50 protein-coding genes and 1 pseudogene (2 of these 51 running past the window's edge) are annotated in these 57,671 nt (G+C 70.2%); 26 read left to right on the forward strand and 25 right to left on the reverse strand.

Going from position 1 to position 57,671, the window contains the following annotated elements:
- The 7 genes and pseudogenes from gyrA to dnaA form a co-directional block, all read right to left on the reverse strand.
- On the reverse strand, window positions 1-1,351 hold the 5' portion of the coding sequence (gyrA, locus tag MTP10_RS04775) for a DNA gyrase subunit A (RefSeq protein ID WP_310707760.1). The gene continues 1,157 nt to the left of window position 1, outside the view; 1,351 of the gene's 2,508 nt are visible here — the first part of the coding sequence; its start codon is at window positions 1,349-1,351; its stop codon lies beyond the left edge, outside the window.
- A 33-nt stretch (window positions 1,352-1,384) separates the two neighbouring features.
- Window positions 1,385-3,307: a DNA topoisomerase (ATP-hydrolyzing) subunit B gene (gyrB, locus tag MTP10_RS04780; RefSeq protein WP_397334423.1), complete on the reverse strand. Its 1,923-nt coding sequence runs from the start codon at window positions 3,305-3,307 to the stop codon at window positions 1,385-1,387.
- Window positions 3,308-3,703: 396 nt separating this feature from the next.
- Window positions 3,704-4,201: a DciA family protein gene (locus MTP10_RS04785; protein ID WP_310707762.1), complete on the reverse strand. Its 498-nt coding sequence runs from the start codon at window positions 4,199-4,201 to the stop codon at window positions 3,704-3,706.
- The gene (recF, locus tag MTP10_RS04790; RefSeq protein WP_310707763.1) at window positions 4,191-5,420 is read right to left on the reverse strand and encodes a DNA replication/repair protein RecF; all 1,230 of its coding nucleotides are present in this window, start codon (window positions 5,418-5,420) and stop codon (window positions 4,191-4,193) included. Before recF ends, MTP10_RS04785 begins: the two co-directional genes overlap by 11 nt.
- 91 nt (window positions 5,421-5,511) lie before the next feature.
- Window positions 5,512-6,456 (reverse strand): annotated as a pseudogene (gene gnd, locus MTP10_RS04795) (phosphogluconate dehydrogenase (NAD(+)-dependent, decarboxylating)); the annotation flags it as partial.
- A 42-nt stretch (window positions 6,457-6,498) separates the two neighbouring features.
- Complete coding sequence (gene dnaN / locus MTP10_RS04800) at window positions 6,499-7,638, reverse strand: DNA polymerase III subunit beta (protein WP_310707764.1); 1,140 nt, start codon at window positions 7,636-7,638, stop codon at window positions 6,499-6,501.
- A gap of 526 nt (window positions 7,639-8,164) precedes the next feature.
- A complete protein-coding gene (gene dnaA / locus MTP10_RS04805) occupies window positions 8,165-9,745 on the reverse strand; it encodes a chromosomal replication initiator protein DnaA (RefSeq protein WP_310707765.1) in 1,581 nt (526 codons plus the stop codon).
- Window positions 9,746-10,203: 458 nt separating this feature from the next.
- On the opposite strand from dnaA, the gene rpmH reads away from it, so the two are divergent.
- The 8 genes from rpmH (at window position 10,204) to MTP10_RS04845 (ending at window position 15,847) form a co-directional block, all read left to right on the forward strand.
- The gene (gene rpmH / locus MTP10_RS04810; RefSeq protein WP_043614899.1) at window positions 10,204-10,341 is read left to right on the forward strand and encodes a 50S ribosomal protein L34; all 138 of its coding nucleotides are present in this window, start codon (window positions 10,204-10,206) and stop codon (window positions 10,339-10,341) included.
- Window positions 10,342-10,413: 72 nt separating this feature from the next.
- A complete protein-coding gene (gene rnpA, locus MTP10_RS04815; protein ID WP_310707766.1) occupies window positions 10,414-10,776 on the forward strand; it encodes a ribonuclease P protein component in 363 nt (120 codons plus the stop codon).
- A 17-nt stretch (window positions 10,777-10,793) separates the two neighbouring features.
- Complete coding sequence (gene yidD / locus MTP10_RS04820; RefSeq protein WP_310708156.1) at window positions 10,794-11,051, forward strand: membrane protein insertion efficiency factor YidD; 258 nt, start codon at window positions 10,794-10,796, stop codon at window positions 11,049-11,051.
- A gap of 4 nt (window positions 11,052-11,055) precedes the next feature.
- Window positions 11,056-12,006, forward strand: coding sequence for a membrane protein insertase YidC (gene yidC / locus MTP10_RS04825; RefSeq protein WP_310707767.1), 951 nt, complete (start codon window positions 11,056-11,058; stop codon window positions 12,004-12,006).
- 20 nt (window positions 12,007-12,026) lie between these two features.
- Window positions 12,027-12,515 (forward strand): R3H domain-containing nucleic acid-binding protein, encoded by a 489-nt coding sequence (locus MTP10_RS04830; protein WP_310708157.1) that lies wholly within the window; start codon window positions 12,027-12,029, stop codon window positions 12,513-12,515.
- Between the two features lie 262 nt (window positions 12,516-12,777).
- Window positions 12,778-13,449: a 16S rRNA (guanine(527)-N(7))-methyltransferase RsmG gene (rsmG, locus tag MTP10_RS04835; RefSeq protein ID WP_310707768.1), complete on the forward strand. Its 672-nt coding sequence runs from the start codon at window positions 12,778-12,780 to the stop codon at window positions 13,447-13,449.
- A 137-nt stretch (window positions 13,450-13,586) separates the two neighbouring features.
- Entirely contained in the window at window positions 13,587-14,516 is a 930-nt protein-coding gene (locus MTP10_RS04840) for a ParA family protein (protein WP_310707769.1), read from the forward strand.
- A gap of 365 nt (window positions 14,517-14,881) precedes the next feature.
- A complete protein-coding gene (locus tag MTP10_RS04845) occupies window positions 14,882-15,847 on the forward strand; it encodes a ParB/RepB/Spo0J family partition protein (RefSeq protein WP_310707770.1) in 966 nt (321 codons plus the stop codon).
- Between the two features lie 1,392 nt (window positions 15,848-17,239).
- On the opposite strand, the gene MTP10_RS04850 is transcribed toward MTP10_RS04845, so the two are convergent.
- The 3 genes from MTP10_RS04850 to MTP10_RS04860 form a co-directional block, all read right to left on the reverse strand.
- Complete coding sequence (locus tag MTP10_RS04850) at window positions 17,240-18,286, reverse strand: aminotransferase class V-fold PLP-dependent enzyme (RefSeq protein WP_310707771.1); 1,047 nt, start codon at window positions 18,284-18,286, stop codon at window positions 17,240-17,242.
- A gap of 60 nt (window positions 18,287-18,346) precedes the next feature.
- A complete protein-coding gene (locus MTP10_RS04855; RefSeq protein ID WP_310707772.1) occupies window positions 18,347-19,303 on the reverse strand; it encodes a D-alanine--D-alanine ligase in 957 nt (318 codons plus the stop codon).
- A 315-nt stretch (window positions 19,304-19,618) separates the two neighbouring features.
- On the reverse strand, window positions 19,619-20,851 hold the full coding sequence (locus tag MTP10_RS04860; RefSeq protein ID WP_310708158.1) for a PLP-dependent aminotransferase family protein: 1,233 nt from the start codon (window positions 20,849-20,851) through the stop codon (window positions 19,619-19,621).
- 267 nt (window positions 20,852-21,118) lie between these two features.
- Here MTP10_RS04860 and MTP10_RS04865 point away from each other — a divergent pair, with 267 nt between their 5' ends.
- Entirely contained in the window at window positions 21,119-21,736 is a 618-nt protein-coding gene (locus tag MTP10_RS04865) for a GNAT family N-acetyltransferase (protein WP_310707773.1), read from the forward strand.
- Window positions 21,737-21,818: 82 nt separating this feature from the next.
- Here MTP10_RS04865 and trxA read toward each other — a convergent pair whose 3' ends face one another.
- The 8 genes from trxA to MTP10_RS04905 form a co-directional block, all read right to left on the reverse strand.
- Window positions 21,819-22,133, reverse strand: a complete 315-nt coding sequence (gene trxA / locus MTP10_RS04870) for a thioredoxin (RefSeq protein WP_310707774.1) — start codon at window positions 22,131-22,133, stop codon at window positions 21,819-21,821.
- A gap of 12 nt (window positions 22,134-22,145) precedes the next feature.
- Window positions 22,146-23,078 carry a thioredoxin-disulfide reductase gene (trxB, locus tag MTP10_RS04875; RefSeq protein WP_310707775.1) on the reverse strand — a complete coding sequence of 311 codons (933 nt, stop codon included), beginning with the start codon at window positions 23,076-23,078 and terminating at the stop codon, window positions 22,146-22,148.
- A gap of 143 nt (window positions 23,079-23,221) precedes the next feature.
- Window positions 23,222-24,187 (reverse strand): zf-HC2 domain-containing protein, encoded by a 966-nt coding sequence (locus MTP10_RS04880; RefSeq protein ID WP_310707776.1) that lies wholly within the window; start codon window positions 24,185-24,187, stop codon window positions 23,222-23,224.
- Window positions 24,177-24,812, reverse strand: coding sequence for an RNA polymerase sigma factor SigM (gene sigM / locus MTP10_RS04885; RefSeq protein WP_310707777.1), 636 nt, complete (start codon window positions 24,810-24,812; stop codon window positions 24,177-24,179). The genes MTP10_RS04880 and sigM overlap by 11 nt, the downstream gene beginning before the upstream one ends.
- Before the next feature lie 16 nt (window positions 24,813-24,828).
- A complete protein-coding gene (locus MTP10_RS04890; RefSeq protein ID WP_310707778.1) occupies window positions 24,829-26,349 on the reverse strand; it encodes a protein kinase family protein in 1,521 nt (506 codons plus the stop codon).
- A gap of 178 nt (window positions 26,350-26,527) precedes the next feature.
- Entirely contained in the window at window positions 26,528-28,135 is a 1,608-nt protein-coding gene (gene murJ, locus MTP10_RS04895; RefSeq protein WP_310707779.1) for a murein biosynthesis integral membrane protein MurJ, read from the reverse strand.
- Window positions 28,132-30,372, reverse strand: a complete 2,241-nt coding sequence (locus tag MTP10_RS04900) for a DUF6049 family protein (RefSeq protein ID WP_310707780.1) — start codon at window positions 30,370-30,372, stop codon at window positions 28,132-28,134. Before MTP10_RS04900 ends, murJ begins: the two co-directional genes overlap by 4 nt.
- A 47-nt stretch (window positions 30,373-30,419) precedes the next feature.
- Window positions 30,420-30,941: a YbaK/EbsC family protein gene (locus MTP10_RS04905; RefSeq protein ID WP_310707781.1), complete on the reverse strand. Its 522-nt coding sequence runs from the start codon at window positions 30,939-30,941 to the stop codon at window positions 30,420-30,422.
- A gap of 146 nt (window positions 30,942-31,087) precedes the next feature.
- On the opposite strand from MTP10_RS04905, the gene MTP10_RS04910 reads away from it, so the two are divergent.
- Complete coding sequence (locus MTP10_RS04910; protein WP_310708159.1) at window positions 31,088-32,491, forward strand: CCA tRNA nucleotidyltransferase; 1,404 nt, start codon at window positions 31,088-31,090, stop codon at window positions 32,489-32,491.
- 7 nt (window positions 32,492-32,498) lie between these two features.
- On the opposite strand, the gene MTP10_RS04915 is transcribed toward MTP10_RS04910, so the two are convergent.
- Window positions 32,499-33,782: an MFS transporter gene (locus tag MTP10_RS04915; RefSeq protein WP_310707782.1), complete on the reverse strand. Its 1,284-nt coding sequence runs from the start codon at window positions 33,780-33,782 to the stop codon at window positions 32,499-32,501.
- Window positions 33,783-33,886: 104 nt separating this feature from the next.
- Here MTP10_RS04915 and idi point away from each other — a divergent pair, with 104 nt between their 5' ends.
- Entirely contained in the window at window positions 33,887-34,480 is a 594-nt protein-coding gene (idi, locus tag MTP10_RS04920; protein ID WP_310707783.1) for an isopentenyl-diphosphate Delta-isomerase, read from the forward strand.
- Window positions 34,481-34,613: 133 nt separating this feature from the next.
- On the opposite strand, the gene MTP10_RS04925 is transcribed toward idi, so the two are convergent.
- Window positions 34,614-35,693, reverse strand: coding sequence for an inositol-3-phosphate synthase (locus tag MTP10_RS04925; RefSeq protein ID WP_310707784.1), 1,080 nt, complete (start codon window positions 35,691-35,693; stop codon window positions 34,614-34,616).
- Between the two features lie 13 nt (window positions 35,694-35,706).
- The gene (locus tag MTP10_RS04930; RefSeq protein ID WP_310707785.1) at window positions 35,707-36,291 is read right to left on the reverse strand and encodes a PadR family transcriptional regulator; all 585 of its coding nucleotides are present in this window, start codon (window positions 36,289-36,291) and stop codon (window positions 35,707-35,709) included.
- A 133-nt stretch (window positions 36,292-36,424) separates the two neighbouring features.
- On the opposite strand from MTP10_RS04930, the gene MTP10_RS04935 reads away from it, so the two are divergent.
- The 4 genes from MTP10_RS04935 (at window position 36,425) to MTP10_RS04950 (ending at window position 42,078) form a co-directional block, all read left to right on the forward strand.
- Entirely contained in the window at window positions 36,425-36,811 is a 387-nt protein-coding gene (locus MTP10_RS04935; RefSeq protein WP_310707786.1) for a DUF5318 family protein, read from the forward strand.
- A 232-nt stretch (window positions 36,812-37,043) separates the two neighbouring features.
- Complete coding sequence (locus MTP10_RS04940) at window positions 37,044-39,650, forward strand: transglycosylase domain-containing protein (protein ID WP_310707787.1); 2,607 nt, start codon at window positions 37,044-37,046, stop codon at window positions 39,648-39,650.
- Window positions 39,647-40,999: a glycosyltransferase 87 family protein gene (locus MTP10_RS04945; protein ID WP_310707788.1), complete on the forward strand. Its 1,353-nt coding sequence runs from the start codon at window positions 39,647-39,649 to the stop codon at window positions 40,997-40,999. Before MTP10_RS04940 ends, MTP10_RS04945 begins: the two co-directional genes overlap by 4 nt.
- Window positions 40,996-42,078: a mannosyltransferase family protein gene (locus tag MTP10_RS04950; protein WP_310707789.1), complete on the forward strand. Its 1,083-nt coding sequence runs from the start codon at window positions 40,996-40,998 to the stop codon at window positions 42,076-42,078. The genes MTP10_RS04945 and MTP10_RS04950 overlap by 4 nt, the downstream gene beginning before the upstream one ends.
- An 82-nt stretch (window positions 42,079-42,160) precedes the next feature.
- On the opposite strand, the gene MTP10_RS04955 is transcribed toward MTP10_RS04950, so the two are convergent.
- Complete coding sequence (locus MTP10_RS04955) at window positions 42,161-42,904, reverse strand: deoxyribonuclease IV (protein ID WP_310707790.1); 744 nt, start codon at window positions 42,902-42,904, stop codon at window positions 42,161-42,163.
- Window positions 42,905-42,979: 75 nt separating this feature from the next.
- On the opposite strand from MTP10_RS04955, the gene MTP10_RS04960 reads away from it, so the two are divergent.
- On the forward strand, window positions 42,980-43,159 hold the full coding sequence (locus tag MTP10_RS04960) for a hypothetical protein (protein WP_310707791.1): 180 nt from the start codon (window positions 42,980-42,982) through the stop codon (window positions 43,157-43,159).
- A 90-nt stretch (window positions 43,160-43,249) separates the two neighbouring features.
- On the opposite strand, the gene MTP10_RS04965 is transcribed toward MTP10_RS04960, so the two are convergent.
- Window positions 43,250-43,570 carry a hypothetical protein gene (locus tag MTP10_RS04965; RefSeq protein WP_310707792.1) on the reverse strand — a complete coding sequence of 107 codons (321 nt, stop codon included), beginning with the start codon at window positions 43,568-43,570 and terminating at the stop codon, window positions 43,250-43,252.
- Between the two features lie 180 nt (window positions 43,571-43,750).
- Between MTP10_RS04965 and rpsF the strand changes: the two genes are divergently transcribed.
- The 7 genes from rpsF to MTP10_RS05000 all read left to right on the forward strand — a co-directional run bounded on the left by rpsF (window position 43,751) and on the right by MTP10_RS05000 (window position 48,139).
- Entirely contained in the window at window positions 43,751-44,041 is a 291-nt protein-coding gene (gene rpsF, locus MTP10_RS04970) for a 30S ribosomal protein S6 (protein WP_106242878.1), read from the forward strand.
- Window positions 44,042-44,130: 89 nt separating this feature from the next.
- Window positions 44,131-44,691 carry a single-stranded DNA-binding protein gene (locus tag MTP10_RS04975; protein WP_310707793.1) on the forward strand — a complete coding sequence of 187 codons (561 nt, stop codon included), beginning with the start codon at window positions 44,131-44,133 and terminating at the stop codon, window positions 44,689-44,691.
- Between the two features lie 63 nt (window positions 44,692-44,754).
- Window positions 44,755-44,991 (forward strand): 30S ribosomal protein S18, encoded by a 237-nt coding sequence (rpsR, locus tag MTP10_RS04980; RefSeq protein ID WP_020543048.1) that lies wholly within the window; start codon window positions 44,755-44,757, stop codon window positions 44,989-44,991.
- Between the two features lie 14 nt (window positions 44,992-45,005).
- On the forward strand, window positions 45,006-45,452 hold the full coding sequence (rplI, locus tag MTP10_RS04985; protein WP_310707794.1) for a 50S ribosomal protein L9: 447 nt from the start codon (window positions 45,006-45,008) through the stop codon (window positions 45,450-45,452).
- Window positions 45,453-45,639: 187 nt separating this feature from the next.
- Complete coding sequence (locus tag MTP10_RS04990; RefSeq protein ID WP_310707795.1) at window positions 45,640-46,524, forward strand: ABC transporter substrate-binding protein; 885 nt, start codon at window positions 45,640-45,642, stop codon at window positions 46,522-46,524.
- Window positions 46,521-47,399 (forward strand): amino acid ABC transporter permease, encoded by an 879-nt coding sequence (locus MTP10_RS04995; RefSeq protein ID WP_310707796.1) that lies wholly within the window; start codon window positions 46,521-46,523, stop codon window positions 47,397-47,399. The genes MTP10_RS04990 and MTP10_RS04995 overlap by 4 nt, the downstream gene beginning before the upstream one ends.
- Window positions 47,396-48,139, forward strand: a complete 744-nt coding sequence (locus tag MTP10_RS05000; protein WP_310707797.1) for an amino acid ABC transporter ATP-binding protein — start codon at window positions 47,396-47,398, stop codon at window positions 48,137-48,139. The genes MTP10_RS04995 and MTP10_RS05000 overlap by 4 nt, the downstream gene beginning before the upstream one ends.
- Before the next feature lie 43 nt (window positions 48,140-48,182).
- Here the strand turns inward: MTP10_RS05000 and MTP10_RS05005 are convergent, their stop codons facing one another.
- Entirely contained in the window at window positions 48,183-49,484 is a 1,302-nt protein-coding gene (locus MTP10_RS05005; RefSeq protein ID WP_310707798.1) for an MATE family efflux transporter, read from the reverse strand.
- A gap of 281 nt (window positions 49,485-49,765) precedes the next feature.
- Here MTP10_RS05005 and dnaB point away from each other — a divergent pair, with 281 nt between their 5' ends.
- The 3 genes from dnaB to MTP10_RS05020 all read left to right on the forward strand — a co-directional run bounded on the left by dnaB (window position 49,766) and on the right by MTP10_RS05020 (window position 55,379).
- A complete protein-coding gene (gene dnaB, locus MTP10_RS05010) occupies window positions 49,766-53,269 on the forward strand; it encodes a replicative DNA helicase (RefSeq protein WP_310707799.1) in 3,504 nt (1,167 codons plus the stop codon).
- Between the two features lie 167 nt (window positions 53,270-53,436).
- On the forward strand, window positions 53,437-54,690 hold the full coding sequence (locus MTP10_RS05015) for a sensor histidine kinase (protein WP_310707800.1): 1,254 nt from the start codon (window positions 53,437-53,439) through the stop codon (window positions 54,688-54,690).
- The gene (locus MTP10_RS05020) at window positions 54,687-55,379 is read left to right on the forward strand and encodes a response regulator transcription factor (protein WP_310707801.1); all 693 of its coding nucleotides are present in this window, start codon (window positions 54,687-54,689) and stop codon (window positions 55,377-55,379) included. Before MTP10_RS05015 ends, MTP10_RS05020 begins: the two co-directional genes overlap by 4 nt.
- Window positions 55,380-55,482: 103 nt before the next feature.
- On the opposite strand, the gene MTP10_RS05025 is transcribed toward MTP10_RS05020, so the two are convergent.
- Window positions 55,483-57,671, reverse strand: the 3' portion of a protein-coding gene (locus MTP10_RS05025; protein WP_310707802.1) for an FtsX-like permease family protein. Its footprint extends 250 nt past the window's final position; only the last 2,189 of its 2,439 coding nucleotides appear in the window; its start codon lies off the right edge, out of view — the gene reads right to left on this strand; its stop codon occupies window positions 55,483-55,485.

The following is a 57,671-nucleotide window of genomic DNA, read 5'->3' on the forward strand; positions in this document are numbered from 1 at the left end:
TCGCCTGGCGCTCCAGTGCGGCGAGCTTGCGCAGCTGCATGTCGAGGATGGCCTGCGCCTGGATCTCGTCGATGTCCAGCATGCCCATGAGGCCCTGCTGGGCGGCGGCGGCCGACTCGGACGCGCGGATCAGGGCGATCACGTCGTCGAGCCGCTCCAGGGCCTTGAGCAGCGCCCGCAGGATGTGGGCACGCTCCTCGGCCTTGCGCAGCAGGAAGCGGGTACGCCGGACGACGACCTCGACCTGGTGCAGCACGTAGTACGAGATGAACTGGTCGAGCCGCAGCGTGCGCGGCACCCCGTCGACCAGGGCCAGCATGTTGGCGCCGAAGGTGTCCTGGAGCTGGGTGTGCTTGTACAGGTTGTTGAGCACGACCTTGGCGACCGCGTCGCGCTTGAGCACGATGACCAGACGCTGGCCGGCCCGCGACGACGACTCGTCGCGCACGTCGGCGATGCCGGTGACCTTGCCCTGCTTCACCAGCTCGGCGATCTTCAGGGCGAGGTTGTCCGGGTTGACCTGGTAGGGGAGCTCGGTGACGACGAGGGCGTGCCGGCCCTTGTTGTCCTCCTCGACCTCCACCACGGCCCGCATGGTGATCGAGCCACGGCCGGTGCGGTAGGCGTCCTCGATGCCCCGGCGGCCGACGATCAGCGCGCTGGTCGGGAAGTCGGGGCCCTTGACGCGCGCCATGGCGGCTTCGAGCAGCTCCTCCTCGGACGCCTCCGGGTTCTCCAGCGCCCACTTGACGGCCTCGGCCACCTCGCGCAGGTTGTGCGGCGGGATGTTGGTGGCCATGCCGACCGCGATGCCGCCCGAGCCGTTGACCAGCAGGTTGGGGAAGCGCGCCGGCAGGACGACGGGCTCCTGGGAGCGGCCGTCGTAGTTGGGCTGGAAATCGACGGTTTCCTTGTCGATGTCGCGCAGCATCTCCATGGCGATGGGCGCGAGCTTGCACTCGGTGTAGCGCATCGCCGCGGGCGCGTCGTTGCCCGGGGAGCCGAAGTTGCCCTGGCCGTCGACCAGCGGGTGACGCAGCGACCAGGGCTGCGCCAGCCGCACGAGCGCGTCGTAGATCGAGGTGTCGCCGTGCGGGTGGTACGAACCCATGACGTCACCGACGACGCGCGAGCACTTGAAGTACCCGCGGTCGGGGCGGTAGCCGCCGTCGTACATCGCGTACAGCACTCGCCGGTGCACCGGCTTCAGGCCGTCACGCACATCGGGCAGCGCACGCGAGACGATGACCGACATCGCGTAGTCCATGTAGCTGCGCTGCATCTCGGTCTGGATGTCGACCGGCTCGATGCGCTCGGGCGACGGTGGAGGCGGAGTGTTCACTTCCGTCACGTGTGAAGATCCTTTTCTGAGGTACGGCTGTCGCTACACGTCCAGGAAACGGACATCTCGCGCATTGCGGATGATGAATGCCCGGCGTGCTTCGACGTCCTCACCCATGAGCACGCTGAACATCTCGTCGGCCTGGGCGGCGTCGTCGAGGGTGGCCTGCAGCAGGATGCGGCTGTCGGGGTTCATGGTGGTCTCCCACAGCTGGTTGGCGTTCATCTCGCCGAGACCCTTGAACCGCTGGACGCCGTCGTGGGCGCGCGGGTCGCGCTTGCCGCGGGCGATGCCCTCCTGGATGATCGCATCGCGCTCCCGGTCGGAGTAGGCGTAGGACGCGTCCTCACCCTTCCGGTCCCACTTGATCTTGTACAGCGGCGGCTGCGAGAGGTAGACGTGGCCGCCCTCGATCAGCGGCCGCATGAACCGGAACAGCAGCGTCAGCAGCAGCGTGGTGATGTGCTGGCCGTCGACGTCGGCGTCGGCCATCAGGATCAGCTTGCTGTAGCGCAGCTTGCTGATGTCGAACTCGTCGTGGACGCCGGTGCCCAGCGCGGTGATCAGCGACTGGACCTCGACGTTCTGCAGGACCTTGTCGACCCTGGCCTTCTCGACGTTGAGGATCTTGCCGCGGATCGGCAGGATCGCCTGGAAGCGGGAGTCCCGGCCGCCCTTGGCGGAGCCGCCCGCGGAGTTGCCCTCGACGATGAACAGCTCGCACTTGTCGGGGTCGTTCCACTGGCAGTCGGCGAGCTTGCCGGGCAGGCCGCTGCCCGACTCCAGCAGCGACTTGCGCCGGGTCAGGTCGCGCGCCTGGCGGGCCGCGAGGCGCGCCCTGGCGGCCTGCAGCGACTTGTTGATGATGTCCTTGGCCTCGCCGGGGTTGCGCTCGAACCACGCGCGCAGATGGTCGTTGCAGGCCTTCTGCACGAACGACTTGGCCTCGGTGTTGCCCAGCTTGGTCTTGGTCTGGCCCTCGAACTGCGGGTCGGCCAGCTTGATCGACACGATCGCGGTCAGGCCCTCACGGACGTCCTCACCGGAGAGGTTGTCGTCCTTGCCCTCCTTGAGGTACTTCTGCTCGCGCGCGTAGCGGTTGACGATGGACGTCAGCGCCGCGCGGAAGCCCTCCTCGTGGGTGCCGCCCTCGGCCGTGTTGATGGTGTTGGCGAAGGTGTAGACCGACTCCGAGTAGGAGTTGTTCCACTGCATGGCGATCTCGACGGAGACGCCGTCGCCGTGCTCCTCGAAGTCGATGACCGACGCGTGCGCCGGCTCCTTCTTGGAGTTGAGGTGGGTGACGAAGTCGGACAGGCCGCCGTCGTAGCGGTACTCGACCACGACGGGCTCGCCGTTGACGTGGTCGGGCCGCTCGTCGGCCAGCGTGATCGTCAGACCCTTGTTGAGGAAGGCCATCTCCTGGAAGCGGCGCGAGAGCGTCTCGAAGTTCCAGGTGGTGGTCTCGAAGATGTCAGGGTCGGCCCAGAAAGTGACCTCGGTGCCGGTCTCGTCGGTCTCCTCGTCCGTGGACAGAGGGGCGACGGGCTTGGCGTTGACGAGACTCAGGCGGTGAACGCGCCCGTTCTGCTTGACCACGACGTCCATGGCTGTGGACAGCGCGTTGACCACGGCGGAACCCACGCCGTGCAGACCACCCGAAACGGCGTACGACTTGCCGTCGAACTTGCCGCCCGCGTGGAGCGTGGTGAGCACCACCTCGACCGCGGAGCGCTTCTCCACAGGGTGGATGCCCGTGGGGATGCCACGCCCGTTGTCGACGACCCGGACGCCGTTGTCGGCCAGCAGCGTGACGTCGATGCGGTCCGCGTGACCGGCGAGTGCCTCGTCCACCGCGTTGTCCACGATCTCGTAGACAAGGTGGTGCAGACCGCGCTCACCGGTCGATCCGATATACATACCCGGGCGCTTGCGAACCGCCTCAAGCCCTTCGAGTACGGTGATTGAGCTAGCGTCGTAGGACAAGTCCCAAATCCTCCTGCCGCGGACACGCGGCAGGGAGGCGCTCTCTTGCCCAGCTGCCCCTGCCGTGCCCGTCACCGTCGTGAGTGCCCCGTTGCGCTGGTCACCCGGGGGAGTCGACGTCGCATGGCGCGCCGGGGGTGACACGCAAGCGGACGTGTCCGGAATCCGCTTTCATTCTACCGGGTCCGAGCGCCCAAGGTGGCATTGAACGCCCCTGTATTGCCCTGTCGCTCGTTGACCCCCCGCGCAAGCCTTCCCCCCCATGGGCGCGGGGTCATCGCTCCTGCGGGCTTCTGATCGGTTTTCCGCGCCTGTCCGCTCTCCGTTCCCGATCGCGTACGGCTGGTCGCGGGCCGGTCCTCCGCCCTCGCCCGCTCAGCCGTACGTGTCGCCCGGGCCGCGGCTCCCCGTGACCCGCAGGCCGCCCTGACGCGGCCCGTGCTGCGGTCCCTTGACCTTGACCTTCGTCACCGTGCCCTCGCCCAGCTCCTCGTTGAGCCGTCGCAGCAGCGTGCGCGCGAGCAGCCGCACCTGGGTGGCCCACGCCGTGGAGTCGGCCGCGATCAGCACCTCGCCGTCCTCGAACCCCTCCGGCTTGGTGTGGGCGGCCAGGTCGGGACCGACGATGTCGGCCCAGCGCCCGAACACGCCGCCGACGGCCGCCGGCCGCTCCCAGCCGCGCTCGGCCAGCAGGTCCCGGATGGCGCGGCCGAAAAGCTGGGGATCTCCGCCCTCCCGGCGCGGGCCGGCCGCCCTGCGCCGCGGCTCACGGCGGGGGAGCTGGCCGCGCTTGGCCGCGTCGGCCTTGGCCTGGGCCAGCTTCTCCCTCGCCATGGCGGCGCCCCGGGCGGTGGGGTTGTCGTCAACGGACACGGGTCACGCTCCCCTCTGCGACGTCGAAACGGGCGCCGGCCAGCTCGGGCGGCACGTCGTCGGGCACGGCCGCGGTGATCAGCACCTGCTCGGCGGGCGCGACGATCTCGGCCAGGCGGCGTCTGCGCTGGCCGTCGAGCTCGGCGAAGACGTCGTCGAGGATCAGGACCGGGTCGCCGCCGTCGGCGCGCAGCAGATCGTACGCGGCCAGGCGCAGCGCCAGCGCGAACGACCACGACTCGCCGTGGCTGGCGTAGCCGCGGGCGGGCAGGTCGCCGAGGCCGAGGACGAGGTCGTCGCGGTGCGGGCCGACGAGCGTGACGCCGCGCTCCAGCTCGGCCGGGCGGACCTCCAGCAGCCGCTCCCGCATCCGCTCCTCAAGGGTTTTCCCCAAGTCTGTGGATAACGTCTGCGCATCGGAAGATCCCCGCTCACCGGCGACTTCGTCCTCCGCGCCGTCCCCGCCTGTGGACAACGTGCTGCGGTAGTCGAGGGTCGCGGGGGCGCTCGTGGGGGCGAGCGCGGCGTACGCTCCGGCGACCAGCGGGCGCAGCGACTCGACCAGATCGAGGCGGGCCTGGAGGAGCTCCGCGCCGTGCCGCGCCAGATGGGCGTCCCAGACGTCCAGGGTGGCCGTCACGTCGCCGGCGCCCGCCGCCGCGAACCCGGAGTCGCCCTCGGCCTTACGGGGGCTCCTGGAGCCTCTGCGGGCCTGCGCGGCCGTGCGCAGCAGCGCGCCCCGCTGCTTGAGCACCCGCTCGTAGTCGGCCCGCACTCCGGCGAACCGGGGCGCCCGCGCCACCAGCAGGTCGTCGAGGAAGCGCCGGCGCTCCGACGGGTCGCCCTTGGCCAGCGCCAGGTCCTCCGGGGCGAACAGCACCGTCCGCAGCAGCCCGATGACGTCGCGCGGCCGCGCGGGCGAGCGGTTGAGCCGGGCGCGGTTGGCCCGGCCCGGGTTGATCTCCAGCTCCACCAGCGCCCGCCGGTCGTCCCTGTGGACGGCGCAGCGCACGATCGCCCGGCTCGCCCCCTGCCGCACCAGGGGCGCGTCGGTGGCCACCCGGTGACTGGAGTGCGTCGCGACGTAGCCGAGGGCCTCAACCAGGTTGGTCTTGCCCTGGCCGTTGGGTCCGACGAACGCCGTAACGCCCGGCTCCAGGCCGAGCTCCACGGAGGCGTAGGACCGGAAGTCGGTCAGCGACAGGTGGGCGACGTGCACCCCACGAAGGTTAGTGGGCCACGCCGGTCACGTGGGCAACCGGCTTGCCCACCTGTGGAAAACCTGGGGGACGAGCCTGACGCGGAAGGTCCTACTGCGCCTCGCGCGGCGGGGTGACGTCGGCGCCGGGCGCGTCCGCGCCCTTCTCGGTGGAGCCCTCGGCCGCGGTCACCGCGTGGCCGCCGAACTGGTTGCGCAGCGCGGCGACGACCTTCATCGCGGGGGAGTCGTCCTGCCGCGAGGCGAACCGCGCGTACAGCGCCGCGGTGATCACGGGCAGGGGCACCGCGTGGTCGACGGCGGCCTGGACCGTCCAGCGGCCCTCGCCCGAGTCCTGGGCGTAGCCGCGGAGCTGGTCGAGGCGCTCGTCGTCGTCGAGGGCGCGTACGAGCAGGTCCAGCAGCCACGACCGGATGACCGTGCCGGTGCGCCAGCTGCTGAACGAGCCGCGCACGTCCTTGACGACGTCGGACGCCTCCAGCAGCTCCCAGCCCTCGGCGAAGGCCTGCATCATGCCGTACTCGATGCCGTTGTGGACCATCTTCGCGAAGTGGCCCGCGCCGACGTCGCCCGCGTGGACGAAGCCGTCCTCGCCCTCCGGCTTCAACGTCTCGAACACGGGCATCAGGTGGCCGACGGCGGCCTTGTCGCCGCCGCACATGAGCGCGTAGCCGTTCTCCAGGCCCCAGACGCCGCCGCTGACGCCGCAGTCGACGAAGCCGATGCCCTTCTCGGCCAGCTCAGCCGCGTGCTTCTGGTCGTCGACGTAGTGGGAGTTGCCGCCGTCGACGACGATGTCGCCCTCGCTGAGCAGGCGCCCGAGCTCGTCGATCGTCTGCTGGGTGGGCTTGCCCGCCGGGACCATCACCCAGACCGCGCGCGGCGCCTCCAGCCGTTCGACCAGCTCCTTCAGGCTGCCCACATCGCTGACCTCGCGGTTGTGGTCGTATCCGACGACGTCATGGCCACCGCGCCGGAGGCGCTCGGCCATGTTGCCGCCCATCTTGCCGAGCCCGATCATGCCGATCTGCATTTGCTCTACCCCCTTGTCAGGCTTCCATCATCCCTGATGTCAGCTTCAGCCTGACAGGCGGATCGGCATGATCAGGTAACGGTAGTCGGGAGCGCCGTCGCCGTCCACCGGCTTGCCCCCGGTGAGGATGGCGGGCTTGGTGGACGTGGTCATCTGCAGCCGGGCCACGTCGGAGTCGATCGCACCCAGCCCTTCCAGCAGGAACTGGTGGTTGAAGGCGATGTTCATCTCCTCGCCCTCGTAGTCCACGGGCAGCACCTCGACGGCCTGCGCCTCGTCGCCGCTGCCGGCCTCCAGCACGACCTCGCCGCTCCTGAACGCGAGACGCACGGGGGTGTTGCGCTCGGCGACCAGGGCCACGCGCTTGACCGCCTCGACGAACGGGCCTGTGGACAGGTCGGCGCGCGCGGAGAACTCCGTGGGCAGCAGCGAGCGGTACTTGGGGAACTCGGGGTCGAGCAGGCGCGTGGTGGTGCGCCGGCCGCCGCTGGAGAAGCCGATCATGCCCTCGCCGGCGCCGCCGGCCGAGCTGAGCGCGATCTCCACCTCGGCGCCGGACGAGCCGAGGGCCTTGGCCGTGTCGGCCAGGGTCTTGCCGGGGATCATCGCGACGGCCGAGATGTCGGGCTGGCCGGGCTGCCACTTCAGCTCGCGCACGGCCAGGCGGTAGCGGTCGGTCGCGGCGAGGGTGACCAGGTCGCCCTCGATCTCCATGCGGACGCCGGTGAGCATCGGCAGTGTGTCGTCACGGCCGGCGGCGACGGCGACCTGCGCGACGGCGGAGGCGAACACGTCGCTGCCCACCCGCCCGGCGGCCGGCGGCATGGCCGGGAGCGTCGGGTAGTCCTCCACAGGCATGGTGAGGAGTGTGAATCGCGCGCTGCCGCACGTGACGACCGCCTTGGCGCCGTCCACCACGAAGTCCACAGGCTGTGCGGGAAGGGAGCGGGTGATCTCGGCGAGGAGCTTGCCGGAGACGAGGACGACTCCCGGCTCGCCGGTCTGGAGCTCGAGCGTCACCTGGGCGGAGACCTCGTAGTCGAAGCCGGAGAGTTTGAGCCGCTGCTCGTCGGTCACCTCCATGCGCATGCCGGCGAGCACGGGCACCGACGGGCGGGCGGGAAGGCTGCGCGCCGTCCATGCCACCGCCTCAGCGAGGACGTCTCGCTCGATTCGGAACATCACCGTGATCAGCCTCCTGGGTGCCTCGTTGAGATTTCAAAGTGTCTCGCCTCCCGCACCTCCGGTCCGGGAGAACCCTTCTATGGGTCTTGAGTTCTTTCTAGATGAGATAAGTGGTCATCACACTAGGGGGTGTGGATACTGTGGACAACCGGCGTTTCCGCTGCTCAGGCCGCCTGTTTTCATCCACCGCCCCTGTGGGTGACGCCTGGGGACAACTTCGCCGCCTGGGGATGACGAAAAGTTGTGCACACGTTGTCCCCAGACCAGGGGGTGTTCATCCACCGGTCATCCACAAGGTTTCCACCGGTTATCCACGGGGTAAACCGCCTGTTCGCGCGGCCTCAGATGACTGTGCACAGGGCGTCCACAGGACATCCACAGGTTGTCCCCAAGTTATCCGCAGGATGTCCCCAGCTTTATCCCCAGCCCTTGTGGGCGAAATTTCCGGGCATTGTGGGGCGGCTGACGGCCGTCCGTGCGCGTTTCCCCTGGTCCACAGTGTTATCCACAGGCTGTGCATAACTGCTCAGGACCCGCTGGTGGTCTGTTTGATGCGCATTGTCAGCTCATTGACCTGGTTGTACATCGACCGGCGCTCCGCGATGAGGGACCGGATCTTGCGCTCCGCGTGCATCACCGTCGTGTGGTCGCGGCCGCCGAACTGCTGGCCGATCTTCGGCAGCGACAGCTCCGTCAGCTCGCGGGCGAGGTACATCGCGATCTGCCGGGCGTTCACCAGCGCCCGGCTGCGCGAGCTGCCACACAGGTCGTCGATGCTGATGCCGAAGTACTCGGCGGTCTTGGCCATGATGGTCGCGATCGTTATCTCCGGGCCCGACTCGGAGGTGATCAGATCCTTCAGCACCACCTCGGCGAGCTGCAGGTCGACGCCCTGCCGGTTGAGGCTGGCGAACGCGGTCACCCTGATCAGGGCGCCCTCGAGCTCGCGGATGTTGGTGGAGATGCGGCTCGCGATGTACTCCAGCACCTCGGGCGGCGCGGCCAGGCCCTCCTGGATCGCCTTCTTCCTGAGGATGGCGATGCGGGTCTCCAGCTCGGGCGGCTGGACGTCGGTGATCAGGCCCCACTCGAACCGGTTGCGAAGCCGGTCCTCCAGCGTGATGAGCTGCTTGGGCGCCCGGTCGCTGGAGATGACGATCTGCTTGTTGGCGTTGTGCAGCGTGTTGAAGGTGTGGAAGAACTCCTCCTGCGTCTGCTCCTTGCCCTCCAGGAACTGGATGTCGTCCACCAGCAGGATGTCGATCGCGCGGTAGCGCCCGCGGAAGCCGTCGGCCTTGTGGTCGCGGATGCTGTTGATGAAGTCGTTGGTGAACTCCTCCGAGCTCACGTACCTCACCCGCGCGCCGTCGTACAGGCTCTGCGCGTAATGGCCGATGGCGTGCAGGAGATGCGTCTTGCCGAGCCCCGAGTCGCCATAGATGAAGAGCGGGTTGTACGCCTTCGCGGGGGACTCGGCCACGGCCACAGCCGCGGCGTGTGCGAACCGGTTGCTGGCCCCGATGACGAATGTCTCAAATGTGTACTTCTGGTTGAGTCTGGCCGGTTCGCTGGGCTTTGTGCTCTTCGCCTCCCACCGGTTCGGCGGCGGTTCCGGCGCTTTCTCCACAGGCGGTGTGTACGGCTGGGCCTGTTCAAAAGTGAAGCCAGGCTGTGGATATTCGGTGGATGACTGAGCCGGCTCCGCCTGTGGAGAATAGAACTGCGGGGGCTCCGAAACGGCGTAATGCTGGGACGACGGGGGCTGTGGGAAACGCAGCTGCTGATCCACACCCTGGGGATAACCATTGCCCACAGGCTGTTGATGAGTCTCGCCGGAAGGCTGCTCGGGGGCCGTCGTGTCGATCATCACGGCCAGCCGCACGGCCTTGCCGAGCTCCTGCGACAGTGCCGTCGTCACCGGCTGGCGCAGCTTGCCCTCGATGAGGTCCTTGAGGAAGTCGTTGGGGACGCCCAGCACGATCGTGTCGCCGGCCGCGGCGATCGGGCGGACCATGGACAGCCACGTGCGCTGCTGGACGGGGACGTTCTCGTTGATGAAGTTGCCCAGAGCCCTGGACCAGACCGTGGCGAGCTCGGCAGCGTTCATGGCGCCACTCCCCTCCTTCCTTTTCGCGGCCCCCCGCGATTGTTATCCACACCCGGGTGCCGTCCGCGTGACGGTCGACCCCGTCCGTCCACAGCCCGGGAACCGCGCGCGATACCCAGGATCTCCACAGGTGATCCACAGGATGTCCACAGCCGCACATGGCCCTGGAGTGGCCGACAGTAGCTATGTGCACAGGCTGTGTACAAGACGTTGTCCACAGCCTAGTGGCACCTGGGTGCACATACTGTGGACGCGGCCGGGGCGGTGGAAAACCTGCCTGTGGATAGGTGGATAACCTCGCGGTGGCGTCCGCCGGTTTGACCTAGGACGCGTCTGGCCCGTAACGTACGACGGTCGGCTTGCCACGCGACGGCTATTTCGCGTGCCCTCGCTCCCACGGCAGGCCAGCCATGTGTTTCAAGCGCCCCTGGGCGCACCATCAAGCCTGGAGCCCACCCGTGAGCAAGCGTACTTTCCAGCCGAACAACCGTCGTCGCGCGAAGACCCACGGCTTCCGGCTGCGGATGCGCACCCGGGCCGGCCGCGCCATCCTCGCCGCCCGTCGTCGCAAGGGCCGCGAGAAGCTGTCGGCCTGATCGCCCCGCGCCTGATAGTCCGCCCGCCGGTGATGTCCGCCGGCGGGCAATAGGCGTATACGGTCCTTTCACGTGCTGTCCCGAGAATCCCGCATGCGGCGCGGGGAGGAGTTCCAGGAGGCGATCAAGCGCGGCAGACGCGCCGGTCGCCCCACTTTGGTGGTGCATCTCGTTGTTTCAGGGGATGAGACACCTCGGGTGGGTTTCGTGGTGAGCCGAGCCGTCGGTGGCGCCGTCATCCGCAACAAGGTCAAGCGTCGGCTTCGACACCTGATGCGGGACCGTCTCGCACGGCTGCCGAGAGGTAGCCTGCTTGTGGTACGCGCCAATCCACCGGCCGCGTCAGCGCGATCCGAGCACCTAGCCGCCGAGCTTGACCTCGCACTGGATCGACTCCTGAGGCGGCGTGAGTCCTCGATGGATGGACAAAGATGACGGAGCAGCCGCAGGGGATGCCGAGCCTCGCCGCTCGGGCACTGATCCTCCCCATCCGGTTCTACCGGGCCTTCATCGGCCCGATGCTCGGTCCGCACTGCCGTTTCCATCCTTCGTGCAGCGCATACGGACTCGAGGCGATCGCCGTACACGGTGCATTGCGCGGCACCTGGCTGACTGTCCGGCGCATCGGGCGGTGCCATCCATTTCATCCCGGAGGTATAGACCCGGTGCCCCCACGCCCGGTTCGGTCCCACGAAATGCAAGGGAGATAGCTCGGTGGAGCTGTCCTGGCTGAGCTGGCTCTATGAAGCCGTAGCCCACGTCATCATCTGGATCCATACGGGATACAGCACAGTCCTCAACCCGGACGGCGGGCTGACCTGGGCGCTGACCATCATCACGCTGACCGTGTGCATGAGGATCCTGATCTTCCCCCTGTTCCTCAAGCAGATGCGCTCGTCGCGGAAGATGCAGGAGCTGGCTCCCAAGGTCGCGGAGCTTCGTAAGCGGTACAAGAACGACAAGCAGCGCATGAACCAGGAGGTCATGGCGCTGTACCAAGGGCAGGGCGCCAACCCTCTCGGCGGCTGCCTGCCTGTCGTCGCGCAGTTCCCGATCTTCATCTCCATGTTCACCGTGCTGCGGGCGATGGCCGACGGCCGGCCCGTCTACGGCATGACGCAGGAGCTCGTCGACAGCGCCCGGTCCGCGCACATCTTCGGCGCGCCGCTGCCCGCCAGCTTCTTCATGTCCGAGGCGCAGATCCAGGGCTTCGACGCGACGGTCATCCAGACCAAGATCGTGCTGGGGATCTTCGTGGCGATCAGCTCGCTGACCACGTTCCTCACCGTCCGGCAGAGCGTCGGCCGCTCCATGGCCCAGATGCCGGACAACCCCATGGCGCAGCAGCAGAAGATCCTCATGTACATCTCGCCGCTGTTCGCCTTCTTCAGCCTGAACTTCCCGCTCGGCCTGATCCTCTACTGGGTCACCACCAACCTGTGGACGCTCGGCCAGCAGCACTGGTTCTACAGCCGGCACCCCATGCCGCAGTACGACGCCAAGGGCAACGTCATCCCCGTCCAGCCCAAGCAGGGGCTCATCTCCAAGATCCGTGGCACCACTCCCGAAGAGCAGGCGCCCCCCGCTCCGCCCGAGCCTAAGATCGTCAGACAGCAGCCCACCCGCCAGCCCCGCAGCAAGCGAACCGGCAGCAAGAAGTCGTGAACACGAAGGAGAGGGCGGTCATGACCGAGGCCGAGCAGGAGAAGGCTCCTGATCTCAACGCGCTTGAGCAGGAGGGCGAGATCGCGGCCGACTACATCGAGGGCCTTCTCGACATCGCCGACATCGACGGCGACATCGACATGGACGTCGAGGGCGACCGTGCCCTCGTCTCCGTCGTCGGGCTCAAGGGCAACGAACTCGTCGGACCTGAGGGGGAGGTGCTGGAGGCGCTCCAGGAGCTCACCCGCCTGGCCGTGCACCGGCAGACCGGGGAGCGGTCGCGCCTCATGCTCGACGTCGCCGGCTACCGCGAGCGCCGCCGCGCCGAGCTGACCAAGCTGGGCAGCGAGGTCGCCCACCAGGTCCGGGAGAAGGGCGAGCCCAAGTCGCTGAGCCCCATGACCCCGTTCGAGCGCAAAATCGTCCACGACGCTGTGGCCGCCGCCGGGCTCCGCAGCGAGTCCGAGGGCGAGGAGCCTCAGCGGTACGTGGTGGTCTTCCCCGCCTGACCCCCGGCCCCGTGCACCAGTCCGGCCGCCAGCCCCGACACGCGAGGGCTGGCGGCCGTTCGCATCTCCCCCTCTTTTCGCCCGTCTTGGGAGGTACGCGACCCCGTACGGAAGCGCGGGACGCCCGGCGGGGTGGTTCGGTCGTCTCCCGGTGACGTCTCGTACGAGCCGCACTCAAGAAGGTGGCTAGCCTTGACTCGACACCGCCCGCGGACCGCCGCAGAGGTCATCCGTCACCACCCCGAGAAAGGGCCACCTACCAGTGAGCGATGAGCTACCCGCTCCGCCCGGCATCGCACGGGACGTCTTCACCGGCGAGGCATGGGACCGGGCGAACACGTTCGCCGAGCTCCTGGCCGGGCCGGGCGTCGTGCGCGGCCTGCTGGGCCCGCGCGAGGTGCCGCGCATCTGGGACCGTCACCTGCTCAACTGCGCCGTCGTCGCCGAGGCCGTGCCCGAGAACGCCAGCCTGGTCGACATCGGCTCCGGCGCCGGGCTGCCCGGACTGGTGCTGGCGATCGTCCGGCAGGACGTTCAGGTCTCCCTCCTGGAGCCGTTGCTGCGCCGCACCGTCTTCCTGGAAGAGTGCGTCGAGGCGCTGAAGCTGAGCAACGTCGAGGTGGTGCGCGGCCGGGCGGAGGAGCTGGCGGGCAAACGGGTGTTCGACGTGGCGAGCGCTCGCGCGGTCGCGCCGCTGGACCGGCTGCTGAAGTGGGCCATGCCGCTCCTGCGCGAAGGCGGCGAGCTGATCGCCATGAAGGGGGAGCGCGCGGCCGAGGAGCTCGCCGAGGCCGAGCCACAGCTCCGGGCCGTTGGAGCGAGGACGGCTGAGCTTGTCACAGTCGGGCGCGGTAAGGTCGAGCCGCCTGCGACACTGGTCCGGGTGGTAGCAGGTCGCTCGCCGGAGGTTGCCAGGCGGCGACGAAGGAGGTGACGGTGGTGCCAGTCGCGTCAAGCGGTCTTGGCTGGCCCGACGGTCCTCTGGCCGAAAGTCCCACGGGCGTGGGCTGGCCCGAATTGGGCGTGTCGCCGCAGCGAATTCCCGACACCGGCCCACCACGGGTTGAAAGGATGGCCATCGTGACCCAGACCCCACTGAACCCCGGCGATTCCCCTTTGGTACGAGAGGCGCTCAGCTCCGTGGTTTCACGTGAAACATCTGCGACTCAGACGGCCAGCCAGGCCGAGGACGCTCCCGGCGGCAGTGAGAGTACGTGGCCCCGTCCGTCGAAGTGCAGAGTGATCGCGGTTGCCAACCAGAAGGGCGGCGTCGGCAAGACCACGACGTCCGTCAACATCGCGGCGGCGCTCTCCATGAACGGCCAGCGTGTCCTGGTCGTTGATCTTGACCCTCAGGGCAACGCCTCAACGGCGCTGGCCACCGAGCACCGCGGTGACGTCCCCGACGTGTACCAGGTCCTGGTGGACGACCTCCCGATGGCCGACATCGTGAAGCAGGTACCCGACATGCCGGGCCTGTACTGTGCGCCTGCCACGATCGACCTGGCCGGCGCGGAGATCGAGCTGGTCTCGCTGGTGGCCCGCGAGGCGCGCCTGCGCCGTGCGTTCAGCGCGTACACCGCCGAGCTGGACTACATCATCATCGACTGCCCGCCGTCGCTCGGCCTGCTGACGGTCAACGCGCTGGTGGCCGCGGACGAGGTCATGATTCCCATCCAGTGCGAGTACTACGCACTGGAGGGCCTCGGCCAGCTCCTGCGCAACGTCGACCTGATCAAGGCGCATCTCAACCCGACGCTGCGGCTGTCGACGATCGTCCTCACCATGTACGACGGGCGCACGCGCCTGGCGTCGCAGGTGGCGGAGGAGGTCCGGGCGCACTTCGGCGAGACGGTCCTCAACACCGTGATCCCGCGCAGCGTCCGCCTGTCGGAGGCGCCCAGCTACGGGCAGTCGGTCATGACGTACGACCCGGGATCGAGCGGCGCCATGGCGTACATGGACGCGGCCAGAGAGATCGCCCACCAGGTCGTGGTGTAGCACCTCGACCGAACCGGCGGAAAGTCCCCGGCGCCCGCTACGGAGAAGAACTTCCCACCGGAACCCGAGCAACGCCGGCGGCGGCGCCTGTGGCATGCCCGCGCGCAGCGAGCGGGACTCGCCATGTGCACCCGGGAGGGCGGTTGTGGCGGAGTCGGCCGGGGCGCTGGGCAGGTGACCTCCACCGCTGAGGCTCGGCAGGTGACGCCGGTATGGGCTCGCCACGTGTCCGCCTTGTCATGCCCGGGGTCCGGCTTGCCAGGTGTAAATCAGGAACAACGGCGTGTGGCGAGGACACACCGGGCCGCGTCGGCACCGGTAACCTCTCCTGGAGTGACCGGATTCGGCCGGGTGGAGGAGACGCAGTGAGTCAGCAGCGGCGGGGACTGGGCAAGGGACTCGGGGCGCTCATCCCGACCGGTCCCATCGGTGACGGTACGGGGACGGAGTCGGCCCCCGCCAACGGCACGACCACCGAGAGCGGCCCTCTGCCGATCGCCGGGGCGTATTTCAGGGAGATTCCCCTCAAAGCCATCGTGCCGAACCCCCGGCAGCCACGTGACATCTTCGACGAGGAGCGGCTGGAAGAGCTGGCGGCCTCCATCCGCGAGGTGGGCCTGCTGCAGCCGATCGTCGTCCGCTCGGTCGGCGGTGGCGAGTACGAGCTGATCATGGGAGAGCGGCGTTGGCGTGCCTCCAGGCTGGCGGGGCTCGACCCGGTGCCGGCGATCGTGCGCAACACCCAGGACGACGACCTCCTCCGCGACGCCCTCATCGAGAACCTCCAGCGCGAGCAGCTCAACCCCCTCGAAGAGGCCGCCGCCTACCAGCAGCTCCTGGACGACTTCAGGGCGACGCACGAGCAGCTCGCCCAGAAGGTCGGCCGCTCCCGCTCCCACATCACGAACACCCTGCGCCTGCTCAACCTCCCGCCCGAGGTGCAGCTCCGGGTGGCGGCCGGCACCATCAGCGCCGGTCACGCCCGCGCCCTGCTGGGTCTCGACAGTGCCGCGGAGCAGATCCGGCTGGCGGACCGGATCGTCGCCGAGCTGCTGTCGGTACGGGCGGTCGAGGAGATCGTCGCGCTCGGCGGTGCGACGGCGGCCCCCAAGCCCACTCGCGAGCGCCGCCCCACCAACCGGCCCACCGCCCCCGGCCTCACCCACCTCGCCGACCGCCTCTCGGACCACTTCGAGACGAAGGTCAAGGTGGACCTGGGCCGGCGCAAGGGGCGGATCGTGGTGGAGTTCGCCACGATCGACGACCTGGAGCGCATCATCGGCACCATGGCTCCTGAGGCCGCCCGCGCCATGCGGGAAGCCGACGCCTGACCTCTGTTTCACGTGAAACAACGCCGCCCTGAGCGCCGCCCTGTTTCACGTGAAACCACAGCGGCTGGACGCCGTCGCGCGTACTACCCAGTCACCCCAGCGGTCTCGCGTCGCCTGTACCACCTGTCACCCCAGCGGTCTAGCGCCGCCATCACTCCAGCGGCCTGGCGCCGGCTGTCCCGCCTGTCACTCCAGCGGCCTGGCGCCGGCTGTACCGCCTGTCACTCCAGCGGCCTGGCGCCCGCTGTTTCGCCTATCACTACCGCGGGCTTACGCCGTCGCCTGCCTGAAGCCACACCATCTCGTCGCTCAGGTCGCGCCTTGCCGGCTCCTGGTGCCCCGCCGTCGCCGTCGCCGCTCGGTCTCGTTGCCCGCCGCTCAAGCTTGTCGTAAGTTGCTCTCCTGGCCGGCCGCCCAGGCGCCAGCCGCCCAGCCGCCAGCCGCCCAGCCGCCAGTCGCCGGTTGCCGGTTGCCGGTTGCCGGTTGCCTAGTCGCCAGGCGCCAGCCGCCAGTCACTGACGCCGACGCCGGTCGCCGGTCCTGGGTCGCTGATCGCTGGTCACCGGAGGCTCATCGCCTGTCAGGCCATGACCGGAGGCCCCATGACCGGGGCCCATGACCGGAGGCCCATGACCGCGACTCTCCCGACGCTGCCGTCCCGGCTGCGCGACTCCCCGCCGGGCTTACGCCCCCTCCGACTGAGCGCCCCCTACGCGTCCTCAGCGCCCGCGCCCAGCGGGCGCCCGCCCAGTGCACGCTCCGCCCAGCCGGCGCCCACCACTGCACGCTCCCTCCAGTGTGCGCTCCGCTCGCGCTCTCCATGTGCGCCCTCATCGGGGGGCCCAGTGTGCGCCCTGCCTACGCTTCGGGTGGACGCCCAGCGGACGCCCCAACGCGCGCTTCCGCCCCAACGCGCGCTTCCGCCCCAACGCGCGCTTCCGCCCCAACGCGCGCTTCCGCCCAAGGCGCGCTTCCGCCCCAGCGCTGCGCCCGCAGCGCGCGCTCCCCCCTACGCTGCCTCCCTCCACGCATCCCCGACCGTGCGGCCTGCGGCTACGCCCCAGACCGTGCGACCTTCATCTTCGCCGCCCCCCAATCGCGGTCTGGCTTTCGGCGGTGTCGGCGAAGCTCCCCGTGCCGGGCGGCGTGAACCTGTTCCCGGTGGCTCGGCGTTGGTCGTGTTTCACGTGAAACCATGTCGTCCGGCCACCCGTTCCACGTGAAACAAGGCCGCAGGCGAGCGGCTGTTTCACGTGAAACAGTGCCCGCCGAGCAGAGGCGAGCCATAAGCACCGATCAGCACGCCACTCCAGCGACGCCAGTCCAGCGGCGCCGTTTCACGTGAAACATGGGAGTGAGACACAAGCGCGGGAGGGCGCCCGTCGAGCACCCTCAGGCGCCGACCGCCTTGCGGATGTCGTCCAGGAAATCGTCCACGTGTTCCGGCGTGGTGTCGAAGGCGGTCATCCAGCGGACCACACCCGCGTCCTCGTCCCAATGGTGGAAGAGGTAGCGCCCCAGCAACGCGGCGGCCGCGTTCTTCGGCAGGGCGGCGAAGACGGCGTTGCTCTGAGGCGGGTAGGCCAGTGAAACCCCCGGCAGTCCTTCGATCCCGGCAGCCAGGCGGGCGGCCATGGCGTTCGCGTGGGCGGCGTTGCGGCGCCACAGCTCGTCCGTCAGCAGAGCCGAGAGCTGCGCCGAGACGTACCGCATCTTGGAGGCGAGCTGGAGCGACTGCCGCCGCAGGAACGGCACGGCGTGCGCCAGGGACGGGTCCAGGACGACCACCGCCTCGGCCGCCAGCGCGCCGTTCTTGGTGCCGCCGAAGCTGAAGACGTCCACGCCGGCGTTCGTCGTGATGGTCCGAAGGTCGCACTCCAGGTACGCGGCGGCGTTCGCCAGCCGGGCGCCGTCCACGTGCAGGCGCATCCCCGAGTCGTGCGCGACGCGGGCGAGCGCGGCGAGCTCGTCGGGGGAGTAGCAGGTGCCGAGCTCGGTCACCTGGGAGATGGAGACGACGCGCGGCTGCGGCTCGTGCGGGAGGCCCAGAACACCCAGACGGCTGGTGATGTGGTGCGGGCGCAGCTTGCCGTCCTCCGTCGGGACGGTGATGAGCTTGACCCCCAGCAGCCGCTCCGCCGCACCGGTCTCGTGCGTGGCGATGTGCGCGGTCTCCGGGCAGATGACGGCGTCGTAGCGGCCCAGCATGAGGGCCAGCCCGACCATGTTGGCCCCGGCGCCGTTGAACACGGCGAACCCCTCCGCCTCGCCGCCGAACACTTCCTTGACCTGACGCTCGAGACCCTCGGTCCATCGGTCGCCTCCGTACGCGGGGGCGTCGCCGTCGTTGGCGGCCGTCATGGCGTCGAGGACGGCCGGATGCACGCCGGCGTGGTTGTCGCTGGCGAAGCTCTTGGGATAGATGGAATCGATCAGCACATCCCAAGGCTACTGATGCGGGCCGAGCCGCCCTCCTCGCGGAAGGCCGCTCGGCGGCGGTCAGCCCTGGGCGCGGCCGGCCGCGCGGCGGAGCAGGATGAGGCAGAGGTCGCCCAGGTCCTGACCCGCCGCCTCTGCCGCCATCGGCAGGAGGCTCGTCTCGGTCATGCCGGGCGCGACGTTGACCTCCAGGAAGTGCGGCTGTCCCGAGGCGTCCACGATGAGATCGGTCCGGGAGATGTCGCGCAGTCCCAGCGCGGTGTGAGCCTTCACGGCCGCCTCGGCGCAGGCGGCCGCGGCGTCGGGTGTGAGGCGGGCCGGGGCGAAGAACTCGGTGTGCCCTGCCGTGTAGCGGGCCGCGTAGTCGTAGACCCCGGCGTCCGGGACGATCTCGACCGGCGGCAGCGCCACGGGACCGTGTCCCAGGTCGACCACCGAGACCGCCACCTCCACTCCTTCCACGTACCGCTCGATCAGCGCGGTGTCGCCGTAGGCGAAGCAGCCCACCATCGCGGCGGGCAGCTCCTCGGCGGTGCGCACGAACGAGGCGCCCAGCGCGGAGCCGCCCCGGGCGGGCTTGACGAAGAGGGGGAGGCCGAGCCGCTCCACGATGCGCCCGAGCACGGCCGTGGCGCCCAGGTCGTGGAACGTCTCCTTCGGCAGCGTGACGGACTGCGGCGTCCGCAGTCCGACCGAGCGGACGACCCCCTTGGCGGTGGGCTTGTCGAAGGCCACCCGGCACGCGTCGGGATCCGCGCCGACGTACGGGACGCCGAGCAGCTCCAGCACCGAACGGATCGCGCCGTCCTCGCCGGCGCCTCCGTGCAGCGTGACGAAGACGGCGTCCGGCGGATCGGCGAGAATGGCGGGCACGAGCGACGCGTCGGTGTCGCGGGTCTCCACGTCGATGCCCGCCGCGCGCAGCACCTCGCTCACGCGGCGGCCCGAGCGCAGGGACACCTCACGCTCGTACGAGAGGCCCCCGGCCAGCACGAGCACGTGGCCCAGATCGCTCATCACATCTCCTCCGCTGATGGCACGCTGTCCAACCGTACCGGCGGCGGGCAGCCCTGGTGCACGGCGGGCGGCACCGGCCGACCGCGTGGCGTCATCCTGTCGTTCGTGGGCTGCCCGGTCCGGCCACGGTGCGGTGCTGACAGGCGAAGGCCGCGGGGAATGCATGCGGTGCGGTCACTGCCGTGCGATCGCACAGCACACGCCATACAGCGAGCCCGCACCGAGACGGGACCGTCCGGGCCGGCGTCCGCGCGGGGACACCGGCCCGTACGGGTACGAGTGCAGTGGAACGAAGAGCAGGCGTGAGGGGGAGCCTCAGGCCAGGTCGGGCCCCGGTGTGTCGACGCCCGCGTGCCCGCGCGTGGACCCCGTGCCGAACGTGTCGCGCAGCTGGATCTCCTGCTCGATCACCCCGGAGAGCCGTCGCACGCCCTCCCGGATACGGTCCGGCTCCGGGTAGCAGTACGACAGGCGCATGTTGCGCGCCCCGCTCCCGTCCGAGAAGAATCCCGTGCCGGGCACGAAGGCCACCCGCTCCGCCACCGCGCGCGGCAGGATGGCCTTGGAGTCGAGCCCCTCGGGCAGCGACGCCCAGACGAAGAACCCGCCTCCCGGCCGCGTCCAGGTGACCTCGGGTGGCATGAGCGCCCCCAGGGCCTCTAGCAGCGCGTCACGGCGCTCCCGGTACAGCTCCCTGAACGACTTGATCTGCTCCCGCCATGGCTGCGTGGCCAGGTACTGGCCGACGGCGAGCTGCGTGAACGACGAGTGCGACAGGACGGCCGACTCCATGGCCAGGATGAGCTTGTCGCGGATGGCGTGCGGGGCGAGCGCCCAGCCGACGCGGAACCCGGGCGCGAGCGTCTTGGAGAACGACCCGAGGTAGACCACCCCGTCGGCGTTGTCCGCGCGCAGGGCGCGCATCGGCTCGCCGTCGAAGCCGAGCAGCCCGTACGGGTTGTCCTCGACGATGAGCACGCCGGCCCGCTGGCAGATGTCGAGCACCTGCTGGCGGCGGGCCACGTTGAGCGTGACGCCGCCGGGGTTGTGGAACGTCGGGATCGTGTAGAGGAACTTGATCGGCGCCCCGGCGGTCTCCAGGGCGTAGATGGTCTGCGCCAGCGACTCGGGCACGATGCCCTGGTCGTCCATGGCGACGTGCACCACCTTGGCCTCGTACGCGGCGAAGGTGCCGAGGGCGCCCACGTAGGACGGGCCCTCGGCCAGCACCACGTCGCCGGGGTCGATGAAGATGCGGGTGATCAGGTCGAGCGCCTGCTGCGACCCCACGGTGACGACGACGTCGTCCGCCCCGGCCTGAATCCCCTCCAGCCGCATGACCTCGCAGATCTGCTCGCGCAGGTGCGGATCGCCCTGGCCGGAGCCGTACTGCAGAGCCACCGGGCCACGCCTGGTGACCAGGTCGGAGACGAGCTCGCCGACCATGTCGAGGGGGAGGGCCGTGACGTACGGCATGCCGCCGGCGAGCGAGACCACCTCTGGTCTCGACGCGACGGCGAAGAGAGCTCGGATCTCGGAGGCGACCATCCCGGTAGCTCGCGCGGCGTACCGGTCGACGTAGGCGTCGATGCGCGATCCATGGATCGCGGGTGTCTGACCGTGATTGAGCTCTTCTGTCACGGTCCACCTCCTCGGTGTCAGATAGACCTGGAACAACAGATTACGCCAGTCGGGCATGTCGCCCGTGACCGGGCTGGACGCCGTGGTACCCGCTGACGGCGTCCCACTGAGCTACGATGCCAGCTGGGGACGCGGTTTTCGCGGGCTTTTCCGGGTCAACGATTGGGGCCGTAGTTGTCGCGCCGGCTGGTCAACATCACCCTGGACAATCTTGACGATCTGCCGCGCCGTTGCAGGCGGTGCGTGTTCTGGGAGCTCGACCCGCTCGGCGGCGAGCGCGCGGTCGACTCGGGAGACCCCGCGCTGGAGAAAGAGGCGTGGATCTCCGCCACCCTGCTGGAGTGGGGCAGTTGCGGGAAGATCGTTTATGTCGACGGGGTGCCCGCCGGGTTCGTCCTGTACAGCCCGCCGCTCTACACCCCGCGCTCCCTCGCCTTCCCCACCTCGCCGGTCAGCGCGGACGCGGTGCTGCTGATGACGGCGCACATCATCCCCGAGTTCTCGGGCGGCGGCCTGGGGCGGATGCTGATCCAGGGCATGGCCAAGGACCTGACCCGGCGGGGCGTCAAGGCCATCGAGGCGTTCGGCGACCTGAAGTGGGAGGAGCCGAGCTGCGTGGTGCCGGCCGACTACCTGCTCTCGGTCGGGTTCAAGACGGTACGGCCGCATCTGCGGTTCCCCCGGCTACGGCTGGAGCTGAAGACGGCCGTGTCGTGGCGCGAGGACGTCGAGGTGGCGCTGGAGCGGCTCCTCGGCTCCATGAGCCCGGAACGGGCCCTTCGCCCCGTCTGAGCCACTTCTGGCCCCGTACAACCGGAAGGCCCCCCGCGTGAGCGGAGGGCCTTCGTCATCGGTGCAGCGTGATCGCGGAGCCTCAGATGATGCCGTCGAGCTCGCGCAGCAGCATGGCCTTCGGCTTGGCGCCGATGATCTGCTTGACCACCTCGCCGTTCTTGAAGACGTTCATGGTCGGGATCTGCAGCACGCCGTAGTCGCGCGGCACGTTGGGGTTCTCGTCGATGTTGAGCTTGACGATCTCCAGCTTGTCGCCGTGCTCCTTGGCGATCTCTTCGAGGATGGGCGCGACCTGACGGCACGGGCCGCACCACTCGGCCCAGAAGTCGACCAGAACGGGCTTGTCGCTCTTCAGGACGTCGGCCTCGAACGTGGCGTCGGTTACTGCCTTCACGGTGTGCGCTCCTTAACTTTCGTGTGCGGCGAGCCAGCGCTCGGAGTCGAGCGACGCCGAGCAGCCGGTGCCGGCCGCGGTGATGGCCTGACGGTAGGTGTGGTCGACGACGTCGCCGGCGGCGAACACGCCGTCGATGTTCGTCTGGGTGCTGGGGGAGGCGACCTTGACGTAGCCCTCGTCGTCGAGGTCGATCTGGCCCTTGACCAGCTCGGTGCGCGGGTCGTGGCCGATCGCGAGGAAGAGGGCGTCGGTGGCGAGCTCGCACTCCTCACCGGTCTTCACGTTGCGCAGCTTGACGGCCTCGACCCTGGACTCGCCGAGGACGTCCACGACCTCGCTGTCCCAGACGAAGCGGATCTTGTCGTTGGCGAGCGCCCGCTCCTGCATGATCTTGCTGGCGCGGAGCTGGTCGCGGCGGTGGACGACCGTCACCATGCGTCCGAACCGGGTCAGGAACGTGGCCTCCTCCATCGCGGTGTCACCACCGCCGACCACCACGATGTCCTTGTTGCGGAAGAAGAAGCCGTCACAGGTGGCACACCAGGAGACGCCTCGGCCGGACAGCCGCTTCTCGTTCTCCAGGCCCAGCTCGCGGTAGCGCGAACCCATCGCCAGGATGACCGACTTCGCGTAGTAGGTGTCGGTGTAGGTCTTGATGACCTTGGGGTTGGCTTCGAGGTCGACCTCGACCACGTCGTCGGCCATCAGCTCGGCGCCGAACCGCTCGGCCTGCTTGCGCAGGTTGTCCATCAGGTCGGGGCCCATGATGCCGTCGGGGAACCCCGGGAAGTTCTCCACGTCGGTGGTGTTCATCAGGGCGCCACCGGCGGTGACGGAGCCCTCGAAGACCAGCGGGTTGAGCTCGGCGCGCGCGGAGTAGACGGCCGCGGTGTAGCCAGCGGGCCCGGACCCGATGATGATCACGTTACGAACGTCGCTCAACGCTCCCACGCCTTCCTCGTCTGTTTTTGCCAGTGGCGTCAACAGATCCTAGGCCGCGGAGATTCCCACCCCTACTCGCGACGCCCGGATCAAACGAAAGAGCCCGCCGAAGCGGGCTCTGACGTGTGCTCACGATCGACAGGTCACCAGCGGCCGATCTTCGGCTTGCGCAGGTTCTTGCAGTGGAACGGATCGACGACGTCGACGCGGATGCGCTTGGCCGTCTCGTCCCGCCGGGACACCACGATCACGGCCTCCTGGCCGTTGTACTGACCCTGATCGACCGCGAAGATCTTCAGCTTGGTACGGCCGGCGACCTGATTGACGCACGTCGCCACCTTGTTGGTGTCGGCCGTGACGCCGGCCACGATCGGAGCGGGGGCCAGGAAGCCCCCCAGGCGCTGCCGCAGCTCGCCGTCGCTGTAGTTGTGGCCGCTGTCGGTCAGCGCGTACGGCCTGGCCTTCGCCACCTCCTTGGTCGGGGCGGGGGCCGGCTGGGCCGCCACCTGCCGGCTGGAGCCCGAACCGCCGCCACTGGCCACGAGCAGGTTGCCGGAGACGACGACACCGCCCACGACGGCCGCCGCGGCAGCGGCCGCGACCGCCGGCATGGCCCACCGCCGGCGTCGGGCCACCCGCCGCGCCGGGACGATGGTCCCGTCGTCGGCGACCACTCCGAGCCGTACGGTCTCCTCGGCCTGCGCCGCGTGGGCCGGCTCCTCGTAGGAGGGGATTGTGTGGACCGGCTCCGGCGCCAGGCGCGCTGCGGGCCTGAGGCGGACTGGCTCGCTCACCTCGGCGGGCTGCTCCCATGGAGCGTCCCGCATGAGCTTGTCCCAGTCCGGCGCCTCGGCGAGGTCCACGCCCCCGCGCCGCTGCTCGGCCTCGGCGGCGAGCGCCTTGTCGATGCGCAGTGCGACTCCCATCGGCATGGCCGGTGTAGGGGTAGCCGCGAGCACCTCGCGAACCGCTGCCAGGTCTGCCAGGAGCTCCCCACAGGGGTCGCATACCGCGAGATGGTCGCGGACCTGGCGGGCCGTGCCGGCGTCCAGGAGGCCCTCTGCCAACTCGGCGAGGATCTCCAGATCGTAGTGCGTATCACCCGTCACGAAGTTCTGCTCCCTTCCCGGATGAGACGCGACCGAGGTCCGAACGGTTCCGCAGATGCGAAAGAATCGGGGCAAGCTTCGCCCGGCCTCGGGCGCATCGGCTCTTGACGGTGCCGCTGGGCACGCCGAGCACCTGAGCTGCGTCTTCGACCGAATAACCCATCATGTCGACGAGCACGAGAGCCGCCCGCTGGTCGGCCGGGAGCCGTTTCAGCGCGGCAGAGACCTCCATCGAGACCTCCCGCTCGACCGTGTGGTCGGGCAGGGGCGTCTCGCGCTCGGCGGCCTCGATGAGCTCGTCGTCCGCGACCGGCCGGATGGACTTGCGGCGCATCCGGTCGAGGCAGGCGTTGACGACGATGCGGTGGAGCCAGGTGGTGACGGCCGCCTCGCCGCGGAACGAGCCCGCCTTGCGATAGGCGGACACGAACGCGTCCTGCACGGCGTCGGCCGCTTCGTCGGGGTCGCCGAGCGTACGCAGGGCGACTGCCCACATGCGGTCTCGGTGCCTCTTGACGATCTCGCTGAACGCGTGTGGATCCCCGTCGATGTGCGCGGTCAGCAGCGCGGCGTCACTGATCGCCGGCCGCTCCGCTGATGAGGGTGTCTCGGGTGGGGAGTTCACAAGAGGGATTCCTGGTTTATGCCGATCCGGAGGAGTGGACCATTACCTCATAGATGGTGCCATGAAAGCCGCCCGCATCTGCCGGAAGCCGCGTAAACCAGATCAGAACGTACTGCCCGGTGGCCGCTTGATCGGGCTTCAGCGTGACCTTCCCCGAGGCGCCCTTCTGCTTGGTGACGGTCTTCAGCGCCGAGAGATCGGGCGCGTCGCCCACCTTGAGCTCCACGCTCGCCCCGCTCGCGCCGGACAGCGTGGCCACCACGTCGCTGATCTGCACCGGCTTGCCCATGTCGAGCAGCAGGCCGACGCCCTCCTTGAGGTTGCCCAGCTCGGCGGTGTTGTAGTTGTCGGTCTTCCAGAACGTGCTGGGCTTGCCGTCGATCGCCAGCTCGGCGCCGGTGTTCTCCTCCTTGTCGCCCAGGGGGTCGAACGCGATCGCCCTCTTCGGCTTGACCGCCTGCGGGGCCGCGGTGACGGACGCCGAGGTCGCCGAGGGCGTGCCCTGCGCCTCCGAGCCGCCCTTGCCGCTGCCCAGGCTGCGGCCGATCGTCCATGCGCCGACGCCGACCGCGGCGATGACGAGCAGCACCACGACCGTCATGAGCACGCGGTTGACCATCCCGCCGCGCTGGGAGCTCCCGCGCTGTGGGACGGTCAGGTGCTGGATCGGCGGCTGGGGCCGCGGGGGCCGCACGTCGGTGTCGAGGCCCTCCGACGGCGAGGTGATCGTCACCGAGGGCGGGGCGGCGTTGTAGTCGATGGGGATCGGCATCGGCCGCGCGACGCCCGCCAGCGCCTCGGCCACGGCCGCCGGGCTGTTCAGGGCGCCGTGGCCCTTGCGCGACTCGGGCAGGCACGCCTTGACCGTGACGGTGTCGAGGTAGCTCGGCACTCCGGCGGTGACCTGGCGTGGCGTGCAGACGTGGCCGTCGGTCATGGGAGCGGGCGGCAGGCCGCCCTCCTCCTCGTCGCCCGGCCAGTGGCCGGTCAGACCCGCGTACAGCAGCCGGCCCAGGCCCTCGGCGTCGTCCAGGGCGGGCTGGTCGGTGGTGAGCCCCGACAGGGCCGCGTCGACGGCGACGCCCAGCACCTTGACGGTGTTGCCGGTCGTCCACACCAGGTGGGACGGGCGCAGGCACAGGTGGTACAGGCCAGCCTCGTGGGCGTGCGCGAGGGCCTCGGCAGCCTCGGCCACCAGCCCCGCCGCCCGCTCCGGGTCCAGCGGGCCGGCCGCGACCAGGTCGGACAGGGTCTCGCCGGTGACCCACTCGCTCACGACGTAGGAGTAGTCCTCCTCCTCGGCCGCGTCGAACACCTGCGTCAGCCGCGGGTCGGTGAGCCGGCTGGCGGCCCGGGCGGCGGTGACGACCTCGTGGACGCGGGGGAAGTCGGCGGAGAAGGTGTGGACGGCGACGGGGCGGGCGAGGATCTCGTCGATGGCCTTCCACAGAGTGGCGCCGTCGGACTCGGTGACCCGGTCCTCGAGCCGGAAGCGTTGGGCGAGACGCGTGCCGGGTTCGACCGCCGACGTGCTCACTGACTCACTCCGCTCGGCTGATCGGGCGTGCTCATGACTCGGGTGGCCTGCGTGGTCGTGTCCCACGTAGGCACGCTATGCCGGGTGGATCCGCCCACGCCCCTCCTGCTTCCATTCGCGCGTGTGGGCACCATGGTAGTGCCGCGCCGGTTCCGCCCGTGATTCCTTACCGGCTTCCTTACCGGCCCAACCGTCCGGCAACCATCCCCACGATCGAGTTGACCTCGGGGATGCGCATACGGTGGGCCACGGCGAGGTACAGCAGCATGCCCACGCCCCCGCCGACCACCAGGATGATCACCGAGGTGAGGAAGCTCAGCCCGCCGAACGCGAGCTGGACCAGCCACACCACGGCCAGCGCCAGCACGGCCGTGGGCAGAGCGGCGAGGTACATCCGGGTCATGGCCATGCCGATCTGCCAGCCGCCCAGCCCGTGCACCCGCCGGGAGGCCAGCCACCAGGCGGCCACCGCCCCGAGAGCGTACGCGACGGCGTAGGCGAAGGCCAGTCCCATCACCGTGTAGGCATACGGGAGCACCTGATACATGATCCACATGAGCAGCGCGTTGACCACGGTCGTGGCCGCCCCCACGTACACCGGGGTCCGGGTGTCGCCGAAGCTGTAGAAGACGCGCAGCAGGAGCTGGAAGATCGCGAACGGCACCAGGGCCAGGCCGTACACCTGCAGGACGTTGCCGATGTAGACGGCGTCCTGGAGCGGCACGGAGCCGTGCGCGTAGATCGGCACGGTGATGGCCGGGCCGAGCACCATGAGCAGCAGCGACACCGGGACCATGATGGAGCCGATGAGCCGGACGCTGGAGGCGAACTCGCTGCGCACGTCGCCGAACCGGCCCTCGCTCACCGCGCGGCTCATGCGCGGCAGCATCGCCGTGATCACCGAGACCCCGATGATGCCGTACGGGAGCTGGAAGAGCTGGAAGGCGTAGGTGTAGGGGCTGATGCCGTGACCCGAGACGGAGTCGCCGGCGGAGCTGGCCAGGTTGGTGGTCAGCATGAAGCCGAGCTGGGTGACCACCACGTAGCCGATGGTCCACGCGCCCGCCCGGCCCATCTCGCCGAGCCGGGCGTTGCGCAGGTCGAAGCGGGGCACGAACTCGAACCCGGCCCGCCGCAGGGCCACGATCAGCACGACCGCCTGGGCCACGATGCCCGCGGTGGTGCCGAGGCCCAGCAAGGCGAGCTGCCCGTCGGTGACGCGGCCGATGTCGTCGCCCGCGTCGCCCACCACGACCACGTAGGCGAGCAGCACGCAGATGACCACGACGTTGTTGAGCACGGGCGCCCACATGGGGGCCGCGAAGCGGTCGCGGGTGTTGAGGATGGCGCCCGCCACCGCGCCGACGCCGAAGAAGGCGAGCTGCGGCAGGATGAAGCGGGCCAGCGTCACCGCGACGTCGAACTTACGCCCGCTCCAGCCCGTGGTGTAGAGGTCGATGAGCAGCGGCGCGGCCAGCACGGCGATCACCGCGACGACGGCCAGCGCGACCGCGGACAGGCTCAGCAGGCGCTGCTCGTAGGCGCGGCCGCCGTCGGGGTCCTGCTTCTGCGCCCGGACGATCATCGGCACGACGACGCTGCTCAGGACGCCGAGCAGCAGCAGGTCGAGGATGCTGTACGGGATGGAGTAGGCCGCGTTGTAGGCGTCGCCCATGCCGGCGGTGCCGATCGCGATGGCCAGCACCATGGTGCGCACGAAGCCCGTGACCCTCGACACCATGGTCCCCGCGGCCATGACGGCGCTGGCCCGGAGCATGCGGCTCATACGGTCTCACTTTCCCGACTCTTGGCGGCCCGTTCGAGCCGTCGCTGCGATCTGCGCCTGAGGACCCGCGTCACGACCGCGGCGAGCATGACCGTCAGCGCCGCGCCGACGATCACCAGGGCGATGCCGGTGTAGCCGGTGGTGCGGATGATGAGCTTCACCGGCTTGCCGTACGGCTTCCCGTCGGAGGTGAGGAGCTGGACGGTCACGGCGGAGTCGCCGCTGACGCCGGGCGTCGCCTGCATCGCGACCGGGAGGGTGCCGCTCTGGCCGTTGCCGCCGATCACCAGCCGCCGGGGCTCCTGGACGTCGACGACCTTCAGCAGCTTGTGGTTGTTGGAGACGACGCGGACGTCGACCGTCACCTCGACCGGCAGGGAGTTCTTGACGCTGATCGGCACGACGCCGTCGGACCCGGCGAGGGTGCGCGGCCGGTCGGGGTCGGCGCCGGTGATCGTGATCATGTCCATCCGGTCGTCCACGGCGTCGGCGACCAGCTCGGCCGCCGCGCGCCCGGCCCGCGTCTGGTTGCGCCAGGCGGAGGACGTCAGCCGCAGCACGGCCGCGTCGAACGCCGACGGCGACTTGTCCGTGGTGATGAGCGAGGTGAGGTCGGCCTTGCGGGCGATGTCCTTGATCGGCGTGAGGTACTTGGCGCCGAGCTCTTCCTTGCGGTCCTGATCGGTGTAGGTGAGGCCGGCGCGCGCCGGCTGTGCCGACTGGCCGGTCTGGACCGTCTTGGCCTTGGCCGGCTTGACCGAGTCGAGCGGGGTGAGCGTCAGCCACGGCAGGCTCTTCGCGGTCTTGAGCAGGGCGGAGACCAGTGTGGGGTTGGGGTCCCAGCGGCGGGAGGGCGCGACGACCAGCGAGCGCGGGGTCGTCTGCCCGGGCTCGGCGGAGATCATCGCGGTCTCGGCGATGAAGCGCTGGCGGCTCAGCAGCACCGAGCCGGCGCCGCCGCCGGGCTCGAAGAGCCGGCTGAGCGCGGGGTCGGCGACGAGCGCCGTGACGGGCCCGGCGACGCTGTACAGCGTGGCCGCGGCGTCGGGGGTGACGGCCCCGGGCGCGAGGGCCGCCTGCTGCGTCGTCTCCGTTCCCGGCTGCTGCTGACCCTGCGGCGGCAGGTTGGTGGAGTTGAGCAGGACCTTGCGCACCTGGGCGACGCCGGGCTTGCCGACGGCCAGCAGGTCGAGCGCGTCGGCGTCGAGCAGCCCGGAGGCCGGCCAGTTGATCGAGGTCGACACCTCGGGCCTGAGGAGCTGGGTGGCCTTCTGACCGCCCAGCTCGATCGCCCGGCCGACCTGCGTGTCGAACCCCTTGTGAGCCAGCGCGGCCACGTCGGGGTCGGCGTACGGGGTGGCCACGACGGGGGAGTCGGCCAGGGCCTCGCGCAGGTCGGTGAGCCACTGCGCGGCCGCGCTGTCGGCGGGCTTCTTGACCGGGCCGTCCTTGGTGCTGACCGTGTACGGCTTGGACATGGCGGTCACGTCGTCGAGCAGGGCGGGGTCGAGGAACCAGGTGACGCTCTCGGGCGCGGCCTTGGCGATGCGGAGGAGGTCGGCGAGCCGGCCCTTGCCGGTCAGCGCCGGGCCCAGCTTGTCGTCGGCGAAGTTCGGGTCGTCGGCGCGGTGCGGCTGGTCGATCAGTGGGAGGGCGACGGCCAGCTTGTTGCGCACCGGCTTGGGCTGCGGGGGCGCGTACGTGATGAACGTGCGCTGGACGGCGAGCTGCCGCCAGCCCAGCTGCTGGACCTCGATCGCGATCGGGTAGACGCCGAAGCGGGGCGTGCCCGGAGCGGCGAGCTGCGCCGGGGTCAGCGTGATCTCCCACGGGGTCGAGGCGCCCGCCGCCAGCGACGCGATCGTCATGGCGGACCTGTCGGAGACGTTGACCGGGGTCTGCGGGTCGCTCAGGTCGGCCTGGTAGGCCTCGACGGCGGCCCGGTCGGCGAGCGGCTGCGGCGAGTAGCGCAGCCGTACGAGCAGGCCGGTCAGGGCGGTGCCGGTGTCGTTGCGCAGGGTGCCGGAGATCTTGATCTCGTCGGCGGCGCCCTTGGCCCAGTCGGGTGTGATGGAGGACACGATGAGGGCCAGCCCCTGGCGGGCGGCCTGGGCGGATGCCTGGGCGGGCGCCGAGGCGGTCGTCGTCCTCGCGGCAGCAGCGCCCGGCGTCACCGCGCCCAGGGGCGCGAGCAACGCGGCGGAGACGACGGCGAGCAGCGTGGCCTTACGGATCACGCGTCCGCCCGGGCTGGAGTACGGCGCACGCCCGCAATGGTACGGGCTCAGTGCCGCAACGCGATCGCCTCACGTGGTCCCCTGGGCATGGGAATCCTGAGGTCCACGGTCTTGCCGGACAGGAGGGACTGCAGGTCAAGGGCGCGCATGCGCACCGCGGTGTGTCGTTCGCCGCTGGCCATGAAGATCGGCTCCCCGTCGGAGCTGAGCCGGTCGTCGATGAGCAGCGGGAGCCGGCGCGGCAGCAGCAGCGGGCACACCAGGCCGGCGGCGTAGTCGGTGGCGGAGTTGACCAGGAAGGCGGGGGCGTGCCGCACCTCACGCGCCCCCAGCAGGCCGCCGACCGCCCCGGGCCGCGGCGGCGCGGCGACCGAGGAGACGACGGCGACGACCTCGTGCCCGAGCCTCGTCGTGGCCTCGAACACCGTGACCGCGACGCACCTCTCGGGCGCGGCGGAGATCGTCTCGGGCAGCTCGTCCGCGGTGGTGATGGGACGCGGAAGGCGTACGATCTCATGATGGACCTGGTGTGCGAGGAGCCAGCGGTGGATCGCGAGGGCGTCCTTCATGAACACGCTCCTTCGTTCCTTGGCCCCCGACGGTCCTCTTGACCGACGGTAACCCGGACCTCATGTGGCCCGGGGGATATGTTCCGGAATCGAAGGACCTACCCAGCTTGTCCGACTCAAATCTGACCGACAACCAGCAGCGGGCCATGAGCGACCTGTTCCGCAAGATCGCCCCCGTCGCCGACGAGCTCGGCCGCCTGTTCGCCGACCAGGGGCACGAGCTGGCCCTCGTGGGCGGCCCGGTGCGCGACATGCTCCTCGGCCGCACCGGCAACGACCTCGACCTCACCACCGACGCCCACCCCGAGCGCGTGCTGTCCCTCGTACGCGACTGGGCCGACTCGGTGTGGACCATCGGCATCGACTTCGGCACCGTCGGAGTGCGCAAGGGCGGCTGGCTGATCGAGATCACGACGTACCGGAGCGAGTCCTACGACCCCAAGTCGCGCAAGCCCGAGGTCATGTACGGCGAGACGCTGGAGGCCGACCTGGAGCGGCGCGACTTCGCGGTCAACGCGATGGCCGTGCGCCTGCCCGGCCACGAGTTCGTCGACCCGTACGGTGGCCTGACCGACCTGGCGGCCAGGAGGATGCGCACGCCGGGCCCCCCGGAGCGGTCCTTCGGCGACGACCCGCTGCGCATGCTGCGCGCCGCGCGGTTCGCCTCCCAGCTCGGCTTCGCCGTGGACGACGCCGCCGTGGAGGCGATGACCTCCATGGCCGGGCGCATCGAGATCGTCTCGGCCGAGCGGATCCGCGACGAGCTGGACAAGCTCATCTGCGGCGCCCGGCCCCGCGAGGGCCTGCGCCTGCTGGTCGACACCGGGCTCGCCGACCACGTCCTGCCCGAGCTGCCCCGGCTGCGCCTGGAGATCGACGAGCACCACCGGCACAAGGACGTCTACGAGCACACCCTGACCGTGCTCGACCAGGCGATCGCCCAGGAGGAGGACGGCCGGGCCGACCGCATCCTGCGCTGGGCGGCGCTCCTGCACGACATCGGCAAGCCCAAGACACGCCGCCACGAGCCCGGCGGCCGGGTCTCCTTCCACCACCACGAGGTGGTCGGCGCCCAGCTGACCAAGAAGCGCATGGCAGAGTTGCGCTTCCCCAAGGACGTCGTGGCCGACGTGTCGCGGCTGGTGGAGCTCCACCTGCGCTTCCACGGCTACGGCACGGGCGAGTGGACCGACAGCGCCGTGCGCCGCTACGTGCGCGACGCCGGCCACCTGCTCACCCGCCTGCACAAGCTCACCCGGGCCGACTGCACGACCCGCAACAAGCGCAAGGCGGCGGCGCTGTCGCGCACCTACGACCAGCTGGAGGAGCGCATCGCCCGGCTGGCCGACGAGGAGGAGCTGGCCAAGATCCGGCCGGAGCTCGACGGCAACGACATCCAGCGGATCCTCGGCGTCGGCCCGGGACCGGTGGTGGGCCAGGCCTACAAGTTCCTGCTGGAGCTGCGCCTGGACAAGGGCGTCATCGGCACCGAGGCGGCCACCGAGGCGCTGCTGGAGTGGGCCCGCGACAACGGCCTGATCGGCTCCTGACGGCCGGTCAGGGCGAGGGCACCGGGGGCCGCACGATCAGGCGGTAGGCCAGCGCGGCCACCGGGTAGCCCAGCGCGATGATCGCCACGGCGAGGTAGGACCTGCCGTCGGGCGGCAGGATGACCGCCGACAGCGCCGCGGCGAGCACGTACATACCGTTGAAGAGCATGTCGTAGATCGAGAAGGCCCGGCCTAGGTAGGCGTCTTCGACGTCGCGCTGCACGGCCGTGTCGGCGCAGATCTTGACGCTCTGCCCGGCGATGCCCAGCACGAAGCCGGCCATCGGCAGCCCCCACTCCTGGAACGGCAGGATCAGCGCCCCCGAGACCAGGCCCGCCGCGGCCAGGGCCATCGGCACCCACCGCTCCAGGGTGAACCGCTCGGTGGCCCACGGCGTGAGCACGATGGCGAGGGTGTAGCCCACGCCGGAGGTGGCGACCACCACGCCGATGCCGCGCAGGGCCGCCTCGGCGTCGCCGTCGGTGAAGTAGTAGCGGTACAGGATGATGCCGAGCGCGGTCGCCATGCCGTACAGGAACCGGTGGGCGGCCATCGCGCCCATCGTGGCGGCGGCCCTGCGGTGGCCCACCAGGTGCCGCGCGCCGTCCACGAGGCCCGCGACCACGTTGCGGACCGCCTCGCGGGCCTGCGGCCGGTCGGGGTCGTAGGAGGGGCCGAGCAGCGAGCGCTCCATCGTGCGCGCGATCAGCGCGCTCAGCCCGAACACCACGCCCGAGATGACGAGCAGCAGCGCAGTGCCGTACGCGCCGCCGCCGAACACCTCGCGCAGCAGGAAGCCCAAGCCGGCGCCCACGAACGTCAGGGCGGTGCCGGAGGTGGGGGTGACGGCGTTGGCCGCCATCAGCCGCTCGGGCGGCACCACGTGCGGCAGGGAGGCGCCGAGCGCGGCCATGAAGAACCGGTTGACCCCGAGCACGCCGAGCGCCGCGGCGTAGAACACCGGCTCGGGCACGCCGGCGACCAGGAGCGCCGCGGCGGCGAGGAGCAGCGTGCCGCGCACCATCGGCGCGATCACCAGGATCTGCCGCCGCGACCAGCGGTCGATGAAGACGCCCACGAAGGGCCCCAGCACGCTGTACGGGAGGAACAGCACGGCCATACCGGCGGCCACCGCCAGCGCGGTGGTCTGCTTCTCGGGGCTGAAGAAGGCGAATCCCGTCACCGCGAACTGGAAGATCCCGTCGGAGAACTGCGAGACCAGCCGCGTGCCGAAAAGCCGGCGGAAGTCCCGGCCCTGCAGGACTATCCGGAGATCGGCGACGAACGACACGCAGTCAGCCTAGTCCCGCCCATGACGTCCCAGGCGCGAGAGTTGGCGCAGCAGGTGCGCGAACCAGGTTCTGCCCGCCGACATGATCACGTACGCTTCGTAGCGTGACGACTGATGAACTGGTGGTGCTGGTCGACGGCGAGGGCCGCGCGGTCGGCACCGCGCCCAAGATGTCGGTGCACGGCCGGGAGACGCCGCTCCATCTGGCCTTCTCCAGCTACGTCTTCGACCGCGACGGTCGCGTGCTGCTGACCAGGCGCGCCGACCACAAGCTGACCTGGCCCGGCGTGTGGACCAACAGCTGCTGCGGCCACCCGCTGCCGGGCGAGCCGCTCGACCACGCCGTCACCCGCAGGCTCTCCTACGAGCTGGGCCTGGCCGTGGAGCGCGCCGACCTGATGCTGCCCACGTTCGCCTACCGGGCGGTCATGGGCAACGGCATCGTCGAGCACGAGCTGTGCCCCGTCTACCGCGTCACGGCCGAGACCCCGGCGGTGCTCAACCCGGAGGAGGTGGGAGAGACCCAGTGGATGCCGTGGCAGGAGTTCGCCGCGCGCGTGCTGACAGGCGAGCTGGCCATCTCGCCGTGGTGCGCCGAACAGGTGCCGCTCCTGGTCGGGCTCGGCCCCGACCCGATGGCCTGGCCCACGGCCGCCGAGGCCGAGCTGCCCCCCGCGGCCCGGGTCCCCACCGGCTGACGCCCCGGCCCCGGCGACGGCCCACCAGGCGCCGTGACGGCGGCCGACCCTGTGCGGGTCAGCCGCCGTCTCCCTGGAGGCCCTCAGCCGCGTGCGGCGACCGGGCCCTCCTCGGCTGTGCCGTGGCGGATGCCTATCTTTCGACCTCGCCGCGGATGTACTTCTCGACGTAGTCGCGCGCCTCGTCGTCGGAGTACTGCACGGGCGGCGACTTCATGAAGTAGGACGACGCGCTGAGGATCGGGCCGCCGATGCCCCGGTCCAGGGCGATCTTGGCGGCGCGCACCGCGTCGATGATGATGCCGGCCGAGTTCGGCGAGTCCCAGACCTCGAGCTTGTACTCCAGGTTGAGCGGGGTGTCGCCGAACGAGCGGCCCTCCAGACGGACGTAGGCCCACTTGCGGTCGTCGAGCCACGGCACGTGGTCCGACGGGCCGATGTGCACGTCGGCCTTGCGCATCTCGTGCGGGATCTGCGAGGTGACCGACTGCGTCTTGGAGATCTTCTTCGACTGGAGCCGCTTGCGCTCCAGCATGTTCATGAAGTCCATGTTGCCGCCGAAGTTGAGCTGGTACGTGCGCAGCAGCTCGACCCCGCGGTCCTCGAACAGCTTGGCCATGACGCGATGCGTGATGGTGGCGCCGACCTGCGACTTGATGTCGTCGCCGACGATCGGCACACCCGCCTGCGTGAACTTCTCGGCCCACTCGGGGTCGGAGGCGATGAAGACGGGCAGCGCGTTGACGAAGGCGACCTTGGCGTCGATCGCGCACTGCGCGTAGAACCGGTCGGCCTCCTCGGAGCCCACCGGCAGGTAGGAGACGAGGACGTCCACCTGGTTGTCGCGCAGCACCTTGACGACGTCGACCGGCTCCTCGTCGGACTCGTCGACGATCTCCCGGTAGTACTCGCCCAGACCGTCGAAGGTGTGGCCGCGCTGCACGACCACCCCCGTCGGCGGGACGTCCGCGATCTTGATCGTGTTGTTCTCGCTGGCGACGATCGCCTCGGAGAGGTCACGGCCGACCTTCTTGGCGTCCACGTCGAAGGCGGCGACGAACTCGACGTCGCCCACGTGGTAGTCGCCGAACTTCACGTGCATCAGGCCAGGCACCCGGACCGCCGGGTCGGCGTCCTTGTAGTAGTGGACGCCCTGGACCAGTGACGCCGCGCAGTTGCCGACACCGACAATGGCCACGCGAACCGAACCCATCGCACTCGCTCCCTTACTCATCAGTTGACGTGGTATCTCTCTCGGGCTCCTGTGATGCCCGTCTCTCCGTCGCGATCAGCTCGTTCAGCCAACGCACCTCGCGTTCGACCGATTCGAGACCGTGACGCTGCAGCTCCAGGGTGTAGCTGTCGAGGCGCTCCCTGGTGCGGGCCAGGGCGGTGCGCACGCTGTCCAGGCGCTCCTCCAGGCGGCTGCGGCGGCCTTCGAGGATGCGCAGGCGCACCTCGGCCTCCGTGTGCCTGAAGAACGCGAAGTGGACGCCGAAGCTCTCGTCCTCCCAGGCCGCCGGGCCGGCCTGGGTGAGCAGTTCCTGGAGCCGCTCCTTCCCCTCGGCCGTCAGCTTGTAGACGATCTTCGATCGGCCGCCCACGATCGTGGCCGGAGCCGGCTGCTCCTCGGCGATGAGGCCCTGGGAGAGCAGCGATCGCAGGCAGGGGTAGAGCGACCCGTAGGAGAACGCACGGAACATCCCCAGCAGAGCGTTGAGCCGTTTGCGCAGCTCATAGCCGTGGAGCGGGGTTTCGTGCAGCGACCCGAGCACGGCCAGTTCCAGCACTCTGCCCTGTCCGCTGGCCACGGGAACCGCCCCCTCTCGCGTCGATGTATCAAGTCGATACATCCCGAGGATACGTCAGTTCGCTATATCGCTGCAATCACTGACTTTGCCAAGTCGTTGGGAGCAATCACCAAAAAGCCGTAGTCTGGCGCTCATGTGGTCACAGCGAAGGGTGGTGGATTACGGCCTCGCCAAGCGAGCAGTGGTCCGCGACCTGCGCAACGGGCACGGCACGCCCGGCGACGTGTGTGACGCACAGCCGTACCTCCTTCGCGCGGCCCGGCACTTCGGCGAACCGACCGAACGCCTATGCCCGATGTGCGAAAGGCAGAACGTCACCAACGTGACCTATGTCTACGGGGATTCCCTGGGGCGGCATGCGGGTCAGGCAAAGGCGACGTCAGATCTCGTCGAAATGGCCCATGATTACGATGAGTTCCGTGTGCACGTGGTCGAGGTCTGCCAGGGTTGCTCCTGGAACCACTTGACGGTCTCGTTCGTCCTCGGCAACGGACCGCCGGATCTCGTCGGCCGAGATTAGAGACCGAAGGCGGCAGGCAGCAGCACGCCCGATCCGCCGTGCTATCCGACGACGATGCGAGGACGTGTTGAGTTTCAGCCACGACGAGGGGACGGCCCGCCCGGGGAGGCGCCGTCGCTCCAGCTCATCCCGTTCCGTTCCCCAGGCTCAGGCACCGCAAACCGGGGATCCCGGCTGGGACACGGGGCAGCCTTCCCGTCGTGCGGAGGCGGCCTACGAGCAGACCGGCGCCATGGCCGCGCAGTCGTACGAACAGCCGTACGAACAGCCGTACGAGCCGCCCCGCCGTGAGCCGCAGGGCCGGGAACCACAGGGCCGGGAGCCACAGCGGCGTGAGCCATCCGAGCGGCGTGAGTCCGGGCGGCGCGCTCCCGCCGGCCCCGCACAGGAGACCGTCGCGATGGGGATGCCCGGCGAGCCGGGTCCGCGCGTGCCCGGGCGGCGCGAGGGAAGGCGGCGCGGCGAACAGGAGACGATGATCAGCGAGGCGCCGCGCCGCGCCCGCGGTCGCGGCAACGGCGGGCCCGGGGGGTCAGGCGGCCCCGGGGGTCCGGGCGGGCCGCGGGGTCCCGGCGAGCCGCCGGGTGACTCCGGCAGGAAGCGCCCGGCGTGGCTCAGGTTCCTGCCGAGCTGGAAGATCGTGCTGGCCGGCTTCGCGGTCGTCACCGCCGGCGTCTTCGGCATGATCGCGGTCGCCTACGCCAACATGCCCATGCCGTCCGAGGACCAGGTCCAGGACACGGTCGACGACCAGGGCAGCACCATGTACTACGCCAACGGCGAGGTCCTGGCCAAGCTCGGCACCAAGCGCGTCCCGGTCAAGGACATCAACCAGATCCCGCGGCACGTGCAGGACGCGGTCATCGCCGCCGAGAACAGCGGCTTCCGCGAGGACGCCGGCATCTCCTTCTCCGGCATGGTGCGCTCCGTCTTCAGCACGGTCTCCGGCCAGCAGGTGCAGGGCGCCTCCACCATCACCCAGCAGATGGCCCGTAACTACTACGACGGCCTCTCCCAGGAGCGCAGCGTCGAGCGCAAGATCAAGGAGATCTTCGTCGCGGTCAAGCTGAACAAGTCGCTCACCAAAGACCAGATCCTCCTGCAGTACCTCAACACCATCTACTTCGGACGCGGCGCGTACGGCATCGGCGCCGCGGCCCAGCAGTTCTTCGGCAAGCCGGTGAAGGAGCTGACGCCCCAGCAGGGCGCCTACCTGGCCGGCCGCATCCAGAACCCCGACGCGTTCGACCGGGCCGAGATCGCGGGCAACATGAAGCCCACCGAGGAGCGCTACGTCTACGTGGTCGGGCAGATGGCCAAGCTCGACCCCGCCGCCTACGGCACCCTGCCGGCCAAGGCGCCGACCTCGCCCAAGCGCGTCAAGGTCAAGAACAAGGACTACTTCAAGGGCCTGACCGGCTACATGGTCGAGGCCGTGCTGAACGAGCTGAAGGCCGACTACAACATCTCCAAGGAGGACGTCGAGACGGGTGGTTACAAGATCACCTCGACGTTCGACAAGAAGCTGATGCTGGCCGCCAGGGACGCCGTCAACAAGCACACCGCCGGCCTGACCGGCGAGATCAACGCCACGCTGGCGGCCGTCGACCCGACCAACGGCCGGATCCGCGCCTTCTACGGCGGCGACGACTACGAGAAGGACGCCTGGAACGACGCCTTCCTGTCGCAGAAGCAGGCCGCCTCGGCGTTCAAGCCCTACGTGCTCGCGGCCTGGCTCGACTCCGGCTACAGCCTCAGGAGCTACCTGCCGGCCAAGGGCCCGCTCAAGCTAGAGGGCACCACCCCGATCAACAACGACCACGCCTCCGGCGCCTCGTCGATCGACGTCGTCGACGCCACGGCCCACTCGGTCAACACCGCGTTCGCCAAGATGGGGGAGAAGGTCACCCTCGAGAAGGTCATCGAGATCGCCAGCCGCGCCGGCCTCAGCAAGGACCGGCTGGAGGACGCCAAGAACCGCCACCACTACCTGATCACCATCGGCTCCGGCCAGGTCACCGCCGTCGAGCAGGCCGGCGGCTACTCGATCTTCGCCAACGGCGGCAAGCACTTCAGGAACCACGTCATCATCACCGTCAAGGACCGGTCGAACCGGGTCAAGTACCAGGAGAAGAAGACCCCGGCCCAGGTGATCTCCCCGGAGGCCGCGGCGGACGCCACCGTCGCCCTCCAGGCCGTGGTCAAGCAGGGCACCGGCCGCAACGCCGCCCTCTACGACCGGCCCGTGGCCGGCAAGACCGGCACCAACAACGAGAACAAGGAAGCCTGGTTCGTCGGCTTCACCCCGCAGCTGTCCACCGCGGTGGGCATGTTCCGCCAGGAGTGCCGCACCAAGGGCGGCAAGGTCATCCAGCCGGTCAACGACAACTGCCCGTGGTGGCGGGGCAAGGACTCGGCCAAGGAGAAGAAGTACACGCCGCAGAAGCCGTACACCACGGCGTACGAGGTGCCGCTGGGCGCGAACTTCCAGGGTGCCACGTACCCGTCGGCCATCTGGAAGGCGTTCATGACCGAGGCCATGAAGGGCCAGAAGGTCGAGCAGTTCCCGGCCCGCGTGGACACCGGCGTCTCGGAGAACCTCGCGCCCAAGCCCGTGCCCACGCCGACGGCCACCAAGGACCCGGCCGAGGAGCAGCCGGACGACGTGACCTGCGTCATCGACCCGTGCGACGACGACAGCGGCCGCATCATCACCATCGACCCGAACCAGAACAACGGGTTCGACGACGACAACGGGCTGCTGGGCGGCGGTCAGGACCCGGGCATGCCGCCGTTCTACGAGCCCGAGCCGATGCCCACCGGGCGAGAGCAGTGGTGACGACGGACCCGGCGGGGGACGCGGTGGACGACGACCCGGTCGTCCGTCCGCCGCTGGCCGCGCGTGCCGTGCCGTACCTGCCCCTGGCGCTGTTCGCGGCGCTGGGGGCGAGCCTGGCGTACGTGTTCCGGCTGCCGTGCCGTACCGGCGGCTGGAACGACCAGGTCAGCACCTACACCAACTTCTGCTACACCGACATCTACCCGCTGTGGTTCGACCGGCAGCTCGCCACGCAGAACCCGTACTTCGCCGACGTGCCGTTCGACAAGCACGTCGAGTACCCCGTGGTGCTCGGCGAGGTCATGCAGTTCTTCGCCTGGATCGCCCGCGGGCTGGAGTCCGACCCCGTCCAGCAGGCCGTCCGCTTCTACGACGGCACGGTGATCTTCCTCGGCGTCTGCCTGGTCGCCGGCGTGGTGCTGATGGCCGCCGTGGCCGGGCCCACCCGCCGCTGGGACGCCCTGTGGTACGCGCTCGCGCCGTCGGTCGTCCTGGCCGCGTACATCAACTGGGACCTGGTCGCCGGCGCGCTGTCCATGGGCATGCTGCTGGCCTGGGCACGGAAGCGGCAGGTCCTGGCCGGCGTGCTGCTCGGGCTGGCGATCGCGACGAAGTTCTACCCGCTGATGTTCGCCGGGGCGCTGTTCCTGCTGACGCTGCGCACCGCTCGCTGGCGGCCGTTCCTGGTGACGATGGGCGCGGCCGCGGGGGCGTGGCTGGTCGTCAACGTGCCGTTCATGGTGTTCGCCTGGGACGGCTGGCGCCGGTTCTACGTCTTCTCCCAGGAGCGCGGGGTCGACTGGGGCTCGCCGTGGCTGTTCTTCCAGAGCAAGGGCTGGCCCGTCCTCGGCGAGGCCGACGTCAGCACGCTCGGCATGGCCTCGCTCGCCGTGCTGTGCCTGGGCATCGCGGTCCTGACCCTGGCCGCGCCGCGCCGGCCCCGGCTCGCGCAGATCTGCTTCCTCGCGCTGGCCGCCTTCATGATGACGAACAAGGTGTGGTCGCCGCAGTTCGTGCTCTGGCTGGTGCCGTTCGCGGTGCTGGCCCGGCCCAACTGGAAGGCGCTGGCCCTCTGGCAGCTCGCCGAGATCTGGTACTTCTTCGCCATCTGGCTCTACCTGCTCTCCCAGCAGCCGCTCGGGCGCGACGACCTGGGCATCGGCGACGACACGTACTTCACCGCCGTCTGGGGCCGCGTGATCACGATCGCGGTGATGATGGCGTTCGTCGTGCGTGACATCCTGCGCCCGCACAAGGACGTCGTACGGCAGGCGGGCGTCGACGACCAGGGCGGCGGCGTGTTCGACGACGCCCCTGACCGGTTCACGCTGGCCTCCTCGTACCGGTGATCACCCGCTCGGCCGCGCGCGACGCGCTGCTGGTCTGGTCGGGCTCGCGGGCCGGGCTGCTGGTGGCCACGCTGCTCGGCTCGGCTCTGAACGCCTACGTGGCCCGCTGGAAGCAGTGGGACGCCGGGCTGTTCGTCGTCATCGCCCGGTACGGCTACGACGGCGACCCGGCCGCTCCGCCCGACGCGGGGCTGCCCGCGTTCTTCCCCGGGCTGCCAGCGATCCTGCGCATCGTGCACCTGGTGGTGCCGGACTGGACGGCGTGCGGGCTGATCGTGTCCCTGGTGGCCGGGGCGGTGGCGATGGTCGCGCTGGCGCGGCTGGCCGAGCTGGAGGGCGCCCCCGGCTGGATGGCGGTGCTGGCGCTGCTGCTCTTCCCGACGGCCGTGTTCCTGGCCGCGGGATACAGCGAGTCGCTGTTCCTCGCGTTCGCGATCCCGGCGTGGCTGGCCGCCCGGCGCGGGCAGTGGCCGGCGGCCGTCATCCTGGCCGCCGGGGCGTCGTGCGTGCGCATCACGGGGCTGTTCCTGGCGGTGGCCCTGGTCGTCGAGTACGTCCTCCGGCGGCGCTCCCGCGAGCTGCCGGGACGGCCGGCGCCGTGGCCGCTGCTCGCCGTGCCGTTCCTGCCGCTGGCGTTCTACTCGTTCTACCACTACCGCCGCTCGGGCGACTGGCTCGCCTGGAAGCACGCGCAGGAGGCCGGGTGGGGCCGCGAGACGGTGTGGCCGTGGGAGTCGTGGACCACGACCTGGCACGCGGCGACGGGCAACGACGACTTCGCGGTGGCCTTCCGGATGGAGATCGCCGGGGCCGTGCTGGCGGTGGCGGTGCTGGTCTGGCTGGCCGTACGGCGGCGGTGGAGCGAGCTCGTCTACACCGGGCTGCAGGCGGCGGCGCTCATGACCTCGGCCTACTACCTGTCGGTCCCGCGCTCGCTGCTGCTGTGGTTCCCCCTGTGGACGGCCGTCGCGGGGCTGGGCGCCCGGCGGCCGTGGACGCTGGCCCTGTACGGGCTGGTCGCCGGGCCGCTGATGGTGCTGAACACGATCCGGTTCCTCACCGGCGCGTGGGCAGGCTGATCCCTGTACCCACTTTCGTGGCCCGGTAATCCAGGGAAGTTATCCACAGCCTGTGTGTATCCGATCTGTGGACTCCCACGTCCTACAGGTTCTCCCTCAGGAACGCGATGTCGGCCGCCTGGCCCTCGCCCGGCGTCTCCACCACGATCGGCGCGCCGGCCGCCCGGCACACCGCGAGGATCAGCTCCGGATCGATCTGCCCCTTGCCCAGGTTGGCGTGCCGGTCGGCGCCCGAGTCGAACGCGTCACGCGAGTCGTTGCAGTGCACCAGGTCGATCCGCCCGGTGATGGCCTTGACCCGGTCCACCAGGTCGACCAGCTCCTCGCCGCCCGCGTGCGCGTGACACGTGTCGAGGCAGAAGCCCACGTCGAACCCGTCGAGCGCGTCCCACAGCCGCGCGATGCGCTCCAGCTTGCGCGCCATCGCGTTGCCGCCGCCCGCGGTGTTCTCGATCAGCACCGGGATCGGGCACTCCAGCCGCTCGAACACCTTGCGCCAGTTGTCGAAGCCCGTCTGCGGGTCGTCGCTCTTGTTGACGTGGCCGCCGTGGACGATCAGGCCCTTGGCGCCCAGCCCGGCCGCCGCCTCCAGGTGCTGGGCGAGCAGCTTGCGGCTGGGGATCCTGATCCGGTTGTTGGTCGTCGCCACGTTGACCAGGTAAGGGGCGTGGATGTAGACGTCGACGCCCTCCACGGGCTTGGCGGGCAGCACGGGCTTGTCGTAGCCCTGCGGATCGCCGAGGAAGAACTGCACCACCTCGGCCCCGACCTCGGCGGCGTGAGCGGCGGGATCGTCCTGGCCGACGTGAGCTCCGATGCGCACCATGTCATCGAGCCTATCCGTTTGCCGTACCTGCCCCGGGGAAGTCGCCAGACACCCCCTACGCGAGGAGAGACGCATATGGCCCGATGGCGATGGCGCTCGTTAGTCATCCTGATCTACGTCGTGATTGGCCTCTACGTGGCCTGGGTGTACCACTACATCACTCCGGGGATCCTCAAGGACATCGCCGAGGCGTTGCTCGCGGTCTTCCTCTGGTTCCTCGTCCTGCTCGGCGTGGACCTGCACATCGGAGGATGACCCCATATCGCGGACGGCCCCGGCCGCGCCGGGGCCGTCCTTTCTCGCGTTCGTACGGGTCTTTCGTTCGTGCGGGGTCAGTGCCCGGGGTCAGGGCAGGAAACCGCCGTGGGCGATGCCGAGGGCCACGCCCACGAACGACGCCACCACGCCGACGATGTTGAGGGCCCGCTGGGGAGTCGTGGCGGAGACGTACTGGGAGTAGAGGCCCGTCCCGAACCCCAGCGCGCCCGCCCAGGAAGCCACGACGTGACCGCCGGGGACGAACGCCGCGACGAAGGCCGTCAGACCGCAGATCACGGTGACGATCGCCAGGGTGTTCTCCACCGGATGGGCCCGCCCGTCGCTGTTGAGCGTGAGCCTGAACCGCTGGTTTCTGGAAGGTTGGAGGATGTGTGGCACAACTATCACCCCCTGGTTTCCTACAGGCCTTCCCATATGGACTCGGCTGGTAACCTGGTCAGGCTGCGTTGTGACGGGTGAACCGTCACACCCTGGTGCCGAAAGGGGCGCCGGGGCCTAGACGTCAGCGTCCTCCTGTCACGGCAGAGTGTCGTGACCGCAAGAGTCCAGAGGAGGTTGGAGTCCCGCATGCGTCGTTACGAAGTAATGGTCATTCTGGACCCTTCGCTCGATGAGCGCACCGTCGCGCCGTCCCTCGACCAGTTCCTCACCGTGGTCCGCAACGACGGCGGCACCGTGGAGAAGGTCGACGTCTGGGGCCGTCGCCGTCTCGCCTACGACATCGACAAGAAGTCGGAAGGCATCTACGCCGTCATCGACCTGTCCGCGCAGCCCGCGACGGTCAAGGAGCTCGACCGCCAGATGAACCTCAACGAGGGCATCCTGCGCACCAAGGTTCTCCGCCCCGACGTGCACTAAGCAGCTCGTCGCCCGGCTTTTTGTCGGGCGTCGGCCGTACTCTGAGCCGTAACCCAAAGCGAAGGCGTGCAGGAAGGCGAGCGCTGGCCATGGCAGCAGGCGACACCGTAATCACCATCGTCGGCAATCTTGTCGACGACCCCGAGCTGCGCTTCACCCCGACGGGGCAAGCGGTGGCCCGGTTCCGCATCGCGTCCACTCCGCGGTTCATGGATCGTCAGACCAACGAGTGGAAGGACGGCGAGAGCCTCTTCCTGACCTGCAACGTGTGGCGGCAGGCGGCGGAGAACGCCGCCGAGAGCCTCCAGCGCGGCATGCGGGTCATCGTGCAGGGGCGGCTCAAGCAGCGGTCCTACGAGACCAAGGAAGGCGAGAAGCGCACCGTTTACGAGGTCGAGGTCGACGAGGTCGGCCCGTCTCTGCGCAACGCCACCGCCAAGGTCAACCGCACCACCCGTCAGGGTGGCGGCGGCGGTGGCGGCGGCTTCGGCGGCGGCCCGGCCGACGACCCGTGGGCCTCCGCGTCGCCCGCTCCGCCCCAGGGCGGCGGCGGCTTCGGCGGTGGTGGCGGCGGCGGCTTCCAGGGCGGCGGCCAGCAGAGCGGCGGCTTCAGCGGCGGCGGCGACTTCAGCGACGAACCGCCTTTCTAGACCCAGTCCACAAGCCCGAGACCATTCCCGCTTCAACGGCGGGGCTCTGAAAGGAGCACCACGATGGCCAAGCCGGCACTGCGCAAGCCCAAGAAGAAGGTTTGCCTGTTCTGCCACGACAAGATCTCCTACGTCGACTACAAGGACACGGCGCTGCTGCGGAAGTTCATCTCCGACCGCGGCAAGATCCGTGCGCGCCGGGTGACGGGCAACTGCACCCAGCACCAGCGCGACGTGGCGACCGCGATCAAGAACGCCCGTGAGGTGGCTCTGCTGCCTTACACGAGCACCGCGCGCTAAGGAGGCCTGTCGATATGAAGCTCATCCTCACCAACGAGGTCTCCGGCCTCGGCACCCCTGGTGACGTCGTCGAGGTCAAGGACGGCTACGGCCGCAACTACCTCATCCCGCGCGGCTACGCCATGCGTTGGACGCGTGGCGCGGAGAAGCAGATCGAGTCCATCAAGAAGGCTCGTGACGCGCGCGAGATCCGCGACCTGGGCACCGCCAAGGAGGTCGCCGGCCAGCTCGGCGCCCTGCGCGTGCGCCTGACCACCCGCGCGGGCGACTCCGGTCGCCTGTTCGGCTCGATCACCACGGGCGACATCGCCGACGCCGTCAAGGCCGCCGGCGGCCCGATCCTCGACCGCCGTCGCATCGAGATCATCAACCCGATCAAGAGCGTCGGCAGCCACAAGATCAGCGTCAAGCTGCACCCTGAGGTGTCGGCCTCGGTCGACGTCGAGGTCGTCGCCGGCTGACGTCGGCACGCCTGCCCACGGCCCTCGCTCCCTTCCCGGGAGCGGGGGCCGTGCGCGTCTCCGGGGCCCGGCCGCGACGGCACGTCCGGTGTGGGCTGGTATGAGCCCAGGTGACGGCGTATTTCCTAGCGGGGCAGCGTACAATCGGCTCGTTCTTCCCCGCGTTCCCCTCCTGGAGGCACCACCCATGGTCCGTCCCTCGACGCTGCTCGCGCTGGGCGCCCTCGTCGCGGCCGTCGCGTGCGCACCCGTCGACAACACGGCGACCAGCGCCGGCCCCTCGGGCACGACGGCGTCCACGGCGTCCGGAGCGTCCACGGCGTGCACCAAGGACCAGCTCAAGCTCGTCAACGCGGGCAAGCTGACCATCGGCACCGACAAGCCCGCCTACGAGCCGTGGTTCAAGGACGACGACCCGGCCAACGGGCAGGGGTTCGAGAGCGCGATGGCGTTCGCGGTCGCCGGTGAGCTGGGCTTCGACCGTGACGAGGTGCAGTGGAGCACGGTCAAGTTCGACTCGGCCTTCGCCCCGGGCGCCAAGCCGTTCGACTTCGACGTCAACCAGGTCTCCATCACCCCCGATCGGGCCAAGGTGGTCGACTTCAGCCACGGCTACTACACGGTCAAGCAGGCCGTGGTGGCGCTGGGCGACGGCAAGTTCGCCGCGGCCAAGACGCTGGCCGACCTCAAGGACGCCAAGATCGGCGTGCAGGTCGGCACCACCTCGCTCGACGCGGTGAAGAACGTCGTCAAGCCCGCGGGCGACCCCAACGTCTTCAACGACCAGGTCGACGCCGTCAACGCGCTGAAGAACAAGCAGGTCGACGCCATCGTCGTGGACCTGCCGACGGCGTTCTACGTCACGGCCGCCCAGGTCGAGGGCTCCAAGATCGTCGGCCAGTTCAGCTCGACGGGCGGCACGCCCGAGGAGTTCGGCCTGGTCATGGAGAAGGGCAACCCGATCAAGACCTGCGTGGACAAGGCCGTGGACGCGCTGAAGTCCAAGGGGGAGCTGGCCAAGATCGAGCAGCAGTGGCTCGGCTCGGCGGCGGGCGCGCCCGAGCTGACGTGACGACGCCGCACACGCCGATGACCGACATGCCGGCCGGCCCGGTCTGGGTCAAGAGCGACCGGCAGGTGGAGCGGGAGCGGGTCCGCAGGGAGCGGACCCGCCGCTCCGCGTCCATCGCCACCGCCTCCACCTTCGTCTTCGTCGTCCTGGTGGGCTGGCTCGTCACGAGCTCGCCGGGCTGGCCGCGCGTGCAGGAGACGTTCTTCAACCCCGAGCACTTCGTCAGGTCGCTGCCCGACGTGCTCACCGGGTTCTGGCTGAACATCAAGATCTTCCTGATCGCGGAGCCGATCATCCTGGTGGTCGGCCTGCTCGTCGCGCTGCTGCGGACGACCAGGACCGCCGCCCTGTTCCCGATCCGGGCGCTCGCGACGCTGTACGTCGACGTCTTCCGCGGCGTGCCGACGCTGCTCGTGATCTACCTGGTCGGCTTCGGCCTGCCGGCGCTGCGCCTGCAGGGCATCCCGAACGACTACACCACCCTGGGCGTCATCGCGCTGACGCTCTCGTACGGCGCGTACGTGGCCGAGGTGTTCCGCTCGGGAATCGAGTCGGTCCACCCCAGCCAGGTGGCCGCGGCCCGCTCGCTCGGCCTCAGCCACGGCAGGACCATGCGCTTCGTGGTGCTGCCGCAGGCCACCCGGCGGGTCGTGCCGCCGCTGCTGAACGACTTCATCTCGCTGCAGAAGGACACCGCGCTGGTGGCCACGCTGGGCGTGCTGGAGGCGCTGCGGCAGGCGCAGATCTACGCTTCCAGCAAGTTCAACTACACGGCCTACCTGGCGGCCGCCCTGCTGTTCATCCTGCTGACGATCCCGATGGCCAGGTTCACCGACTACCTGGCCGAGCGCACCAGGAGGAGGCGCGGCGCATGAGCCTGCTGACCATCGACGGCGTGTGGAAGAACTTCCACGGCCACAGCGTCCTGCGCGGCATCGACCTGGAGGTGCGCCCGCACGAGGTGGTGAGCCTGATCGGCGCCTCCGGCTCGGGCAAGTCCACGCTGCTGCGCTGCGTCAACCTGCTGGAGACCGTGGACGACGGCGCGATCCTGCTGGAGGGCCAGGACGTCACCGACCCACGGGTGGACGCCGACCAGGTGCGCAAGAAGCTGGGCATCGTGTTCCAGGCGTTCAACCTGTTCCCGCACATGACCGTGCTGGACAACGTCACGCTGGCGCCGCGCCAGGTCCACAAGGTGCCCAGGGCGCGGGCCGAGGAGGAGGCCCACGCGCTGCTCACCAGGTTCGGGCTGGCGCACAAGGCCACGGCGTACCCGGACCAGCTCTCCGGCGGCCAGCAGCAGCGGGTGGCCATCATCCGGGCGCTGGCGACGCAGCCGCGGCTGATGCTGCTCGACGAGGTCACCTCGGCGCTCGACCCGGTGCTGGTGGTGGAGGTGCTGGAGGTCGTCCGCGAGCTCAAGCAGTCGGGGATGACGATGATCCTCACCACGCACGAGATGGGGTTCTGCCGCGACATCTCCGACACGGTGTGCTTCCTCGACGGGGGTGTGCTGCTGGAGAAGGGGCCGCCCGAGAAGATCTTCAGCGAGCCGGACCAGCCGCGTACCCGCGACTTCCTGCGCAGCGTGCTCGAAGCGCGGCGCCTGTAGCGGGCGGGGCCCCAGCGCTTCCGCGACAGCATGGACGGGGCGGCTACGCCCCGGTCACCAGCCATGCGCCGCCCGCGGCCCGCCGGCCGAGCGTGATCCAGCGTGCCACCATCCAGACCCCGAGCGCGCACCAGAGGGCGACGATGCCGAAAGCCCCCGCGATCAGGGCCGCCGGCAGGTACGCGAGCGTCGTCCACACCCCCGCCCACGCGAGGTAGCGCTGGTCGCCCGCGCCGATCAGCACCCCGTCGAGCACGAACACCACGCCGCAGATGGGCTGGAAGACCGCCACGGGCCACAGCACGGCCAGGAGCTGCTCGGTGACGTCCGGATCGGCGTCGAACAGCCCGGGCAGCAGCGGCCTGGCCGCGACCACCAGCAGGCCGAGCAGCACGCCCGACCACAGTCCCCAGCGCACCATGCGCGCGGTCGCCGCCCTGGTCGCGTCCGCGTCGCCGGCCCCGAGGGTGCGGCCGGTGATCGCCTGTCCCGCGATGGCGATGGCGTCGAGCGCGAAGGCCAGCAGCGTCCACAGCTGCGTGGCGATGGCGTACGCGGCGAGCTGCGACTCGCCCATGCGGCTGGCGATCACGGTCCCCACGACGAGCACGATCCGCAGGCACACCGTACGGACGAACAGCGCCAGGCCGGCCGTACCCGCCCGCCTGACGCCCGCCACGTCAGGGGCCAGCGGCGTGCCGCGCCGCCGGGCGCCCCTGACGACCACGGCCACGTAGACGACGGCGCCGAGCGTCTGCGCGAGCACGGTGCCCCAGGCCGAGCCGGCGATGCCCCACCCGAGCACCAGCACGAACCACGCGTTCAGGGCCGCGTTGAGCGCGAACGACCCGACCGCGACCACGAGCGGGGTCACCGTGTCCTGGAGCCCGCGCAGCACGCCGGTGCCGGCCAGCACGACGAGCATGCCGGGCGCGCCGAGCAGGCTGATGCGCAGGTACGTGACCGCCTCGGCGGCCTGCTCGGGGCTCGCGCCGAACAGGCTCACGACGGCCGGGGCGAGCGGCCAGCCGAGCGCGACGAGCCCGAGGCCGAGGCCGAGGGCCAGCCAGACGCCGTCCACACCGTCGCGCATGGCCCGCCCGTGCTCGCCCGCCCCGGTGCTGCGCGCCACGGACGCCGTGGTGCCGTACGCGAGGAAGACGCACAGGTTCACCATCGTCGCGAGGACGGTGCCCGCCACGCCGAGCGCGCCCACGGCGACGGTGCCCAGCCCGTGTCCCACGATCGCGTAGTCGGCCAGCAGGAACAGCGGCTCGGCCACCAGCGCGCCGAACGCCGGCACGGCAAGGCGGAGGATCTCCTTGTCCTGGCGTGTAATGGGCATTTGCCTATTATGGCCCTTACCTGGCATGTCGGGCCAACTTTCTTTCCTCCACAGTCGGTGGATAGTGTTTTCGCTGGTCAGCGCCATGGTCGTTGAGAAGTGAACAAGTTATCCCCAGGCTCGTCCACAGAGCTTTCACATGTTCGGCGCGATAATCCACAGCTTGTCCACAGAGTTATCCACAGGCCGCGTTGCTGTCCGCCCGGGAAGCGGCCAAACTGTCAGACCGGTCGACTACAAGTGGGGGTGGTGCGACCGACGGAAGCTGTTGAGGGGGCGCCGTGAGCATCGACGAGGAGACGGGCGCCGGCCCGGGGTTCGAACGCACACCGCCCAGCAACATCGAGGCCGAGCAGTCGGTCCTGGGCGGCATGCTGCTGTCCAAGGACGCCATCGCCGACGTCGTCGAGATCATCCGCTCCGACGACTTCTACCGGCCGGCCCACCAGATGATCTACGACGTCATCACCGACCTGTACGGCCGGGGCGAGCCCGCCGACGCGGTCACCGTCTTCGACGAGCTGCAGAAGCGCGGCGAGATGGCCAGGGTCGGCGGCGCCGCCTACCTCCACACGCTGACCGCCGTGGTCCCCACGGCCGCCAACGCCGGCTACTACGCCAAGATCGTCCGCGAGCAGGCCATCCTGCGCCGCCTCATCGAGGCCGGCACCCGCATCGTCTCCTTCGGCTACGGCGGCCAGAACGAAGAGGTCGACGACCTCGTCGACCGCGCCCAGGCCGAGATCTACAAGGTCACGGAGCGCCGCACCTCCGAGGACTACGCGCCGCTGGCCGACATCATGCCGGGCGCCCTGGACGAGCTGGAGGCCATCGGCAGCCGCGGCGGCCAGATGGTCGGCGTCCCCACCGGCTTCCAGGACCTCGACCAGCTCACCAACGGTCTCCACCCGGGCCAGATGATCGTCGTGGCCGCCCGTCCCGCGATCGGCAAGGCCCTGGCCCTGGACACGCCGCTGCCCACGCCGACGGGCTGGACGACGATGGGGGAGGTCGCGGTCGGCGACCACCTGATCGGGGCGGACGGCAGGCCGACCCGTGTGGTGGCCGCCACCGAGGTGATGCACGGCAGGCCGTGCTACGAGGTGGAGTTCGCCGACGGCACCGTGGTCGTCGCCGACGGCTCCCACCAGTGGCTCACCGAAACGCGAGCCTCGGGCGGCTCCACCCGGCAGGCCGCGTCGGTCAGGACGACCGAGGAGATCGCCGCCACTCTTCGCTGCGACATCGCGGATCGGCGATACAACCACAGTGTGCCGGTGACCCGGGCGGCCGACCTGCCCGAGCGCGACCTCCCGCTCCCGCCGTACACGCTGGGGGTGTGGCTCGGCGGCGGGCACCGCGACAGCGCGCGGTTCACCACGACGGACCCCGAGATCGTCGGCCACATGGAGCAGGACGGCGTCCGCGTCGACAAGGTCGGCCCCGGACCGCTGTACTCCTTCACGCTTCCGGAGCCGCCCGGGGTCGCGGAGGCGATCCTCCGAAGCCTGGACGTGCTTGGGAACAAGCACGTCCCGGCCGCCTACCTGCGCGCCGGCGAGCGGCAGCGTCGCGAGCTCCTCGCCGGCCTGCTGGACACCGGCGGACACGCCGATCCCGGCGGCACGGTCGTTCTCGCGGTCACCGACCAGCGGCTCGCCCACGACGTGCACGAGCTGGTCCTCAGCCTGGGATACACGGCGACCATGACCACGAAGACGGTCCAGGGCCGCTCGTGCCACCAGATCTGCTTCACCCCGGCGGACAAGGTGTTCAGGCTCTCCCGCAAGCTCGCCGGGCAGAGCCCCACGCAGACGCACGAGATCGGCTACCGGCACATCACGGCCGTCCGCCGGATCGACTCCGTGCCCGTGAGATGCGTCGAAGTGGACAACCCCGACCATCTGTACCTCGCCAGCCGTGCCTGGATTCCCACGCACAACTCCACGCTCGGGCTCGATTTCGCCAGGTCGGCGGCGATCAAGCATGGGATGACCACCGTCATCTTCTCCCTGGAGATGTCGCGCAACGAGATCACCATGCGTCTGCTCTCGGCCGAGGCGCGGGTGGCGCTGCACGCGATGCGCTCCGGCATGATGGGCGACGACGACTGGACGCGGCTGGCGCGCCGGATGAGCGAGGTGGCCGAGGCGCCGCTGTTCATCGACGACTCGCCCAACATGTCCATGATGGAGATCCGGGCCAAGTGCCGCCGCCTCAAGCAGCGCAACGACCTGCGGTTCGTGGTCATCGACTACCTCCAGCTGATGAGCTCGCCGAAGAAGACCGAGAGCCGCCAGAACGAGGTCTCGGAGATCTCGCGTGCCATTAAGCTGCTGGCCAAGGAGCTGGAGGTCCCGGTCATCGCGATCTCCCAGCTCAACCGTGGCCCCGAGCAGCGCACCGACAAGCGCCCGGCGGTGAGCGACCTTCGCGAGTCCGGATGCCTGACCGCCGCCACGCGGATCATGCGGGCCGACACCGGAGCGGAGGTCTCCCTGGGTGAGCTGCTGGCGTCGGGAGCCCGGGACATTCCGGTGTGGTCCCTGGACGAGCGCCTGAAGCTGGTCCCCCGGACGATGACGCACGTGTTCCCCAGCGGGGTGAAGCGGGTGTACCGCGTGCGGCTGCGCTCCGGGCGGGAGGTCGAGGCGACCGCGAACCACCCGTTCCTCTCCTACGACGGATGGCGTGCCCTCGAAGAGCTGGCGCCCGGTACGAGGGTGGCCGTCCCGAGACACGTCCCGCCCCCGCTCGACATCACACCGTGGGACGAGGACGAGCTGATCCTTCTCGCGCGCCTCATCGGTGACGGCTCGTTCGTCGAGCGGCAGCCGATCCGTCACGGGGGCGTCGACGGAGCCGACCCGTCCGCTGTCGCCGAGTGGCTCGACGGGCTGGGACTCCTCGGGTTGAGGAGTCACGAGAAGTTCCTGCCCGCCGGCCTGTTCTCGCTGCCGAAGGCGCAGGCCGCCCTCTTCCTGAGGCATCTGTGGGCCACGGACGGTCGCGTCCGGTGGGACGATCCGCATCGCGAGGCCCGGGTCTCTTACACGTCGGCCAGCAGGCGGTTGATCGACGACGTGGCTCGCCTGCTGCTCCGGTTCAACGTGATGACGAGGGTCGAGGAGGTGCGCGAGGGCGAGCACCGCCCCTCGTACCAACTGCTCGTCCACGGAGCCGAGAACCAGCTCCGTTTCCTGGACGAGATCGGGATCGACGGGGCCCGCGCGACCCGGGCGGCGGAGTGCGTACGCCGTCTGCGCGGTGTGACCGCCGGCACCGACCTCGACACCGTGCCGGAGGACGTCTGGACCAAGGTGCGATCGGTGCTGCTCGAGAAGCGCGTGAGCCAACGGGAGTACGCCGCAGCGGTGAAGACCGAACCCGGCGGCACCGGCCTGTGGAAAACGTCACCGAGTCGCGAACGGCTGGGCAGGATGGCGGCCGTCCTCGGCGAGGCCGACCTCGAACTGCTGGCGACCAACGACATCTTCTGGGACGAGATCGCCTCCGTCGAGGATCTGGGCGAGCAGCCCGTCTTCGATGCCACGGTCATGGGGACGCACAACTTCATCGCCAACGGGATCAGCCTGCACAACTCGATCGAGCAGGACGCCGACATGGTCATCCTGCTGCACCGGGAGGACGCGTACGAGCGGGAGTCGCCACGGGCCGGCGAGGCGGACCTGATCGTCGCCAAACACCGAAATGGACCGACCGCCACCGTCACCGTCGCCTTCCAAGGGCACTACTCCCGCTTCGTCGACATGGCTCAGCACTAGGGTCGTCCACGACGCCGGCAGGCAGGCTGTCCGCGACGCGGACGGCGTGCATGGCAGCGGCTACGCAGTTCTGCGTAGCCGACTCGTGCCCCGGTACGCCCGTTGTCGTAGGCGCTCGCGCGTCCGGGGGGAAGTGTTCTCGCGCGCGGGAACCGTAGGATCGCGGCATGGAAGACCGCCTCGCGCCGTTGCGCCTGCCTGTGCCGGCGCAGGACGTGTTGCTCACGGTCTTCGTCACCGTGATGCAGGTTCAGGGCACGATGGTGCGCAATGCCGGCGAGGTGGTGCAGCGTCCCCTCACCGACCTCGGGAACCTGGGATACGTCCTGCTGGTCGTGAGCGGTGTGGTCGTCGCCGGCCGCCGCCGGTGGCCGGTGCCGGTGTTCGTCACCGCCGCACTCGCCAGCCTGCTCTACTACGGCTTGGGCTTCCCGGACGGGCCGGGCTGGCTCGGGCTCTTCGTCGCCCTCTACACCCTCGCCGCGTACGGCGACGGGCGCCGGTCGCTGGTCACAGCCGGTGTGGGCACCACGGTGCTCGCCATCGGCTGGCTGGTCGCCGCGGCCGACATCGAGCCACGCGCCGCCATCGGCTGGGTGTTCTTCCGGATCGGCGCGTCGGTCATGAGCGCGGCCCTCGGCGAGTCCGTCCGGTCCCGGCGGGTCATCGCGGCCGAAGCCCAGGAGCGCGCCGAGTTGGCCGAACGGACTCGCGAGGAGGAGGCGCGGGCCCGTGTCGACCTGGAACGGCTCCGCATCGCGCGCGAGGTCCACGACACCGTCGCGCACGCCATAGCGATCATCAACGTCCAGTCCGGTGTCACCGCGCACGTGCTCGACAAGAGGCCGGAAGTTGCGCGCGAGGCGCTGCGAGCCATCGAGCAGACCAGCTCCCGGGCGCTGCGGGAGATGCGGGCCATCCTCGGGGTGCTTCGCGACGACGACGGTGACGACGGCGGGCGCGTGCCGTACCCCGGGCTGGGGCAGATCGAGGAGCTGACCGCCAAGGCCCGCGAAGCGGGACTCGACATCAAGCTCGAGGAGACCTCGCCCGCGGCGCCGTTGCCGAGCGCGGTGGGAAGCGCCGCCTACCGAATCCTCCAGGAGTCGATCACCAACGTGATCCGCCATGTCGGCCCGACCCGGGTGACGGTGGCGCTGAACCCCGGGATCGAGGCGTTGGAGATCCGCGTGACCGATGAGGGCCGCCTCGCCGTCCGGCCTGATGACCTCGCGGACCCGCATCCGCCGGCCCGGCATCCGGCCGGCACCGGCGGCTCGGCCAGGCCCGGCCGGGGCATCCTCGGTATGCGCGAGCGCTGTCAGCTGCTGGGTGGGGAGCTCGACGCCAGGCCGCTTCCGGGCGGCGGGTTCGAGGTCAGGGCACGACTGCCCCTCGCGCCGACCGGGTCGCGCCTGTGAACGCGGCCGCCGCGTCACCGCCGGCCGACGCTCCGATCAAGGTGCTGGTCGCCGACGACGAGGGTCTCGTACGTTCTGGGTTCAAGGTCCTGCTCGACCTCGAGGACGACATCACGGTGGTGGGCGAAGCCACCAACGGTGCCGAAGCCGTCGAGCGGGCGCGCGCCACTCGCCCCGACGTCGTCCTCATGGACATCCGCATGCCGAAACTGGACGGGATCCAAGCCACCGCGCAGATCGCCGGGACGCCAGGGTTGGAGCGCGTCCGAGTCCTGATCCTCACCACCTACGACACCGACGAGTACGTCTTCGACGCGTTGCAGGCCGGCGCCAGCGGCTTCCTGCTCAAAGACGCCGGACCGGCCGAGCTGCTGCATGCCATCCGGGTGGTCGCCGCCGGAGAGGCGCTGCTCGCGCCGCGGATCACCCGGCGCCTCATCGGCCAGTTCACCGCGCGGCGAACAGCTGCCCGGGCCGCGGAGGACCGGCTCGCGGTGCTGACCGAGCGCGAGCGCGAAGTGCTGGCTCTGGTGGGGCAGGGCCTCAGCAACCACGAGATCGGTGCCGAGTTGTTTCTCAGCCCGGCGACCGCGCGCACCCATGTCAGCCGCGCCATGGCGAAGCTGGGTGCGCGCGACCGCGCGCAACTGGTCGTCATCGCCTACCGGACGGGACTGGTGAGCCGCTGATCGGCGGGCGCTCCTCGGACCGGCCTCGCCGCCCGACCCGGCCCGACGGACCGCCCCCGTACGCGGTCCCGGCCCGACGGACCGCTCCCGTACGCGGGCCCGGTCACGTCGCCGGGGACCTGAGGCCCTTGGACGACAGGGCCGGGACCACCGCCGCGAGCACGGCCAGCAGCGCGCAGCCCGCCGTCACCGCGACGACCGTCCCCCACGGCATCGTCACCCACGGCAGCGTGCCCGCGATCGGCCCGGTGAGCTGGACCAGCGCCGTCCACAGGCCGAAGAGGCTGAGCGCCGTGGCCAGCGCGGCCAGGACGGTCCCGACCGCCACCACCAGCAGCGCCTCGCCCATCACGTACCTGAGGACCTGCGCCCGCGTCGCCCCCAGCAGGCGCAGCGACCCGCGCTCCGCCTCGCGGTCCGACGCGGCCATCAGCAGGGTGTTGACCAGGGCGATCGAGGTGTACGCCAGCATGATGCACAGCACCACCAGCAGGCCCAGCCGGCTGGCCGAGGCGCGGCGCGTGCCGATCTGCCGCTCCCACGCGGCCTTGGTGAGGGCGTCGGCGTTGTGGCCCCGGGTGGCCTGCCGGAGCGCCGCCCCGACCTGCTCCGGCGTCGCACCGGGTCGCAGCTTGACGTATGCCCTGGACGGCAGGGCGGAGAAGGCGTGCGCCGGGGTGACGTAGGAGTCGGCGGCGGAGCGGTCGCCGAGCACGGCCGTGACCGTGAGGGACGTCTCGCTGCCGTCGGCGCGCCACATGGTGACGGACTGGCCGACGTTCAGCTCCCATGTCCGGGACACCGCGATCGTGTCGTCACGGAGCCCGGCCAGCGAGCCGGCGACGACCGGCACGTCGATGCTCCGGAGCAGCGCTTCGGGATCGACGGCCTCGGCCGGTCGCCGGATCAGCGCGGTCCTGCCTTCGAGGGTGTAGACGCTGGTCGGGGTGGTCGTGGTGACGTCCGCTCCCGGGACGGCGCGCAGGCGCTGGACGAGCTGCCGGTCGAGCCCGGCCGAGCCGGTGGGGATCACGACATAGTCGGCTCGTACCGGCTGCGCCTCCAGCACGGTCCTGGCCGCGTCGCTCATGGCGGCCGCGCCGAGCAGCGAGGCGGCCAGGCCCACCGTGACCAGCACGGGAGCGGCCGTCGCGGCGGTCTGCCGGGCGGAGGCGGCGGCTCCGGCGGCGACGACCGTGCCGCCGGCGCCGCGCAGCCGCTCGACAGGCCAGGTGAGCAGGCGGGGGACGGGCCGCACCACGACGGGCGCGAGCATGCCGACGGCCGCGATGAGCAGCATCAGAACCGGCATGTACGACTTGTTGCCGGTCGCGGCCGACGGATCGCCCACGGCCGTCACGGTCATGCTGACCAGCGCCGTGGCGAGAATCGCCAGGCCCGCGACCCACCGGCCGGGCGTCATGGCGCCCTGCTCGACGCTCGACTCGCGCAGGGCCTCGGCCGCGGGCACCCGGCCCGCCCGTCGCGCCGACACGGCGACGCCGAGCAGCGCGACGACCACGCCGGTGCCGAAGGCGATCCACGACGGCACCCGGGAGACGCTCGGCACCAGCCAGCCCGGAGCCATCCCCAGCCCGGCCAGCCAGTCCAGGATCGGACGGGCGCCGAAGGGGCCGAGCAGCGCGCCGGCCGCGGAGGCGGTCACCGCGACCAGCAGCGCCTCGCCGTACACCATGCGCCTGACCTGCGGGACGGTCGCGCCGATCGTCCGCAGCAGGGCGAACTCCCGCCGCCGTTGCCCCACCGCGAACGCGAACGTGGACGAGACCACGAACACGGCGATGAAGCCGGCGAACCCGGCGGCGATGCCGACGATGGTGTTGGCGTTGTCCCGCGCGTTCTCGTCGGCCGCGCGGGAGGGGTCCGCGAGCGCTCTGCCCTGACCGGCCAGAACGCGCGCCTTCCCGCCGACCACGGCCTCCACCTCGGCGGCGGGCTTCCACAGGGCGAGCGCGGTGACGCGCGGGGAGAGCCGGGCGGCCTGCGCGTCGGAGAAGAAGACCGTGGCCTCGGGACCGGGGGAGGTGACGCCCACGACCGTGTACGCGCCGGCGCCGGAGGCCGTGACGACGGACACCCGATCGCCGACCCGGGCGCCGCCGGTCACCGCGACCTCACGCGCCGAGGCGGGTGCCCGGCCGGGCAGCAGCCGGGGCGGCGCCGTCCTGGCGGCTGCCCACGGGCGCCCCACCGCCGGGGGCCCGCCGGCGAGCTGCGCGGGGAAGGCCCGGTCCACGACCGCTCCGGGCAGGCGCGCGGCCAGCTCGGCGG

Source organism: Nonomuraea sp. 3-1Str, from assembly GCF_031570565.1.
Classification (GTDB): Bacteria; Actinomycetota; Actinomycetes; order Streptosporangiales; family Streptosporangiaceae; genus Nonomuraea.

Coding starts and splice junctions, on each gene's coding strand:
- dnaA (WP_310707765.1), bottom strand. CDS start 9,745: ATGAACGCTGCCGAGCTCGCCACGGTCTGGTCCAGGGCTCTGGGCAAC.
- yidD (WP_310708156.1), top strand. CDS start 10,794: ATGCCGAGCCTCGCCGCTCGGGCACTGATCCTCCCCATCCGGTTCTAC.
- MTP10_RS04830 (WP_310708157.1), top strand. CDS start 12,027: ATGACCGAGGCCGAGCAGGAGAAGGCTCCTGATCTCAACGCGCTTGAG.
- MTP10_RS04840 (WP_310707769.1), top strand. CDS start 13,587: ATGGCCATCGTGACCCAGACCCCACTGAACCCCGGCGATTCCCCTTTG.
- MTP10_RS04855 (WP_310707772.1), bottom strand. CDS start 19,303: ATGAGCGATCTGGGCCACGTGCTCGTGCTGGCCGGGGGCCTCTCGTAC.
- MTP10_RS04860 (WP_310708158.1), bottom strand. CDS start 20,851: ATGGTCGCCTCCGAGATCCGAGCTCTCTTCGCCGTCGCGTCGAGACCA.
- murJ (WP_310707779.1), bottom strand. CDS start 28,135: ATGAGCCGCATGCTCCGGGCCAGCGCCGTCATGGCCGCGGGGACCATG.
- MTP10_RS04905 (WP_310707781.1), bottom strand. CDS start 30,941: ATGAAGGACGCCCTCGCGATCCACCGCTGGCTCCTCGCACACCAGGTC.
- MTP10_RS04910 (WP_310708159.1), top strand. CDS start 31,088: ATGAGCGACCTGTTCCGCAAGATCGCCCCCGTCGCCGACGAGCTCGGC.
- MTP10_RS04925 (WP_310707784.1), bottom strand. CDS start 35,693: ATGGGTTCGGTTCGCGTGGCCATTGTCGGTGTCGGCAACTGCGCGGCG.
- MTP10_RS04935 (WP_310707786.1), top strand. CDS start 36,425: ATGTGGTCACAGCGAAGGGTGGTGGATTACGGCCTCGCCAAGCGAGCA.
- MTP10_RS04940 (WP_310707787.1), top strand. CDS start 37,044: ATGGCCGCGCAGTCGTACGAACAGCCGTACGAACAGCCGTACGAGCCG.
- MTP10_RS04955 (WP_310707790.1), bottom strand. CDS start 42,904: ATGGTGCGCATCGGAGCTCACGTCGGCCAGGACGATCCCGCCGCTCAC.
- MTP10_RS04960 (WP_310707791.1), top strand. CDS start 42,980: ATGGCCCGATGGCGATGGCGCTCGTTAGTCATCCTGATCTACGTCGTG.
- rpsF (WP_106242878.1), top strand. CDS start 43,751: ATGCGTCGTTACGAAGTAATGGTCATTCTGGACCCTTCGCTCGATGAG.
- MTP10_RS04975 (WP_310707793.1), top strand. CDS start 44,131: ATGGCAGCAGGCGACACCGTAATCACCATCGTCGGCAATCTTGTCGAC.
- rpsR (WP_020543048.1), top strand. CDS start 44,755: ATGGCCAAGCCGGCACTGCGCAAGCCCAAGAAGAAGGTTTGCCTGTTC.
- rplI (WP_310707794.1), top strand. CDS start 45,006: ATGAAGCTCATCCTCACCAACGAGGTCTCCGGCCTCGGCACCCCTGGT.
- MTP10_RS04990 (WP_310707795.1), top strand. CDS start 45,640: ATGGTCCGTCCCTCGACGCTGCTCGCGCTGGGCGCCCTCGTCGCGGCC.
- MTP10_RS05000 (WP_310707797.1), top strand. CDS start 47,396: ATGAGCCTGCTGACCATCGACGGCGTGTGGAAGAACTTCCACGGCCAC.
- MTP10_RS05005 (WP_310707798.1), bottom strand. CDS start 49,484: ATGCCCATTACACGCCAGGACAAGGAGATCCTCCGCCTTGCCGTGCCG.
- MTP10_RS05015 (WP_310707800.1), top strand. CDS start 53,437: ATGGAAGACCGCCTCGCGCCGTTGCGCCTGCCTGTGCCGGCGCAGGAC.